53 protein-coding genes, 3 tRNA genes and 1 pseudogene (1 of these 57 running past the window's edge) are annotated in these 57671 nt (G+C 38.2%); 21 read left to right on the plus strand and 36 right to left on the minus strand.

Annotated features, from left to right (window positions below; translation table 11 throughout):
- Positions 1-339 precede the first annotated feature (339 nt).
- Positions 340-1212 (minus strand): ATP-binding protein, encoded by an 873-nt coding sequence (locus tag AC1M9P_RS05670; RefSeq protein ID WP_481586969.1) that lies wholly within the window; start codon positions 1210-1212, stop codon positions 340-342.
- Positions 1213-1417: 205 nt separating this feature from the next.
- Between AC1M9P_RS05670 and AC1M9P_RS05675 the strand changes: the two genes are divergently transcribed.
- From AC1M9P_RS05675 to AC1M9P_RS05695, 5 genes are all read left to right on the plus strand, one after another.
- Positions 1418-2962, plus strand: coding sequence for a DUF3336 domain-containing protein (locus tag AC1M9P_RS05675; RefSeq protein ID WP_481586970.1), 1545 nt, complete (start codon positions 1418-1420; stop codon positions 2960-2962).
- Positions 2907-3755: a protein kinase domain-containing protein gene (locus AC1M9P_RS05680; RefSeq protein WP_481586971.1), complete on the plus strand. Its 849-nt coding sequence runs from the start codon at positions 2907-2909 to the stop codon at positions 3753-3755. Before AC1M9P_RS05675 ends, AC1M9P_RS05680 begins: the two co-directional genes overlap by 56 nt.
- 108 nt (positions 3756-3863) lie before the next feature.
- Positions 3864-3948, plus strand: a tRNA-Leu gene (locus AC1M9P_RS05685).
- Between the two features lie 38 nt (positions 3949-3986).
- A tRNA-Trp gene (locus AC1M9P_RS05690) sits at positions 3987-4060 on the plus strand.
- A 38-nt stretch (positions 4061-4098) separates the two neighbouring features.
- A tRNA-Leu gene (locus AC1M9P_RS05695) sits at positions 4099-4183 on the plus strand.
- A gap of 161 nt (positions 4184-4344) precedes the next feature.
- Here AC1M9P_RS05695 and AC1M9P_RS05700 read toward each other — a convergent pair.
- On the minus strand, positions 4345-4548 hold the full coding sequence (locus AC1M9P_RS05700; RefSeq protein WP_035267651.1) for a hypothetical protein: 204 nt from the start codon (positions 4546-4548) through the stop codon (positions 4345-4347).
- Positions 4549-4803: 255 nt separating this feature from the next.
- A complete protein-coding gene (gene gloB / locus AC1M9P_RS05705; protein WP_481586972.1) occupies positions 4804-5535 on the minus strand; it encodes a hydroxyacylglutathione hydrolase in 732 nt (243 codons plus the stop codon).
- Between the two features lie 225 nt (positions 5536-5760).
- On the opposite strand from gloB, the gene AC1M9P_RS05710 reads away from it, so the two are divergent.
- Positions 5761-6147, plus strand: a complete 387-nt coding sequence (locus tag AC1M9P_RS05710; RefSeq protein WP_481586973.1) for a DUF4951 domain-containing protein — start codon at positions 5761-5763, stop codon at positions 6145-6147.
- Positions 6148-6187: 40 nt separating this feature from the next.
- Here the strand turns inward: AC1M9P_RS05710 and AC1M9P_RS05715 are convergent, their stop codons facing one another.
- From AC1M9P_RS05715 to AC1M9P_RS05730, 4 genes are all read right to left on the minus strand, one after another.
- Complete coding sequence (locus AC1M9P_RS05715) at positions 6188-6883, minus strand: methionine ABC transporter permease (RefSeq protein ID WP_035267644.1); 696 nt, start codon at positions 6881-6883, stop codon at positions 6188-6190.
- A complete protein-coding gene (locus AC1M9P_RS05720) occupies positions 6880-7905 on the minus strand; it encodes a methionine ABC transporter ATP-binding protein (RefSeq protein ID WP_481586974.1) in 1026 nt (341 codons plus the stop codon). The genes AC1M9P_RS05715 and AC1M9P_RS05720 overlap by 4 nt, the downstream gene beginning before the upstream one ends.
- A gap of 71 nt (positions 7906-7976) precedes the next feature.
- The gene (locus tag AC1M9P_RS05725; RefSeq protein WP_481586975.1) at positions 7977-8846 is read right to left on the minus strand and encodes a MetQ/NlpA family ABC transporter substrate-binding protein; all 870 of its coding nucleotides are present in this window, start codon (positions 8844-8846) and stop codon (positions 7977-7979) included.
- Positions 8847-9209: 363 nt separating this feature from the next.
- Positions 9210-10292, minus strand: coding sequence for an AraC family transcriptional regulator (locus AC1M9P_RS05730; protein ID WP_481586976.1), 1083 nt, complete (start codon positions 10290-10292; stop codon positions 9210-9212).
- 219 nt (positions 10293-10511) lie between these two features.
- On the opposite strand from AC1M9P_RS05730, the gene AC1M9P_RS05735 reads away from it, so the two are divergent.
- Both AC1M9P_RS05735 and AC1M9P_RS05740 read left to right on the plus strand, forming a co-directional pair.
- Complete coding sequence (locus AC1M9P_RS05735) at positions 10512-11927, plus strand: cytochrome P450 (RefSeq protein WP_481586977.1); 1416 nt, start codon at positions 10512-10514, stop codon at positions 11925-11927.
- Between the two features lie 238 nt (positions 11928-12165).
- Positions 12166-13680 carry a hypothetical protein gene (locus AC1M9P_RS05740; protein ID WP_481586978.1) on the plus strand — a complete coding sequence of 505 codons (1515 nt, stop codon included), beginning with the start codon at positions 12166-12168 and terminating at the stop codon, positions 13678-13680.
- Positions 13681-13729: 49 nt separating this feature from the next.
- Here AC1M9P_RS05740 and purD read toward each other — a convergent pair whose 3' ends face one another.
- The 7 genes from purD to AC1M9P_RS05775 form a co-directional block, all read right to left on the minus strand.
- Complete coding sequence (gene purD / locus AC1M9P_RS05745; protein ID WP_481586979.1) at positions 13730-15013, minus strand: phosphoribosylamine--glycine ligase; 1284 nt, start codon at positions 15011-15013, stop codon at positions 13730-13732.
- 136 nt (positions 15014-15149) lie between these two features.
- The gene (gene purH / locus AC1M9P_RS05750) at positions 15150-16724 is read right to left on the minus strand and encodes a bifunctional phosphoribosylaminoimidazolecarboxamide formyltransferase/IMP cyclohydrolase (protein WP_092766164.1); all 1575 of its coding nucleotides are present in this window, start codon (positions 16722-16724) and stop codon (positions 15150-15152) included.
- A gap of 88 nt (positions 16725-16812) precedes the next feature.
- Positions 16813-17082 (minus strand): DNA-binding transcriptional regulator Fis, encoded by a 270-nt coding sequence (gene fis / locus AC1M9P_RS05755; RefSeq protein WP_001086304.1) that lies wholly within the window; start codon positions 17080-17082, stop codon positions 16813-16815.
- Between the two features lie 375 nt (positions 17083-17457).
- Positions 17458-18312, minus strand: coding sequence for a DUF3426 domain-containing protein (locus AC1M9P_RS05760; protein WP_481586980.1), 855 nt, complete (start codon positions 18310-18312; stop codon positions 17458-17460).
- Positions 18313-18331: 19 nt separating this feature from the next.
- Complete coding sequence (prmA, locus tag AC1M9P_RS05765; protein ID WP_481587130.1) at positions 18332-19231, minus strand: 50S ribosomal protein L11 methyltransferase; 900 nt, start codon at positions 19229-19231, stop codon at positions 18332-18334.
- A gap of 144 nt (positions 19232-19375) precedes the next feature.
- Positions 19376-20266 (minus strand): bile acid:sodium symporter family protein, encoded by an 891-nt coding sequence (locus AC1M9P_RS05770; protein WP_481586981.1) that lies wholly within the window; start codon positions 20264-20266, stop codon positions 19376-19378.
- 132 nt (positions 20267-20398) lie between these two features.
- Positions 20399-20755: a hypothetical protein gene (locus AC1M9P_RS05775; protein ID WP_035267631.1), complete on the minus strand. Its 357-nt coding sequence runs from the start codon at positions 20753-20755 to the stop codon at positions 20399-20401.
- Between the two features lie 258 nt (positions 20756-21013).
- Here AC1M9P_RS05775 and mnmG point away from each other — a divergent pair, with 258 nt between their 5' ends.
- The gene (gene mnmG / locus AC1M9P_RS05780) at positions 21014-22894 is read left to right on the plus strand and encodes a tRNA uridine-5-carboxymethylaminomethyl(34) synthesis enzyme MnmG (protein WP_035267630.1); all 1881 of its coding nucleotides are present in this window, start codon (positions 21014-21016) and stop codon (positions 22892-22894) included.
- A gap of 391 nt (positions 22895-23285) precedes the next feature.
- Here mnmG and AC1M9P_RS05785 read toward each other — a convergent pair whose 3' ends face one another.
- Positions 23286-24284 carry a helix-turn-helix transcriptional regulator gene (locus tag AC1M9P_RS05785; RefSeq protein ID WP_179998271.1) on the minus strand — a complete coding sequence of 333 codons (999 nt, stop codon included), beginning with the start codon at positions 24282-24284 and terminating at the stop codon, positions 23286-23288.
- Between the two features lie 226 nt (positions 24285-24510).
- Between AC1M9P_RS05785 and AC1M9P_RS05790 the strand changes: the two genes are divergently transcribed.
- The 5 genes from AC1M9P_RS05790 to AC1M9P_RS05810 all read left to right on the plus strand — a co-directional run bounded on the left by AC1M9P_RS05790 (position 24511) and on the right by AC1M9P_RS05810 (position 28743).
- Positions 24511-26061, plus strand: coding sequence for a circularly permuted type 2 ATP-grasp protein (locus AC1M9P_RS05790; RefSeq protein ID WP_035267628.1), 1551 nt, complete (start codon positions 24511-24513; stop codon positions 26059-26061).
- A 21-nt stretch (positions 26062-26082) separates the two neighbouring features.
- Positions 26083-26685 carry a hypothetical protein gene (locus AC1M9P_RS05795; protein ID WP_481586982.1) on the plus strand — a complete coding sequence of 201 codons (603 nt, stop codon included), beginning with the start codon at positions 26083-26085 and terminating at the stop codon, positions 26683-26685.
- Positions 26682-27461, plus strand: a complete 780-nt coding sequence (locus AC1M9P_RS05800) for a transglutaminase family protein (RefSeq protein WP_481586983.1) — start codon at positions 26682-26684, stop codon at positions 27459-27461. The genes AC1M9P_RS05795 and AC1M9P_RS05800 overlap by 4 nt, the downstream gene beginning before the upstream one ends.
- A gap of 25 nt (positions 27462-27486) precedes the next feature.
- The gene (locus AC1M9P_RS05805; RefSeq protein WP_035267625.1) at positions 27487-28221 is read left to right on the plus strand and encodes a proteasome-type protease; all 735 of its coding nucleotides are present in this window, start codon (positions 27487-27489) and stop codon (positions 28219-28221) included.
- A 78-nt stretch (positions 28222-28299) separates the two neighbouring features.
- On the plus strand, positions 28300-28743 hold the full coding sequence (locus AC1M9P_RS05810) for a BLUF domain-containing protein (RefSeq protein WP_180027635.1): 444 nt from the start codon (positions 28300-28302) through the stop codon (positions 28741-28743).
- A 24-nt stretch (positions 28744-28767) separates the two neighbouring features.
- Here the strand turns inward: AC1M9P_RS05810 and alr are convergent, their stop codons facing one another.
- From alr to rpsF, 5 genes are all read right to left on the minus strand, one after another.
- A complete protein-coding gene (gene alr / locus AC1M9P_RS05815; protein WP_481586984.1) occupies positions 28768-29838 on the minus strand; it encodes an alanine racemase in 1071 nt (356 codons plus the stop codon).
- A 111-nt stretch (positions 29839-29949) separates the two neighbouring features.
- A complete protein-coding gene (dnaB, locus tag AC1M9P_RS05820; RefSeq protein WP_035267619.1) occupies positions 29950-31395 on the minus strand; it encodes a replicative DNA helicase in 1446 nt (481 codons plus the stop codon).
- Positions 31396-31598: 203 nt separating this feature from the next.
- Positions 31599-32045 carry a 50S ribosomal protein L9 gene (gene rplI, locus AC1M9P_RS05825; RefSeq protein ID WP_035267617.1) on the minus strand — a complete coding sequence of 149 codons (447 nt, stop codon included), beginning with the start codon at positions 32043-32045 and terminating at the stop codon, positions 31599-31601.
- Between the two features lie 9 nt (positions 32046-32054).
- Positions 32055-32282 (minus strand): 30S ribosomal protein S18, encoded by a 228-nt coding sequence (rpsR, locus tag AC1M9P_RS05830; RefSeq protein WP_004719336.1) that lies wholly within the window; start codon positions 32280-32282, stop codon positions 32055-32057.
- Between the two features lie 11 nt (positions 32283-32293).
- Complete coding sequence (gene rpsF, locus AC1M9P_RS05835) at positions 32294-32680, minus strand: 30S ribosomal protein S6 (protein WP_035267614.1); 387 nt, start codon at positions 32678-32680, stop codon at positions 32294-32296.
- 257 nt (positions 32681-32937) lie between these two features.
- Between rpsF and AC1M9P_RS05840 the strand changes: the two genes are divergently transcribed.
- The gene (locus AC1M9P_RS05840) at positions 32938-34959 is read left to right on the plus strand and encodes a prolyl oligopeptidase family serine peptidase (RefSeq protein WP_481586985.1); all 2022 of its coding nucleotides are present in this window, start codon (positions 32938-32940) and stop codon (positions 34957-34959) included.
- Between the two features lie 154 nt (positions 34960-35113).
- On the opposite strand, the gene cyoE is transcribed toward AC1M9P_RS05840, so the two are convergent.
- From cyoE to ppsA, 7 genes are all read right to left on the minus strand, one after another.
- Positions 35114-35992: a heme o synthase gene (cyoE, locus tag AC1M9P_RS05845; protein WP_481586986.1), complete on the minus strand. Its 879-nt coding sequence runs from the start codon at positions 35990-35992 to the stop codon at positions 35114-35116.
- Between the two features lie 10 nt (positions 35993-36002).
- Positions 36003-36335, minus strand: coding sequence for a cytochrome o ubiquinol oxidase subunit IV (gene cyoD / locus AC1M9P_RS05850; protein ID WP_171076771.1), 333 nt, complete (start codon positions 36333-36335; stop codon positions 36003-36005).
- Positions 36332-36949 (minus strand): cytochrome o ubiquinol oxidase subunit III, encoded by a 618-nt coding sequence (gene cyoC / locus AC1M9P_RS05855; protein WP_035267060.1) that lies wholly within the window; start codon positions 36947-36949, stop codon positions 36332-36334. Before cyoC ends, cyoD begins: the two co-directional genes overlap by 4 nt.
- A gap of 4 nt (positions 36950-36953) precedes the next feature.
- Complete coding sequence (gene cyoB, locus AC1M9P_RS05860; RefSeq protein ID WP_035267062.1) at positions 36954-38942, minus strand: cytochrome o ubiquinol oxidase subunit I; 1989 nt, start codon at positions 38940-38942, stop codon at positions 36954-36956.
- Between the two features lie 3 nt (positions 38943-38945).
- Positions 38946-40010: a ubiquinol oxidase subunit II gene (cyoA, locus tag AC1M9P_RS05865; RefSeq protein WP_035267063.1), complete on the minus strand. Its 1065-nt coding sequence runs from the start codon at positions 40008-40010 to the stop codon at positions 38946-38948.
- Positions 40011-40299: 289 nt separating this feature from the next.
- Entirely contained in the window at positions 40300-41061 is a 762-nt protein-coding gene (locus AC1M9P_RS05870; RefSeq protein WP_481586987.1) for an RDD family protein, read from the minus strand.
- An 81-nt stretch (positions 41062-41142) separates the two neighbouring features.
- Complete coding sequence (gene ppsA, locus AC1M9P_RS05875) at positions 41143-43521, minus strand: phosphoenolpyruvate synthase (RefSeq protein ID WP_481586988.1); 2379 nt, start codon at positions 43519-43521, stop codon at positions 41143-41145.
- 155 nt (positions 43522-43676) lie between these two features.
- Between ppsA and ppsR the strand changes: the two genes are divergently transcribed.
- Positions 43677-44513 carry a posphoenolpyruvate synthetase regulatory kinase/phosphorylase PpsR gene (gene ppsR / locus AC1M9P_RS05880; protein WP_035267069.1) on the plus strand — a complete coding sequence of 279 codons (837 nt, stop codon included), beginning with the start codon at positions 43677-43679 and terminating at the stop codon, positions 44511-44513.
- A 163-nt stretch (positions 44514-44676) separates the two neighbouring features.
- Here ppsR and AC1M9P_RS05885 read toward each other — a convergent pair whose 3' ends face one another.
- The 5 genes from AC1M9P_RS05885 to AC1M9P_RS05905 form a co-directional block, all read right to left on the minus strand.
- Positions 44677-45237 carry an NAD(P)/FAD-dependent oxidoreductase gene (locus AC1M9P_RS05885; RefSeq protein ID WP_481586989.1) on the minus strand — a complete coding sequence of 187 codons (561 nt, stop codon included), beginning with the start codon at positions 45235-45237 and terminating at the stop codon, positions 44677-44679.
- Between the two features lie 20 nt (positions 45238-45257).
- Positions 45258-46187: a ferritin-like domain-containing protein gene (locus AC1M9P_RS05890; protein WP_481586990.1), complete on the minus strand. Its 930-nt coding sequence runs from the start codon at positions 46185-46187 to the stop codon at positions 45258-45260.
- Positions 46188-46476: 289 nt separating this feature from the next.
- Positions 46477-47481, minus strand: a complete 1005-nt coding sequence (locus AC1M9P_RS05895) for an LLM class flavin-dependent oxidoreductase (RefSeq protein WP_481586991.1) — start codon at positions 47479-47481, stop codon at positions 46477-46479.
- 131 nt (positions 47482-47612) lie between these two features.
- Entirely contained in the window at positions 47613-48119 is a 507-nt protein-coding gene (locus tag AC1M9P_RS05900; protein WP_092766182.1) for a hypothetical protein, read from the minus strand.
- A 201-nt stretch (positions 48120-48320) separates the two neighbouring features.
- Positions 48321-48749, minus strand: a complete 429-nt coding sequence (locus AC1M9P_RS05905) for a glycine zipper domain-containing protein (protein WP_092766183.1) — start codon at positions 48747-48749, stop codon at positions 48321-48323.
- 400 nt (positions 48750-49149) lie between these two features.
- Between AC1M9P_RS05905 and prfA the strand changes: the two genes are divergently transcribed.
- The gene (prfA, locus tag AC1M9P_RS05910; protein WP_035267080.1) at positions 49150-50238 is read left to right on the plus strand and encodes a peptide chain release factor 1; all 1089 of its coding nucleotides are present in this window, start codon (positions 49150-49152) and stop codon (positions 50236-50238) included.
- Positions 50238-51056 carry a peptide chain release factor N(5)-glutamine methyltransferase gene (prmC, locus tag AC1M9P_RS05915; protein ID WP_092766184.1) on the plus strand — a complete coding sequence of 273 codons (819 nt, stop codon included), beginning with the start codon at positions 50238-50240 and terminating at the stop codon, positions 51054-51056. The genes prfA and prmC overlap by 1 nt, the downstream gene beginning before the upstream one ends.
- A gap of 37 nt (positions 51057-51093) precedes the next feature.
- Here the strand turns inward: prmC and AC1M9P_RS05920 are convergent.
- From AC1M9P_RS05920 to AC1M9P_RS05930, 3 genes and pseudogenes are all read right to left on the minus strand, one after another.
- A pseudogene (locus tag AC1M9P_RS05920) lies at positions 51094-51795 on the minus strand (ABC transporter permease); the annotation flags it as partial.
- Positions 51796-51911: 116 nt separating this feature from the next.
- Entirely contained in the window at positions 51912-52883 is a 972-nt protein-coding gene (locus AC1M9P_RS05925) for an aliphatic sulfonate ABC transporter substrate-binding protein (protein WP_481586992.1), read from the minus strand.
- Between the two features lie 293 nt (positions 52884-53176).
- Positions 53177-53530, minus strand: a complete 354-nt coding sequence (locus AC1M9P_RS05930; protein ID WP_481586993.1) for a hypothetical protein — start codon at positions 53528-53530, stop codon at positions 53177-53179.
- 281 nt (positions 53531-53811) lie between these two features.
- Here AC1M9P_RS05930 and AC1M9P_RS05935 point away from each other — a divergent pair, with 281 nt between their 5' ends.
- A complete protein-coding gene (locus AC1M9P_RS05935) occupies positions 53812-54576 on the plus strand; it encodes a 3-hydroxyacyl-CoA dehydrogenase (protein ID WP_481586994.1) in 765 nt (254 codons plus the stop codon).
- Positions 54577-54634: 58 nt separating this feature from the next.
- Here the strand turns inward: AC1M9P_RS05935 and AC1M9P_RS05940 are convergent, their stop codons facing one another.
- Complete coding sequence (locus AC1M9P_RS05940; RefSeq protein ID WP_481586995.1) at positions 54635-55561, minus strand: N-acetylmuramoyl-L-alanine amidase; 927 nt, start codon at positions 55559-55561, stop codon at positions 54635-54637.
- Between the two features lie 240 nt (positions 55562-55801).
- On the opposite strand from AC1M9P_RS05940, the gene AC1M9P_RS05945 reads away from it, so the two are divergent.
- Positions 55802-56581: a HesA/MoeB/ThiF family protein gene (locus AC1M9P_RS05945; RefSeq protein ID WP_481586996.1), complete on the plus strand. Its 780-nt coding sequence runs from the start codon at positions 55802-55804 to the stop codon at positions 56579-56581.
- Between the two features lie 39 nt (positions 56582-56620).
- Positions 56621-57671 carry the 5' portion of an ABC1 kinase family protein gene (locus AC1M9P_RS05950; protein WP_481586997.1) on the plus strand. The gene runs 248 nt beyond the window's last position, so 1051 of the gene's 1299 nt are visible here — the first part of the coding sequence; the start codon lies at positions 56621-56623; its stop codon lies off the right edge, out of view.

Genomic DNA, 57671 nt, shown 5'->3' on the forward strand with positions numbered 1-57671 from the left:
GCGGCAAAAGACTAGGCTTAAGATTTAATTTAATTGCTGGAATCTATAACATGGAGCTGAGTAAAAAATGACTTATGAAAGAACTCTATTCTTATTTAGTTAATAAATTTTATTTAAATTAATAGCTTAAAGTAATATTTGAGATTTTTTTATTTTAAATTTTTTAATATCGATAGAGAGCAATGAGTTAAATTGTTAATTTTATCTTTATAATTATTCATGAATAATTTATTAACTTTTATCGTAATAAAAGCTAATAACTTAGATTAAAGAGTGAAAGTCGAGAAACTAAGACGTCATTCCATCTTAGTTTCTTATTGCAGAAGCTGATGTAAATGCTTAATCACGCTTTAATTGAGTAGAGCCGATCCAATGTTTTGAAAATTGGAATGCAGAACGACCTGAGCGTTGACCTCTGGCTTGGCACCAACGTAGCGCTTCAGCACGTACTTCAGGTGTCATTTCAATATCAGATTTTTTTAAGTAGTGCTCTACAATCTCTAAATAAAGATTTTGATCCATCGGGTAGAATGAAAGCCAAAGACCAAAACGATCAGACAATGAGATTTTTTCTTCGATCGCTTCTTGCGGATGTAATTCAGTATATTGAGGCACGTCCACTTTAGTGATCGGGGTGTTTTCATGCATAAATTCTGGGAGTAGATGGCGGCGGTTACTGGTCGCATAAATAATAAAGTTGCCAGAACCTGACTCTAGTGAACCATCTAACACACTTTTTAAGCTACGATAATTTTCGTCTTCAGCATTAAAGGCTAAGTCATCGCAATAGACGATAAATTTTTCAGAACGACCTTCAATAATTTTTTGTATTTCTGGTAGGTCTGACAGATCATCACGCTCAATTTCAATGATGCGTAAACCACGGTCAGCATATTTAGACAGTAAAGATCTCACAATAGATGATTTTCCGGTTCCACGAGATCCTGTCAATAAAATATCGTTTGCAGGTAAGCCTTGTAAAAATTGTTCAGTGTTTTGCAGTATTTTTTCTTTTTGTTTTTCGATACCTTTTAGATCATCAAGATGAATCATTTTAGGTTTTTGAATGGCGATTAACCGTTTATTTTGCCATTTGTATCCTAGTGCTGAGAAATCAATTTCCTGACTCGGTTCAGATAATGTGTGATTAAGTTGGTCAATAAGTTGAGAAATTTTTGTTAACAGTTGATCTGGTAGTTCTAGAGTCGCCATAGGTATTCGTGAAATACAATTCAATAAAATCAAGTTTAATCTACATGATGACGACAGCGATGTGAACTGATCTAAGGGATAAATCTATGATGACTGGTCGATACAAGAAATAAATTTTATTAAGTTGATTATTTTGTGCTTTTTTTGCATAGTTTAAAAACTGAACAAAACTAATTGAACTAATAAAAATCAAAGGACTAGCTCAATGATTTTAGGCACTCGTAGTCAAATTAATCCGCATCAAGCGTATCGAATTAAAAAAATGCAACATGAGCTTGAACGTGCGGAGAGCTATGAAGAGTGGAAAGACATTGCCTTAAAGCTGGATGAGGAGACGGGCGCTCAGGAATGGAAGTTTGATAATACTTCACCCTATTTTGATGCTGAAATTATATCGCATCGTTTAAATCTCTTACGCCGTTACAAGCTGAATCATCGTGTAATTGATCTTATCTATATTTTGCGAGAAGGCCTGAGTCATGATGTCGCTAATATTGGTCATCCTATGCTGTTCACACAAACATATATTGGCACTAAAAAACTTATTGAGGACTATATTGAAGAGGTTTCACAGAGTTTAATTTATATCGCTTCAGATGAATGTTCGGGTTTGACGCATCAAGAAAAATTCGATTTTTTTAAAAATTGTCAACTGACCTATGGTCAACCAGCAATGATGTTTTCTGGTGGGGCCTCATTAGGTTTGTTTCATACAGGCGTGTGTAAGGCGCTGATGGAACAAGATTTGATGCCGAAAGTTTTATCAGGTTCGAGTGCTGGTGCGTTAATGACGGCGATGTTAGGCGTTTCTGATCAAAAAGATATTGATCAGCTGCTGACAGGAGAGAGCTTTTATAGTGAAGCATTCCATTTCAGAAGTTTCAAAGAGTTGCTTAGAGGAAATGGTGGTATTGCTGATGTGCGATATCTTAAGAAATTTTTAGTGGAAAATTTAGGGGACTTAACGTTTCAAGAAGCGTATGAAAAGTCTGGGCTTGATATCAATATCAGTGTCGCACCTTATGATGTCGCTCAGGAAGATGCTCGTATCATGAACAAATATACTGCACCAGATTTACTGGTGTGGAGTGCAGTTTTGGCATCATGTGCGGTTCCCATCTTATTTCCTCCAGTTCGACTGACCAGTAAGCGTTATGATGGGGTGCATACACCATACTTGGCAAGTATTCGTTGGGTGGATGGCAGTGTGAGAAGTGATTTTCCACAAGAGAAAATGGCTCGTCTTTACAATATTAATTACACCATTGCCAGTCAGGTGAATCCACATATTGTGCCATTCATGCAAAGTGATGCGGAACGTTTTAGAACAGATCTGCTCAGCTGGCCGCAACGTTTAGTGCGTAAACATGGTAAAACGATTGCGATGGATGTCATGAATTTCACTCGTGACCGAATGGGCAGTGTGCCGACGATTAGACGACTATTGGATCACGGTTATGGTATTGTTGATCAGCGTTATTATGGGGATTTAAATATTGTAGGTAATTATAGTCTGCGACATTATCATTATATGTTACAAAATCCGCGACCTCATTTGTTTAAAGTCCTTCAAAGAGAAGGGGAACGGGCAACTTGGTCAAAACTGTCCAGTATTGAAACACATGCGCGTATAGGAAAAACCATTGAACATTGTTTGGATATGCTGACGCAACTGAAACAGCAAAATGAATCTCTTGAAAAACAATCTACAGTGGCAAACCATTCAGCCTCTGCTCAGGCAACCAGTTAATTCTCAACAAAGTCAGCAGTATGGTCGTCTAATTTATTGTATCGAAATAGACGACCAAACGTATTGGGTTAAGCGACAACAGCAGGGTATCAGTTCACAGCATGAGCAGTGGTTCGACAATGAGATAAAACACTACCAATCACTCAGTACTGGCTCTTCAAAGATCTTAGTGCCGTTTGAGATCGTGTATGACGAAAACAGTAGATTCAATACACCTACATCAAAACATGATTCTTCATCATTGATTCTGATTGAAAATGCGGCGCCGCTATTTGAAGTAGAAAATTCTGTGAATACTCAAATGCAGACATCTCGACAAAATGAGTTTTCAAATGTGGTCAATTTATTATTACAAAGTTTAGATGCATTACTATTGATTCATGAGCAAGGATTGGTTCATGCAGATCTCAAAAGAGAACATTTTAGAATATTGAATGGTCAACCCAAATTAATTGATTTTGAACAGATGTTTCACTTTGAGTGCCATCCTCAAGTTTCTACGCATGGAACACCAAGGTATATGGCGCCTGAGTTGTTTCATGGTGAATTAAAATCACAAGCATCTGATATATATGCACTCGGCATTATTTGGTTGGAATGGTTAAATCAGTACTCAATCCGTAAAAAAAGCTATATGGATTGGGCAAAATGGCATTGTCAGCAATTAAAAGTTGAAATTATTAAGCCTTTTTCTGACTTAACACCAGTACTCCAGCAGATGTTGATGAAAAATAAATCACAAAGATTGGACAATATTTATCAATTAAAACAGATATTAAGCGAATTTGTCTAAAGAAAAACCAGTAAAATGGATAATTGTTTTATATTTAGTCAAACAATAAGGTTTTTCAAAAAAAGGGCTTGTCATGAGATAATGATCTCTATAATATACACAGCCATCGGGGACGTGGCGAAATTGGTAGACGCACTGGATTTAGGTTCCAGCGCCGCAAGGTGTGAGAGTTCGAGTCTCTCCGTCCCCACCAAGTAATTTACTAGGTGGAACGACCGAAGTAGGTGAAATAGAGGATTGGTGTAATGGTAGCATGACGGTCTCCAAAACCGTTCGTCAAGGTTCGAATCCTTGATCCTCTGCCAAGTTTTATGAAGCTCACTAATATGATTGAGTATTCAAAGGGGACGTGGCGAAATTGGTAGACGCACTGGATTTAGGTTCCAGCGCCGCAAGGTGTGAGAGTTCGAGTCTCTCCGTCCCCACCATATTAAGGCAAGGTTTGATACCTTGCTTTTTTATTGCCTATATTTTTATATAAAAACAGACTGAAAACTGAAATATATAAATATAAAAAATCGCCTACAAAGAGGCGATGTTAATATTTAGATGATCTATTTAGTATTCATTCCGTTGAATTAAGCTGAAATTAAGCCTTTAAGTGATCCTCGAATTCTTCACCTAATTGCATTGCCAGAGTATTTCCAGATAAGTCACATGTCACTAAACCATATTCTTTTTTAAAGCTGAAAGTGAAGCCTTGGTTATCCTTTAAATTTCGAACGGAATAACCTAATTTTTCTAACCAAATTCTGAATGCAATTAAATTTTTTGCTTTGACCACTTTCTTCATGAGACAACTCCTTTGACTAATGAAATATTAATAAGGTTAATGATGGTCTTTTTAAAGGGCTTGACCATAAATTAATGTAAATTTATTGTAATTTAATAAAAATGTATATATTTCATGCGATTGAAAGAAAAAATTTGATCAATTTTTTATGAAGTGTTGAAGTAAAGAATAGAAAATTTTATCTGAAAGGGATAAAAAACTGAGCGAATGTCGCTCAGTAATAAACATCTGTAATTTGAATAGATAATGCTAAATTTAGAAATTATCTTTCATTTCCCGAATACGTTTAAATTCTTCAGCACTGTTGACGCGCAAGAAAGGATTGGTCTCAAGTTCAATTTCAATGGTGGAAGGTAAGGTTATTTGATTTTGATCTCGAAGTTTCTGAACTTGCTCAAATCGTTCTTGCAGTGCCTTATTCTCAGGTTCTACATGTAAAGCGAATTGGGCATTTGAGAGCGTGTATTCATGGGTACAGTAGACTTGAGTTCTTGGAGGGAGCGCTGACAGTCGGTTAAGTGATTGATACATTTGTTCAGCAGTTCCTTCAAAAAGGCGTCCGCATCCCATTGCAAATAAGGTATCTCCGCAGAATAAACTGTCGATTTCATCTGCAAATATTGCGATATGACCTAAGGTGTGGCCAGGAACAGCGATGACGTCAAGCTTTAAGTCATTAAAATAAAATTCATCATCATGATTGAGTGGACAACTGATAAATGGAATTTTAGATAATTCTTCGCGTGGACCATAAACTTCAATATTTTTTTCCGCGATTAACTCTGGTACACCACCAATATGGTCTTTATGCCAGTGGGTAAGCCATATTTGCTTAAGTGTTAAACCATTCGAGTCACAATAGTTGACCACCAAATTGGCTTCTGTAGGGTCTATCACTGCAATTTCTTGGGTTTCAGTATCTTCAATAATCCATATATAGTTTTGTAGCGCATTGTTAACATCAATTACGCGAACTTGATAACGCATCCTAAACGATCCTAAAGCATGTGACTTATTTGATCTCATCCTAGATCAAGCTTATCAAATTGTAAAATTCACCCAAATTTTAAACAGCGATGTATTGTAAATATTGATTTCGAATTTGATGAGGTGCATTGTTGTTAGCTTAAGATTATCTGATCTGATGAACTAATTTCGAGTAAAAAGTAAATGATGATAAAAGTGAGATTGAGTGCTTGCATCAGCGCAGTGATGAGTTCGATTGTTCTTGTTGGTTGTATGCAGAACTCTCAAGTTGGTCAACTGCAAAAGTCTCAGTTATACGAGCGTCCAAGCAGCTGTAAGGTCAATGAGACAATCGAACGTAAAGCGGTTCCTCAAACACCTAACCAAATGAGCCTTCCGAGTTTTGGGCAAGGGGTTATCGGTTGGGCAACAGGTCCAGAAGGTGCTCAAGCACGCTTAGAAAGTGTATCTAAGCAAGACATCCATCAGTTTAAAGCTCAAGGTGTTAGTTTGGAAATGATACGCGATTGGCAAGCGTTTTATAAGCATGAAGCAAAGCGTAATCCATGCAATCCAACTGCGCCGTTACGTGCGCAATTAATGGAAAAAATCGCTTCACTTTGGATGGATTGATATTAAAAAAGATCTCATTTGAGATCTTTTTTTAAATTTACTATCGCATTTTGGCGAGTTTTTCACCTGTCATTTGCACCAATTGAACTAATACTAAAAGCACAATAACAGTGAGTATAACGACACTGGTATCAAAGCGTTGATAACCATAGGAGATCGCAAGATCACCAATGCCACCTGCACCGACAGCGCCAGCCATGGCTGTTGCACCAATTAAGCTGATTGCAGCTGTAGTTAAATTGAGAATGAGGGAACTGCGTGCCTCAGGTAGAATAAATTTGAAAATAATTTGTAGGGGTGTTGCGCCCATAGCTTGCGCTGATTCCACGATGCCTTCGTTGACTTCAAGGAGTGAAGTTTCAACCAGACGACCAATATAAGGGCCTACATAAATGGTTAAAGGAACAATAGCTGCCCATGTCCCAATAGAAGTACCCACAATCATTTTTGTTAGTGGAATAACCGCGATCAGGAGGATAATAAACGGGAGGGAGCGTAATGCATTTACAATAGGGTTTAATCCATAGTAAATCACACGATTGGCTAAAATCCCGTTTGGTCGTGTAACAAGTAGGGTTATTCCTTGAATTAAACCCCAAATCGTACCGAATAGCATTGCAAAGAAAACCATATGAAAGGTTTCTTGTAGGGCTGTCACAAATTGATCAATTGAAAGCGAGCTTTTCCAAAAAGGTTCAGTAATTTCTGTTAGCCATTGAACAATCATATCTCTCATGCACGTACTCCTGATTGCTCAACTTTAACGCCATGTTGTTGGAAAAAGCTGATGGTTTCTTGAATAATGTCTGGATCACCCAGTAATTGCACAAACATTTGTCCAATCACAGCGCCATTAATTTCGGTCATGTTGGCAAATAAAATATTGAGACTAATATCAAATCGTTTGATGGCAGCTTGTACAACAGTTTCTTGTGCTGAAGTACCTAAGAACTGCAAGCTATAAATACTGTGGTGATTTTGATTTTCTAAGTTATTTAAAATATTGATAGGTAATTGCTGCTGTAAAACAGTTTGAATAAATGTTTTGGTCGTCGGGTGTTGAGGTTGACTAAAGATATCGAGAGTACTGCCGTGTTCAATCACTTTGCCTTGTTCCATAACTGCAACAAAGTCGCAAATCGACTCAATAACATCCATTTCGTGCGTAACCATGACAATCGTGATGCCTTGCTCTTGATTAATTTTTTTTAAAAGGGCTAGTACAGATTTTGTCGTTTGAGGATCAAGCGCTGATGTTGCTTCGTCACAGAGTAGAATTTTTGGATGATTGGCAAGTGCCCGAGCGATACCTACACGCTGTTTTTGACCACCAGAAAGCTCATCTGGAAAAGCATCGCGTTTATGTTCTAAATCGATAAACTCAAGTAGCTCATCTAAGCGTTTTAGACGCTCAGCTTTACTCCAGCCAAGGAGTTTCATTGGCATTTCAATATTGGCTGCAACGGTTTTGGTTTGCAATAAATTGAAATGTTGGAAAATCATACCAATATTGGCGCGTTCTTGACGTAATTTTGAAGCGCTCAAAGCAGTGAAATCTTGACCGTGGATGATCATTTGACCTTGATTGGGTCTTTCTAGTAAATTGATCAAACGGATCAGTGTACTTTTACCTGCACCACTATAGCCTATAATTCCGAAGATACTTCCATCTGGAATCGTCAGATTAATATTGTCTAAGGCGTGAATAGTTTGGCCTTTGAGCTGATAATGTTTACTAATATTTTTAAATTCAATCATAACGTCAAGAACTATTAAAAATGAAAAACAGGCAAATTAAATTTGCCTGTTAAAAATACAGAAGTCTAGAATTATTGAGCTTCTGTGAGATATGTTGTTGGTTTATCAACATTAACCTTAGTGCCACCAAAGTTTTCTTTCACATATTGCTTAACTGCATCTGTATGATATAGCTGACCCACCTTTTGCAATACAGGATCATTCTGACGGCTTTCAGCTACAGCCAGTACATTCACATTCATTTTTGTACTTTGATCGATTGGCTCGTAGTAGATCGCATCTTTTAATACGTTCAGACCACCTTCCATTGCTAAGGTGTTGCCTAATACAATGGCATCCACTTCATCTTTCACACGTACCGCAGTTGCCATTTGAATCGGTTTAATGGTGATTTGTTTAGGATTCTCAGTTACATCAGAAGTTGTGCCTTTGACATTGTCAAATTGAGGTTTTAACTTTACTAAACCAGCAGATTGCAATAATAAAAGGGCACGTGATTCATTAGCACCATCGTTTGGAATTGCAATGGTCGAACCTGTTTTGAAATCATTTAAATTTTTAACTTTGCTTGAGTAAATCCCCATTGGCTCAAGATAAGTCGTAGATAATGGCGCAATTTTTTGAGTATTGGCATCATTGTATGCAACCATATATGCATATGATTGGAAGGCATTGATATCAATCTCTTTATTGGCTACCGCAGTGTTCATTGAAACATAATCAGTAAAGTTTTTAACATCTAACTTTAAACCTGCAGCTTCAGTTTCTGGCAATTTTGCAATGAACTTCCAGATATCTGCATCTGAACCTGTAGAAGCGATTGTAATGGTTTGAACTGAATCTTTATTCGTGTTGTTTGCAGCGGTTTCTGGAGCATCTTGTTTTGAGCATCCAGCGATACCCACTGATAGGCCCAAAACTAAACCAAGAATTTTCTTCATGATATTTCCTGAGTATGTTGAAACGATCTTCAACTTACATATGCAGTGAGGTGAATAGTGAAATGAACTGTCCTTGTTTCAAGAGCACTTCAAGCTATTCATCTGTTAGAGATAATTCGGTATTTAGCTATCAATAATTTAAGCATTGATAACAAAAAAGTTGGTTGATGATAACAATTTTTTTTTATTCAATATAGTGATGTTAATGAACTAGCTTAGCATAAAGCGTCATATACAATTTATGAGAATGTATAAATAAACTTTAAATATCATACTTATAATTTGAGTGTTTAAAATTAGAAAGACCCGTTATCAGCCGAACACCTTATAATGATTTAATATATCAATATGAAAAATATGGATTTAATTTAATTTAGAAATTTGCTTGGTAAGATCATTATTGTATTTCTGCCGATATTGGCTAGGGGGCATACCAAACCAACGCTTGAATGCTCGTCTGAAATTTGAGGCATCGTGATAATTAAGAAGCATACCAATTGTTTCAATCGTGAGTTGCGTATGCTCAAGAAAATAAGCACTTTGCTGTGCAAGCACCTGATCTTTGACTTCTTTAAAGGTTAAACCTTCTTTTTCTAAATGACGAGCTAAGGTTCGTTTGCTCATGAATAATGAAGCGGCAATCTCAGATTCATTTTTGGGATCTGATAAATGCTCAATCAGTATTTTTTTGACACGAAACTGATAAGTATTTTGGGGTGTAAGAAGTTCCTTAAGTACATTTTCACATTGTTTTTTTGCAATGAGATAGTTCTCCTGACTTGCTGAAGCATTCGGGATTTTACACACAGATAAAGGTATCTGAATGCCATCAAAAGATTGTGAAAATGCGAAATCACATTGAAAAATTTTTGTATAAGCAGCATGGTAAGCAGGTTTAGGATAGCTAAAAAGCAACTTCGCCTCAGTTAATGGCTTACCTAAAATAAATTCAGCACACTCTTTAAATACCACCATGCAAGACTCGATCATGCTTTGATATACAAGGGTGGAGCAATCGATATTAAATTGAATTTTACAATTCATCTGCTGATCACGCATTTCGAGAATGACTTCTGCAAATCCAATTCGAGTAGGTAGATAATGTTGAATCGCTTCAAGTGCAGCATAAAGGTTTGGGCAACTGTGCATCAAAAAGCCCATTGCGCCATGAGTCGTTGGTTTAAGGCGATGTCCAAGTTCTAAACCGAAGTCGGGAACATCTGCCATGTTCAATGCATTGTCAAATATACGAATAAAATCAGATGCTGAAATCCGGGAATCTTCCTGTTGAATAAATTCAGCAGTCAGAGATGTGTCATTCAATAAAGTTGGGAATACACGCAGCCCACCTCCCAATTGTTGCGCAATGATTCTGACATATGCGCAGGGAATCAATGCCCGAATTGCATTATCGTCCTGATTGCTATGTTCTATTCCTTTAGACATCATACATAAGTCCAGATAGCGTGATATTGATCATTCTTAAATCTAGCCTCATTAGAGCTGCTAATTTGAATAAAAAGAATGTCAAAAAATGACTTATTAATGTCAAAAAATGACCTGATTGTGTATTTTTAAAATTCTATGCTCAAACTTAGATCATCAGCTTAATGGAATAAAGGCTGAATATAAATTTAAAGATGAGATCACATAGGACACATTGTCATGAATAATTTAGTCAAAAAAATGAATGCTGTTCGAGTAGATTTGGTGAATTTTAGCGCTCGCTATATTCCCTTAGAAAATCATATCAAAGCTGCCCATGTATACCATAAATTAAAAAGTAGCCTATTCAAGAATCCTGATTTTGATCACATTGAAGAAATTCAACTTCCAGATCCAAATGTTTGCCCCTTACAAGAGCTTGATGTCAGTAGCCCTTTTTTATACAAGCAAGGTGTATGGAAGGATACTTTTAAGCGATTACGGAAAGATGCGCCGATACATTATCAATCAAACAGTTTATTTGGTCCTTTTTGGTCGATGACACAGTACGAAGATGTCATGTACGTTGATAAAAATCATCAGCTCTTTTCTTCAGAACCGATCATTATGTTGGGTGAGCAACCGCAAGGTTTAGAGCTTGAAATGTTTATTGCGATGGATCCACCGAAGCATGATATTCAGCGTAAAGCTGTGCAGGGGGTTTTTGTACCTAAAAACTTAAAAGACATGGAAAGCTTAATTCGGACACGGACCCAAGACGTACTTGATCAATTGCCTTTAAATGAAGCTTTCGACTTTGTAGATCGAGTTTCAATTGAACTGACCTCAAGAATGTTGGCGACATTGTTAGATTTTCCTTACGAAGAACGCCGTAAATTGGTCTATTGGTCTGAAATTGCATCTTCATCCCCAGGTACGACAGGCGGCACGATGACCATTGAAAATACTTTTGATGGTCTAAAAGGAATGGTGAGAGATTTGTCACAACTTTGGCATGATAAGGCTGCACGTATAGAAGCAGGTGAGGCTTCAAGCTTTGACTTGATGAGTATGCTTATTCGGAGTGATGAAACAAAGGATCTGATTCAGCGGCCATTAGAGTTTCTGGGGAATTTGGCATTATTAATCGTAGGCGGGAATGATACGACTCGTAACTCGATGTCGGGCGGGGTTTATGCAATGCATTTGTTCCCTCAGGAATTAGACAAGCTGAAAAATAATCCTGATCTGTTGCCTAATATGGTTAGTGAGATTATTCGTTGGCAGACACCATTGGCGTATATGCGCCGTGTAGCGACTCAAGATCTAATTTATAAAGGTCAGTATATCCGCAAAGGTGACAAAGTTGTTATGTGGTATGCGTCTGCTAACCGTGATGAAACTGTGTTTGAAAATGCAGATGAATTTCGTATTGATCGTGAAAATGTGAAAAAACATCTATCATTTGGTTATGGAATTCATCGCTGTATGGGTAGTCGTTTGGCTGAGATGCAATTGACTATTCTTTGGGAGGAGATTCTCAAACGTTATGACAGAATTGAAGTGCTTGAAACACCTGAGATTGTTCAGTCTAATTTTGTTCGTGGATATTCTAAGATGATGGTAAAGCTGCATCCAAAGTTAGAATCTAAATAGTCCAAAATCCCTCATACTAGATGAGGGATGTTTTTATGTATCGTGAAAAAGAGGTTGGATTTGATCATAAATTATAACTCAAGCATCTACACACATTTGGATAAATGGAGCAGTGTCAGCGTCTTGCCGTTGGCCGAAGATGAGGCGAGGGGTTTGCAGAAAAATTTTCATATAGATAGGAATTAATAAATGATATTTTATTAGATTGTAGAAAGTTAAATATTTACAAGCTAAGAAAATGTTCACAGAAATTCATCAGTTTTTTGAAGAAAATTTGAAAGATTATTCTAATTTAAATCAAAATGATTTAATTATTGAAACGAAAATGATTAGTTTTGCTAAAGATAGAGGGATTTCTATAGCTGGGGTGGTAAAAGGTGATCCGAGTAGGTTTATTGAATTAGGTTGGTTAACTGTAGATAGCAATAACTTATTTCATCCATTTAGAATATATCCATTTTTGAGGGCAGTACAGCTATGTAAGCTAAGACACACTGTAACCTCATCAATTAATCGTGATTCATTTCAGGATTTTTTAAGGCGTGTAAGTGACTCTTTACCTTCTTTAGAGTTAATTGAAGCTGAAGTACAGCTAGCTAATCAAATTAGTAATTTAGCTATACTCTTAGAACCAATATATTGGCCTAAGATCACGAATAAAACAAAACTTAGATTTCCATATTGCTCAACTCCAGAAGAGTTTGATGAGACATTATTTCCTTATAAAAATAAAATTTTAGCTTATGTTAAGACTTTGGATATCGAAACTTGGCGGTCAAATCATGAAAAATTAAGAATAGGAGCTGCAAAACTCGATGATAACTATGAATTGTATATGATGCTCCGTTTAGCACCTTGGACTAAAAGGGAAAAAATCACCGGGAATATTGGTGGTGCTTTGTGGCTTAGACATATTGCTGAAGTTATACGATTAGCATTTCAAGAAGCGCATGGTGTTCAATGGGCTGAAGAATATGAAGCATTTGGTTTTTGGCATGAAGGTGCTAGAACAAAATTATATGGATCAGAAAGGCCGATTGAAAATGGACTCACCACTAGACCTCGCCTTGCTTTCGAATTTGGATTACACACTGGTAGCACAATAAGATGGTATTTAGAGGGCGAAACTGAGTATCAAGCGGCATTACATATTTTACCAAAAGCTGCTCTTGCTGGTATTGAATTCATTAATTTAAAAGGTGTTTTTCAGGAAAATGCAAATGCACCAATGCGACTCGAAGATCATTTGAAAAGTGACAGAGAATTAAAAAGATTCAGCTTTATTTCTTTTGATGGTGATGTTTCAAGAAATGTTAGCTTTTTTGGAAAACAATTAGAAAAAAATAATATTGTTGGTTACATCAATGTTAATTATCCTGATTTTGAGTTTGAAAACTTTACATTAAATGAGCTTATTGAAATAGCAATTTCATTAGATGAAAAGCTAGGGTTTAATTCTGAGAGATTGAGATCAGGAGATAGAGAAAGTATTAAGTCTGGGAAAGCCTTTGAAAAATATTATAGAGAATATTCAGATCGTAAAAATTCATTAAAAGGTAAGGAGTGGGGTGAAGCTTTAGCTAGCTACGCTTTAGATAATCCATTAAAAGAAGATACTAATCAGAGACGTACTTTCCTACAAACTATAGATCAAATTTTACATGCAAGACGAGTTTTATATGATTATCAGTATGATGCTTTTAAAATAGATTTAAATGATTTTAAAATTAAAGAGAAAGATGAATCTATATGAAATGTAAAAAACCCCGCACAAAGCGGGGTTTTTTAATACTTAAACTGTATTAAGCATTTTCACGAGCAATCGCGCGGTAACCAATATCTTTACGGTATTGAACGCCGTCAAACGTTACTTTTTGGCAAAGCTCTAAAGCTTTTGCTTGTGCTTCACCAATGGTATTACCAAGTGCAGTCACGCAAAGGACACGACCACCAGCAGTTACGATGTCACCATTCTCATTGGCTTTCGTACCTGCATGGAACACTTTCGCATCTGCCATTTCCGTATCTAAACCAGAAATCACATCGCCATTGCTAGAGGTTTCAGGGTAGCCCTTGGATGCAAGTACGATACCGACAGTTTTACGCTCATCCCATTCAGCTTCTGCAGGAAGTTTACCTTCAATACCTGCTTCAACTAAATCAACTAAAGATGATTTTAAACGCATCATGATCGGTTGAGTTTCAGGGTCACCAAAACGACAGTTAAACTCGATTACTTTAGGCTGACCTTGTTCATCAATCATCAAACCTGCGTATAAGAAACCTGTATAAACGTGCCCGTCTTTTTTCATACCTTCAACGGTAGGACGCATCACTTCATTCATGGTTTTTTCAAAAACTTCAGCCGTCACAACAGGGGCAGGAGAGTAAGCACCCATACCCCCAGTGTTAGGACCTTGGTCACCTTCAAAGATACGTTTGTGATCTTGTGAAGTTGCCATTGGTAAGATGTTATCGCCATCAATCATACAAATGAAAGATGCTTCTTCACCTGCCAAGAATTCTTCAATGACAACGCGTGAACCTGCATCACCAAATTTGTTGCCTGCAAGCATGTCGTCAATCGCATCAAACGCTTCTTGATTGGTCATCGCAACGATCACGCCTTTACCTGCAGCAAGACCATCGGCCTTGATCACGATAGGCGCGCCATTTTTCTCAACAAATGCTTTTGCTGCATCGACTTCTGTAAATACATCATAAAAAGCAGTTGGGATGTTGTGGCGTTTTAAGAAATGCTTAGCAAACGCTTTAGAGCCTTCTAATTGCGCTGCAAATTGGGTAGGACCCCATATTTTCACACCTGCAGCGCGACAAGCATCGACTACACCATTTACAAGCGGTGCTTCAGGACCGACAACAATCAGATCCACGGCATTATTTTTTGCAAAGTCGATAATGGCAGGGTTGTCTAAAATGTTAAGTGCTACATTTTCACATTTTGTTTCTGTTGCTGTGCCCGCATTACCCGGTGCAACAAAAACTTTAGCTACTTTTTCATCTTGAGCGATTTTCCATGCTAATGCATGTTCACGACCGCCATTACCCAAAACTAAAATATTCATCGGTTCATACTCCATGAATCGAAAATGACATAAAGTCCTCAACTAAATGAATAGAAGAGGACTTTAGGCAAGATTAAAAATCTCTTATCAGTGTTATAGGTGACTTATGAGAAGTCATCATGACACGAACCATTAATTAATGACGGAAATGACGCATGCCAGTGAACACCATTGCAATACCTGCTTCGTCAGCAGCAGCAATCGTTTCTTCATCACGCATTGAACCACCCGGTTGGATAATACATTTGATACCTGCTTTAGCGGCATTATCAATACCATCACGGAATGGGAAGAATGCGTCAGATGCCATTACTGCACCTTCAACGACTAAGCCTGCATGTTCAGCTTTAATCGCAGCAATACGAGCAGAGTTTACGCGGCTCATTTGACCTGCGCCGACACCAATCGTTTGACGGTTTTTAGCATAAACAATCGCGTTTGATTTAACGTATTTCGCAACTTTCCAAGCAAAGATCATGTCATCAATTTCTTGTTCAGTTGGGGCACGTTTCGTCACAACTTTAAGATCATCTTTAGTAATCATACCTAAGTCTTGATCTTGAACGAGCAAACCACCGTTTACACGTTTATAGTCCATTTGTGGAGCACGTTCATCAATTGCTGGTAATTCGCCACATACAAGTACACGTACGTTTTTCTTCGCACCTGTAACTTCTAATACACCTTCAGCAACACTTGGTGCAATAATCACTTCAACAAATTGACGATCAACAATAGCTTGTGCAGTTGCAACGTCTAATTCACGGTTAAACGCAATGATGCCACCGAATGCAGATTCTGGATCAGTTGCATATGCAAGGTCATATGCAGCTTTAATACCGTCTAAAGAGACTGCAACGCCACATGGGTTAGCGTGTTTTACGATTACACATGCAGGTTTCGCAAATGATTTTACACATTCAAGTGCTGCATCAGTATCGGCAATGTTGTTATAAGATAATTCTTTACCTTGCAACTGTTTAGCAGTAGAAACAGAGGCTTCAGTTGCAGCAGGGTCAACATAGAATGCAGCAGATTGATGTGGGTTTTCACCGTAACGTAAATCTTGTGCTTTATTTAATTGCGTATTGAATGTACGTGCAAATTGATCAGCTTGACCTTCTTCTTTACCAACGCGAGCGCCTAAGTAAGATGCGATCATACCGTCGTACTGAGCAGTATGTTCAAATGCTTTAACTGCTAAGTCAAAACGAGTCGCATAAGAAAGTGAGCCTTCAGCTTTAAGCTCAGCAACTACAGTCGCATAGTCAGATGCATTTACAACGATACCTACAGACGCATGGTTTTTCGCAGCAGCACGAACCATCGTTGGACCACCGATGTCGATATTTTCAATCGCATCAGCAAGTGAGCAGTTAGGTTTTGCAACAGTTGCAGCAAATGGATAAAGGTTTACCACAACTAGATCGATCGCATCGATGTTGTGTTCAGCCATCACAGCTTCATCTAGACCACGACGAGCCAAGATACCACCGTGGATTTTCGGATGAAGTGTTTTTACACGTCCGTCCATCATCTCTGGGAAACCAGTGTGCTCTGAAACTTCGACTACAGCAATATTGTTGTCACGTAACAACTTATAAGTACCGCCAGTAGATAAAATTTCTACCCCTAGAGCAACAAGGTCTTGGGCAAATTCAACAATGCCTGTTTTATCAGAAACAGAGATTAATGCGCGTTTAATAGTCATGATTTAGTCACAGTTATCAAGAATTAAAACAAAAAAGCTAAATAGCAGGTAAAAAAAATGCCCGCGGAAGCCGCAAGCATTTTATCATTTATTCACTCATTAAACCGTGAGCTTTCAACTTTTTACGTAAAGTACCACGGTTAAGGCCTAGAATCTCAGCAGCGCGAGTCTGGTTGCCACGTGTATATTCTAACACTACAGATAAAAGAGGTTTCTCCATTTCTGCTAAAACCATGTCATAAACTTGAGATGGTTGCTCGCCTTGCAATTGTGCAAAATAATGGCGAACTGCGCGATCTACGTGAATACGAAGAGCGACATCAGATTGTGCAGTAAAAATAGGAGATTTGCTATTCATGCGAGTTAATCCGAGAATCAATAATCACTTAGGGTAAAAGTGATTTTGTGGTCAAAATAAAAAAAACGAGGTCCGTTTTAGGTCCTAAAACGGTCGACTCTAAAACAAGAACAATTAGCTTGCCACAACTAGAGCAATTGAGTGAAAAATAAGCGTAACAATAGTTTAATATTTGTTACGGTTCCACATAAAACAAAAAACATCCCTGATGCGCTGAATAAAAAAATTAAGCACATGAACAGAACTGTATTTATTTTGAGAAATTGCGAGGAGTTTGCGGTACAAAGCTTTCGTGGCGCGTATCATACCATTGTCTATGAAAAAGTGAGCAAGAAAACTACATTTTTTTTAATTTTTTTATCGTTTTTTTTGATCTTATGGTCGTATAACTTCCAATTTATAATTGTCAAACTCAGATTGAGAAAAATTTATACTAAATTTGAAACCAAATGGACTATCTTGAGGAATTCGTGTAATTCCATGCAAACTTTCTACTAAATATTCATTGGGTGCTTTAATAGAGGATGAAATCAATTTACCTTGTTGAAAAATGCTTATTTTCAACAGAGGCAGTTTTAGCCCTTTGCTATATTGGTTCACCAAGTGACCTGAAAAAACAGTAGATATCGCTGATGTTGACTCAATATTGAGGTCTTGTACTTTTATATGGGTATAGCGTTCATCAAGCGTGTCACAATTAAATAAGTTACATGCTGATATAAATGCCTGATTTAGCGCAGTTGAGCGTTGCAATACATTTGGGTTAAACCATAAAAATTGAAAAACCAGTAATAACGCTAAAATTGTATTTACGATCGCCCATGTCGCAATATAAAGCCTAGTTCTTGGTTTCGATTGGCTATTGGCATGGATCGATGATGAAAGATTTAAAGATGGGTAATTGGTAATCGGATCATGATTGAACGTATTTAAGTTATTTAAATACGTACGCAAGGTTATGTTTGAATTTGCAACTTTACGATCGAAAATATCCAATAGGTGTTGTTCTTGTTTGGGTTCAATTACATCTTCAGATGGTGAGGTACTGTCTTGGGCTTCTGTGATTAAAGGTTCAATCACTTTCGGTTGAGGATTGAATAGATGTAGAAGCGCATTAAACTCAGCAGAACATTTAGGACAACAAACCATACCCTCGGCAACAGTTAACTGGGTGACTGATACCTTGTAAATTGTGGAGCAATTTGGGCAGCGGGTTTGTTTATCACTCATATCTTAAATTAAGCTCTACTTATTTATGGCGTTTCCCAGAAAGACGGTACCAATTTTCATCACGCTTTTCTTTGTCTAATATATCAAAAAATTCAGCATAAACACGAGAAACATCATCAACTTGCTCTTCAATAATACCGGCTAGTGCGAATTCACCCTCAGGTTGAATGAGTGTTGAAAACTCCTCAGCAAGTGCCATCAGTGGGCCAGCAAGAATATTTGCGACAAATACATCTGCCTTTTGCTCACCGAGTGCTTGATTAAATTCTTCAGGTAAGCCGACATATAAATTTTCGAGAACGCCATTTAATTCAGCATTTTGTTGTGTAGCGAGTACAGCTTGAGGATCAATATCTGTTGCATATACTTTTTTTGCACCAAGCAGTAGGGCAGCAACACCTAGAATGCCAGAACCACAGCCGTAATCGATGACGATTTTGTCTTTTACATCGGTTTTACCTAACCATTGTAGGCAGAGGAATGTTGAAGCATGATTACCCGTACCAAAAGCTAAGCCTGGATCTAATTTAATATTGACCGCATCCGCTTCAGGAGCTTCCATCCATTCAGGAACGATCCAATATTTTTCACCAATTTGAATTGGCTCATATGCATCCATCCAAGTGCGTTCCCACTCTTGATCTTCGATAAACTCAGAACGTAAAGGCGCTTCAGGCATCTGGTCTTTAATGAAAGTTTCTAGTGCGACGACATCGATTTCTTCATCATCTTCTTGAGCGTAAATACCCGTTACGATGACTTTGTTCCAAAGTGGAGTCTCACCTGGAAGTGGTTCTAATAACGCTTGATCCTCTGCATCATCTAGCGTCACACTGACTGCACCAAGAGATAATAATAATGTTTCAGTAAAATCAACTTGTGCTTGATCGACAGTAATATGGATTTGTAACCACTTCACAGTAAAAAAACCTAAATATGCAATACGAGAGTTAGCATTGTACTGTATTCGCTTTAAGAATGCAGATAAAACCTGAAGCATAAATAAAGGCACGATTACAGTGCCTTTAAGATGAGTTGGTTAACTCAATTAATATCAGTTAATTTATGAGTGGTTTCGAGTTAACTCAGCCGGATGGTCTAATGGTGCAAAACGATTCAGCAACATGCCGAAAATAGCAGCGAAGATATACATAAAGATTGAATAAACAGCTGCTGGCATCGCAATTTCGCTGCTATTCATTATCGTGATTGCAATCGCCATGGCCAAAGTACTGTTATGGATACCAATTTCAAAAGCACACGCTCTTGCTTGAAAACTCGGTACACCAAAGAAGCGAGGGAGAAAATAACCGACGCTAAGACTTGCGATACAAAATAACGCTGTCGCCAAACCAATTTGAGCAAGATAATTCATAATGTTGGCACGTTCAGAAAGTACTGCACCGACAATAATTAACACTAAGAATACAACGGCAAAAATACGCACTGGTTTTTCTAGTTTAGTTGCAACATTTGGAAATTTGTAGCGCACAAACATACCGAGGGCAACTGGAATAAGAATAATGGCAAACACTTGTAAAATTTTACTAAATTGTAGACCAATTTGAGTTGAATCCTGAATGAAATGTGTGATTGCAAAATTCACGATAAGCGGCAAGGTCACTGCAGCAATAATGGCATTAATCGCAGTCAAGGTGATGTTGAGGGCAACATCACCTTTGTATAAATAGCTAAATAGATTGGCTGTTGCACCCCCTGGTGAGGCAGCAAGCAACACTAAGCCGACAGCCAAGTAAGGCGAAAGATTGAGTATTTTACATATAATAAATGCAACGCCAACCAAAATGACGAGTTGGGAAAATAATGCGATGAGCACTGCTTTAGGGTGTTTACGAACGCGTAGAAAATCTTGAACAGTGAGTTCAAGTCCTAAACCCGCCATCACAATTGCAAGTGCTAAAGGTAAAAAAATCGTAAGGATCCCTGTGTCCATAAATTCATCCTGAATTTTGTTGTGTTATTTATAAATAGATCGTTATTTTTAATTTGGTTTTATCGTTATCAATAAATAAAAGCAACCAATTTTTCAATTGGTTGCATAAACGGTCGAATTTAAAAAAATAGGTTAAGACGCTTTTGGCATCGGTGGCGCATATCCGAGTGCACATTTGCCTTTATATTCTTGACCTTCAATATTCACGGAAACACTCGCTGCATCAGACTTACAGGCTGAATTAAGCTGCTCTTCATTGCCTTTCAAATCTTTACTTTGGGTAGGGAAAAATTGAGTTTGGCAAGTACCATTCCAAATTATTCCTTTATACGGGAAACTGACAGCATCGCCTTCACTTTTACCCTTACATACGCTTTGGAATTGTTTGGCATTATAGGCATTATCAACTTTGTCATTCGCAATACTCATACTACTTACGCTTAGACCCAAACAACATAACATTGACATCGTAAATAACTGGACTTTCATGTTCGTATACTCTTGTTAAAAAATATGACTTGAATATGTTGAAAAAATAGTCAAATCAATGGAAGGGCAATGCTGTAAATAAATTTTCTAAATTGTTAAAAAATCACTTAAATCTGCAAAATTTATAAATTTTTATATCAAAATGGTTTATATTATTGGACTTCAAAAAAATTAGAATTAAATTGTTCTCGATTGTCTCAAGGCAAACAAAATTTGCTATAATTTTCTGTCATTATTTTTATCTCCTCATATACCACTATGCATTATCCTAAAGTTTACGATGTCATTGTTATCGGTGGCGGACACGCTGGTACAGAAGCAGCGCTTGCTGCGGCACGTATGGGTCGACAGACTTTACTCTTAACTCATAATATTGAGACTTTAGGGCAGATGAGCTGTAACCCAGCGATTGGTGGTATTGGTAAATCACACCTTGTTCGCGAAATTGATGCCTTAGGTGGTGCGATGGCGCTCGCAGCAGACAAGGGTGGTATTCAGTTCCGTATTCTGAACTCACGTAAAGGTGCTGCAGTTCGTGCAACGCGTGCGCAGGCTGACCGTGTACGTTATAAAGCGGCTATTCGCGAAACATTAGAAAACCAAGCCAATCTTGATATTTTCCAACAAGCAGCAGATGACCTCATTGTTGACGGCGATACCGTTAAAGGTGTGGTAACACAAATGGGGATTCGCTTTGATGCGAAAACAGTCGTGTTAACCGCTGGGACATTCTTGGGTGGCGTGATTCATGTTGGTCTTGAGAAATCAAGCGGCGGTCGTGCAGGTGATCCACCTTCAATTTCTTTAGCGCACCGTTTACGTGAGCTTCAATTGCCAGTCGGTCGTTTAAAAACAGGTACGCCACCACGTATTGATGCACGTTCTGTAGATTTCTCTGTCATGACACCACAGCCGGGTGACTTTCCATCACCAACGATGTCATTTATGGGTGATGCATCTATGCACCCAGAGCAAGTCAACTGCTACATCACGCATACCAATGAAAAAACACATGAGATTATCCGTGGCGGCCTAGACCGTTCACCGATGTATACTGGTGTGATTGAAGGTGTAGGTCCACGTTACTGTCCGTCAATCGAAGATAAAATTCATAAATTTGCCGATAAAGATTCTCATCAAGTATTCCTTGAGCCTGAAGGCCTAGATACACATGAACTTTATCCAAATGGTATTTCTACATCGCTTCCATTTGATGTTCAGTTTGAGTTAGTACGCTCAATCCGTGGTATGGAAAATGCGCACATTCTTCGTCCGGGTTATGCGATTGAATATGATTACTTCAACCCACAAGCGTTGAAATTCACTTTAGAGACTAAAGCGATTAATAACTTGTACTTTGCGGGTCAAATCAACGGTACGACTGGTTATGAAGAAGCAGGTGCACAAGGTTTACTTGCAGGCCTGAATGCTGCACGCCGTGCATGGGATCAAGAGCAATGGACACCTAAGCGTGATGAAGCGTACATGGGTGTATTGGTTGATGACTTAATCACATTAGGTACGAAAGAACCGTACCGTATGTTCACATCACGTGCGGAATACCGTTTGATGCTTCGTGAAGATAATGCAGACCAACGCTTGACGCCAATCGGTCGTGAAATGGGTCTTGTGGATGACGAGCGTTGGGCAGCATACTGCGAAAAAATGGAAGCGGTTGAGCGTGAAACAGGTCGTTTACAACATCTTTGGGCTGCACCTAACAATCCAATGGGTAAAAAATTCGTTGAAATGACAGGTGCGGATCTTTCTAAAGAATGTTCTGCGATTGATTTGTTGAAACGTCCGAACATTACTTTTGCTCAAATTGCGGAACTCACTGGTTCTGATGTTTCTGCTCAAGTGGGTGACCAAATTGAGATTGCAGTTAAATATGAGGGTTATATTAACCGTCAGCATCAGGATGTAGCGCAAATGAAGCGCTTAGAAGAGACTAAGATTCCAGCTGATTTTAATTATGACGTGGTATCTGGTTTATCTCGTGAAATTACTTTGAAACTCAAAGAAGTTCGTCCTGAAACTCTTGCTCAAGCAAGTCGTATTCCGGGCGTAACACCTGCTGCTGTTCAATTGGTGATGATTACGATTCGTAAGAATGCACAAACTAAAAAATCTGCTTAAGTCTGTTGCAGTCCAAAAAACCCGCTTGATGCGGGTTTTTTTGATCCTCATATAACGATTTATTCATAAATTAGATAAATAATTTATTATTTACGTTTAACAAGAATATAGATTAATAAATAAATTTTGATTATTTCTCATTCAATGTTGAAGTGGCTATATTGACTCTACGTTCAAAACAAAGAGGAAAGGCCATGACGATGAAGCGTATTCGTTATAATGGTTATGAAATTGCATGCTGCACGATGTAAATCATAATCCAACGACATTGAAAAGTATACGTGGGCTAAAGGGGAGTTTAGTTCACGTATTTAAACTCAACACAATAAGAAATCAGCGCAATACTGAAAATATGATAATAAAAAATCTTCAGAGCCAATTTGGCTCTTTTTTAATTTTCAATTTCATGAACGGCGTTAAATACATCGAGTGGTTCAATACGAATGATTTTTTTGCCGAAGCTTCTGAGCCACCAAACCAATTGTGAAGTAAAGGGCACATTAGCCACCACTTTAAAGAGATCATCAGATACTTGTGTGATGGATTGATCTTTACTGAGTTGGCTTTCGGAAAAGTAAAGTGCATCAGCTTTATTCATAAAGAGTTCGAGTTGAACGAGCTCAGTGGGTTTATTGAAATCAACTCTGAAGCCGAGCGCACCAGATTCAATGTAAGCATCAATATCAAAGTCAACAGGGTGTAAGGCGCGTTGCTCTAGAACTTTTGCAGATTTAAAACGATGTAAAGCAAAGGTTTGAACTTCTGATTTGTCATGTCGAGTACAAATCAAATAAATGATTGAACCCTTTTGAACCAATGCAAGCGGGTTTAAGGTATAACCACGTTCTTCACTTTCAGGTCCACGCGCACGATATATGCATTCGATCTGTTTATCTTGTAATAGACCTTCATAAATGGCTTGCTGCGCATGTTTCTCTACAACAGGAGGGATCAAGGGCTGGCTTGCTGGAACAATACGGACACGGTTAATCCATTGACGTACATTGTTTTGTGTAGATAAGCTGCGTTTTGCAAGCTCGAACCAAGGGTTCATCTCCTCAATTAAACTTGGTGGAAGCAAATGCTTCAAATGCTCTTCAACCATCATAAAGGTGACCGCTTGAGAGCTGGTCATATGCGGCAAGCTTTGAATAGGGGCATCTGATCGCCAACGCCAACCTTGTGGTACAGTTTTATTACTCTCAATAGGAAATCTTTGAGAAATTTGATTTAAATCACGTTGAATGGTTCTTAAACTGATTTCAATACCTTCTCTTTGCAACGTCTCTTGCAACTCTCGTGTACCCATCCATTTGCCAGTGGTTAAGCGTGAAAGAATTTGCCACTGTCGATATAAGCTATTCGATGTTTCTTTTTCTTGAGAGGACATAATCAACTAATGAATAAAGAGAAAATATTTTTCAAACACACAATAAAAAATCTTTAAGAGATAAGCAAGCATGGAAAGTGAGGCTTTTGACTATATTTCGATACATCTTTAGGCCATTTTTCGTTGTGAATGCTTCAAAAATGGGGCATTAATAGATGAATAGGTAAATTTTTGGCATTGAAATTGCTTAATTTTGTTTACAATTGATAACAATTAAGAGGTATGTATGCTAAAAGAGGAAAAAGATACCACTTCAATTCTCGCAAATTTTGAGGCTGATCATACCGTCGAAGCTTTTGAAAAATCTAAGCAAATCGAAGTTAAACAAAACAGCACTGCGTACTTGTTCGATCAACTTAAATCTAAATTTTATAATGAACTTTTAGATGATAAAACGATTGGCTTAGAGGCATCTAGCAAAATCGAAAATTGGTTATGTGAGAGAAGCTTGGATGAGCTGAAATCTTTAAATCATCAAGCGAAGGAACATTTTCTCTATCAGGGCATTACATTTACAGTTTATGGTGATGCTGAGGGTACAGATCGCATTATTCCTTATGACTTAATTCCACGTGTAATTGCCAAACAACAATGGCACAAAATAGAGCAAGGCTGTGCACAAAGAGTGCAAGCATTAAACTTTTTTTTAGATGATATTTACCATAATCAGGCGATTTTAAAGGATGGTTTAGTGCCTGAACTGCAAGTGCTCACTCATGAAGCATACCAACCATTGATGTATAAACATTCATTGAAAGGTAAAGTTTATAGTCAAATAAGCGGAATCGATATTATTCGTGATCAGCAAGGTAACTTCTTTGTACTAGAAGACAATTTAAGAACACCATCAGGCGTGTCTTATATGTTGGAAAGTCGAAAAATTAGTGAAAAAATGATGCCCGAACTTTGTAAGTCATCAAATTTACAAGGTGTAGAGCAATATCCACAACTTTTAAGACAAATACTCGAGGAAAATGCTGAAGTAGATAACCCATTTATCGTGGTGCTTACACCCGGCCGATATAACAGTGCATATTATGAGCATTGTTTCCTCGCACGTGAGATGGATGTTCCTCTAGTTACAGGTCAGGATTTATACGTTGAAAATGCTAAGGTCTATGCCAAAACCGTTTGGGGTAAAAAACAAGTCGATGTGATTTACCGGCGCCTAGATGATGGCTTTCTTGATCCATTGTGTTTTATGCCAGACAGTACATTAGGTGTACCTGGTCTAATGTCTGCATACTTACAACATAATGTCGTGATTGCGAATGCACCTGGAACGGGGGTGGCGGATGACAAATCAATCTATCCTTATGTCGATAAAATGATTGATTACTATCTAAACGAGAAGCCAATCTTAAATAACGTACCGACTTATCAATGTCGTGAACGTGATGAACTCGATTATGTACTTTGTAATTTAGAAAAATTAGTGGTTAAAGAGGCTCAAGGTTCAGGCGGTTATGGCATGTTAATTGGTCCTAAAGCGACCGAACAAGAAATTGAGCAATTTAGATTAAAGTTAATTGCACAGCCGCATGCTTATATTGCACAACCAACTTTAGCGCTTTCAGTCGCGCCCACTTTAACTGAATTCGGCATCGCTGAACGCCATATTGATTTAAGACCGTTTATTTTAAGTTCACCATATCGTACAGAAATCGTACCGGGAGGTTTAACCCGAGTTGCGATGCAAGAAGGGTCATTAGTTGTAAATTCATCACAGGGTGGTGGCATTAAAGATACGTGGGTTATAGATCCGCTACATTCATAAATATATAACCAGGAGCTTGTCATGATTATATTAAACAGCAATGCACAAAATATTTACTGGGTTGGCCGTTATTTATCTCGTATTCAACATTTATGTGGTCAGTTTCCATTTCAAGATGATGCTCAAGCATTGCAGTATGCACATGCTTTTTGCTTACCTGCTTTTAATGCGTGTTCGCTCAATGAGCTGATTCTGAGTAATGATCAGCCAGCTTCTTTTTTTCAACAATTTGAATATGTGAAAAATAATATTCAAGATTTACGTGGTGTATTGTCAGTTCAGGCTTATTCAGAATTAAAACAGATGGTGGATACTGCGACACAAAATGCAGGATTAATTTGTACTGTTGTTGATGAGTGTAGCGATATTCTAGAAGCTGAAAATGAAGACATTTTTTTGTTTTTTAGTCTAGGACAATATTTCGAAAATCTTGATCGTGAAATACGGTTGAATCAGGATGTTAATTCTACAATCAATTCTTTAAGTGTTGTGATTGAACTGTTGAAATCTAAAGGATGGGACAGTTTAGATGAGGCTTGGCAACATCTTTTAGCGCATCCAAATGCTAATAGTTTTTACCAACTGAATGATCAGGTGCAATGTTTATTTGAGGTGGATGCATGAAATTGATGATAAATCATCAAACCCATTATCAATATACGGAAACAGCAAAAAATAGTATCCAATATATTCGAATGTGTCCTCAAAGTAATGCTCACCAAAAAGTAGATGCTTGGTCAGTGAGTATTCCTGGTTATAAGGTCGAAGCAAAAGATGCCTTTAATAATATTTGGATAACTTCGACTCAACGCTATGCATATCAAAATTTAAGTATTATGGCGCAGGGCATTATTGAAATCGATACAGTTTCAGAACAAGCTATTGAGTCAGAAGTGCCAGTCGGTATTTTTCTACAAATTACCCCAGCGACACAATGTGATGCTGAAATGAAAGCTTTTGCAGCTCAGCATGTGCGTAAAAAGACTCGTGATGAATTAAAACATTTAAGTTCTGCATTGCTTGAGCATATGCCATATATTTCAGATTCTACTCAAGTGAGTACTACGGCAATAGATGCATTCCATCATCAACAAGGGGTATGTCAGGATCATACTCATGTATTTGTAGGTATGTGTAGAGAGTTAAATATTCCTGCGCGCTATGTTTCTGGATATCTTTACGTTCCGGAAATGAGTCATTTGGCGAGCCATGCTTGGGCTGAAGCTTATCTAGATGGAGTTTGGTATACATTTGATGTTAGCAATCAGCTCTATACGCCAAGTTCACACATTTATATTGCATTAGGGCGTGATTATTGGGACGTTGCACCTATCAGAGGTGTGCGAGAAGCTGGTGGCGTGGAGAGTATGACGACCATCGTTCAGGTATTACCGTGTTAGAACAAAATTTAGAAGAGATATTTCAATGACCTATTGTTGTGCTATGCGTTTACGTGATGGCTTAATTTGTATCAGTGACACGCGAACAAATGCAGGTGTAGATCATATCTCTGTATTTCGTAAACTCTATCTTTTCGGTGTTGAGGGTGAGCGTTTTATCAGTATACAAACTGCAGGTAATTTGGCGACGACACAAGCCGTTATAGGACATTTGCAGAATCAACTAGATTTAAAACACGAACCTAATTTGTATAGTGTGAATAGCATGTTCGAGATGGCTGAATTGGTTGGTCATACTTTAAAGCGTGTCATAATGGATGTGACTACTGATCAACTAGAGCAAAGTAATTATCACTGTACGATTTTACTTTCTGGTCAAATTCAAGGGGAGGATATTCAGTTATATAATATTTATCCTCAGGGTAATTTTATCAATGCGACGTCAGATACGCCCTTTTTTCAGATTGGGGAAAGTAAATACGGTAAACCAATTTTAGATCGTGCATTAAATTACAATACTGAGTTAGATGAAGCATTAAGATGCGGTTTAATTTCATTTGATTCAACCCTTAGATCTAATGTTTCTGTGGGCTTACCACTAGATGCATGTATTTATAAAAAAGATAGTTTTGCGATTCCATTGTCTAAACGTATTCATGATGATGATCCATATTTCTCATCAATTAGTAAACTTTGGTCAGATACTTTGCGTCAAGGATTGAACGGTTTGCCACGGCCAACAGAAGACTATTGGCAATAATTTTGCTTTATGATTGAGTTTAGATTAAATTGAGTTACATTGAATATTAAATCATTACTATAAAAATTAGGGGAAGCAATGCAACAGTTCAGTTATGCGAGTGTGTCGACTGCAGATGCAAGTCGCTTATTGATTGATGTTCGTGAAATCTTGAATGAAGCCCGTCATTTCAATTTTGAGCATCAAATTTCTGGAGCACTTTATTATGCAGATGGGCACTATTTTCAATGTCTAGAGGGTGATGAAGCCACACTAGATATATTGTTGCAAAAGCTTCACAAGGATAAACGCCATCATCAAATTCGCCTATTCCAGCGAAAAAATATTGAAAAAAAACAATTTCAAGAATGGTCTATGAAGTTTGTAGGACGACAAAGTCCAGTGAAGCAGGCTTTAATAGATATGGGATTTAGTCAATTTACGCCTACACAGTTTACACAAGATCAAGCTGATTATTTAATTCGATTTTTGACACGCGCTCAGGATACGGATTTTAATGAACTACAACGTAATGCTGTTTAGCATTACGTTGATTTAATTTGCTCATTACATTTTGAGACGCTTCGGACGTTGGCTTAATCGACATAACAACTCATAACCAATCGTACCATTCGCTTCAGCAACATCATCCACTAAACGATGTTTACCCCATAATTCTACTAGATCACCAATTTTTGCGTTGAGATTAGTGACATCTATGGCAATCATATCCATGGCAACTCGACCGATCACTGGGGTCAATTGACCATCTAGTGAAACCGTATTATCACGAATAAAAGCTCTTGGATACCCATCACCATATCCGATCGAGACAATTGCTAATTGCAGAGGTCGCTGTGCAACAAAGGTTGAGCCATAACCTACAGCTTCACCTGATTGAATGGCGTTAAGTGCAATAATCTCAGCACTGAATGTCATAACAGGTTTTAAATCTAGAGCGTGGACGTCACGATCTGCAAATGGCGTTGCGCCGTACAGCATAATACCAGGTCGAACATAGTCAAAATGCAATTCAGGGTATTTATAAATTGCTGCTGAATTACAACACGAAGCTAAAATTGGTGCACAATCTTGTTTTACTTCAAGAAATTGAGATATTTGTTGTTCATTTAAAGGGTGATCAACATCTGCATTAGCAAAATGCATTGCAAGTACACAGGTAAAACCTTCATTTTTTAATTGATGAATAATCGATTTGATTACATCAATTTTGAAGCCTAAGCGGTTCATTCCGCTATTTAGTTTAACCCATACTTTTAGATTTCGGGCGATATAAGCATCTTTAACTTGCAACAACCACTGCAGTTGTTGATGATGATGAACGATTACTTCAATATTTTGGTCAATCGCAATTTGCATTTCATCTTCAGAAAAAACACCTTCAATTAATGTGATAGGTTGTTTAAAACCTAATTCACGTATTTCAAGTGCTTCTTCTAAACATGCAACGCCAAAAGCATCAGACTGGCTCAATGCGGCTAAGCAATCTGAGACTCCATGACCATAAGCATTTGCCTTAACCATACTTACAACTTTAGAGTTTGGTGCAAGTTGTTTCACGCGATTTAAATTGTATTGCAATGCGTGTGTGTCAATACAAACCGTTGCTTGGCGCACTCTAATTTACTCCTAGAGGCATGTGGAAAGGTTAAATCTTTTAAACTGAAAAAAGATAATTGAGGTCAGATCAATTCGTGCGTTCACAACTACGAATTGATCAAAGCAAAATTACTCTTCTTCTTGGTTTTGCGCATAATATTCAGGTGATAGGTTACTGAAACGCGTATATTGACCTTCAAAAGCGAGTCGAACGGTACCAATTGGACCATTACGTTGTTTACCGATAATGATTTCAGCAGTTCCTGCTTCTTTAGATTCTTTGTTATATACCTCATCACGGTAAATGAACATGATCAAATCGGCATCCTGCTCAATTGCTCCAGATTCACGTAAGTCTGACATCACAGGGCGTTTATTTGGACGGTTTTCGAGTGAGCGGTTAAGCTGCGAAAGTGCAATCACTGGGCAATGCATCTCTTTCGCCAATGCTTTCAAGCTTCGAGAAATTTCACCAATTTCACCCACACGGTTATCACCCATACCTGGTACTTTCATTAACTGCAGGTAATCGACCATGATGCAACCCAGTTTACCACCGTGTTGTTTGGCGATACGTCTTGCACGTGCGCGCATTTCAGTCGGTGGGAGGGCAGATGAATCATCAATATAAAGATGTTTTTCTTGCAATTGAAGAATCGTTCCCGTGACCTTGTTCCATTCTTCGCCATCTAATTTGCCAGATCGCAAATGTCCTTGATGCACTTTACCAAACGAGGAAATTAAACGCATGGCAATAGAGTCAGCAGGCATCTCCATGGAGAATACGAGAGCAGGAAGGTTGCAATTGAATAGCACACTTTCGACTAAATTCATTGCGAAAGTTGTTTTACCCATTGATGGACGGGCAGCAACGACGATCATATCTCCAGCTTGCATACCTGATGTTTTATTATCAAGCTCCACAAATCCTGTGGTCAGACCAGTAATATTCCCATCAAGTTGTGATAATTCGTTGAGTTTATCGAATACATCTGCGACAACGGTATTAATTGCTTTTGGTCCTTGAGCTTTAGCATTGTTATTGTGTTGTTCAGCCAAAGAAAAGATACTGGTCTCAGCTAAATCTAAAATTTCACTGACTTCTCGGCCTTTCGTGTCATACGCATTTTGTAGAATTTCATTACCAACTTTGATCATATTTCTCAAAGTTGCAAATTCACGTATTTTATTGGCATAAGTTTCAAGGTTATAAAAGCTTGATGGAGAATCCGCCATCAATTGCATTAAATATTCTTCACCGCCAATCGCATCAAGCAGGTTCTGTTTGATTAACCAATCATTGACCAATACGGCATCATAAGGTGAACTTTCTTTAGAAAGTTTTTCAATTGCTCTAAAAATATATTTATGTCGAGTCGCGTAAAAATCATTCTCGGTTAATATATCGCTGACCTGTTCGAATGACTCAGCTACTGTCATGAGTGCGGCAAGAACAGCCTGTTCAATAGCAAGATTGTGCGGAGGCGTACGAAACTCTTTGAGTGCTGAAGATTCACTCTTTAGCAAATCTAACTCAGTGTTATTCGTATTTTTTTTGGCAGTCGCCTGAGACATATAAAACCTTGATTTACAATAATTACGAAAATGAATAGGGGAGACTTATCTTAATGCAAAATGCACAAGCAAGACAGTGCAACAAATAATATCGATAACAAATAAAAAACTAAGTCTAAATTTCAGCTTGCTAAATCAAATTTTATAATTATTAGGGATAAAAAAAGAGCATGCTGATGCATGCTCTTTTTCTTTGCATAAAATTACTCAGATACGATAGTAACGAGAACTTCAGCAACAACATCATGGTGCAATTGGATTGCGATGTTGAATTCGCCAGTGTGGCGAAGTGCACCGTTCGGTAAACGAACTTCAGCACGGTCAACTTCAAGACCAGCATTTGTCAACGCGTCAGCGATGTCACGAGTACCGATAGAACCAAATAGTTTACCTTCGTCACCAGCTTTCGCAGTGATTACGATATTTACTTCGTTCAATTGGTCAGCACGTGCTTGAGCAGCAGCTAATACTTCAGCTTCTTGCTTCTCAAGTTCAGCACGACGAGCTTCAAATGCAGCAGTGTTAGCTTCAGTAGCAGCAACTGCTTTACCTTGAGGGATTAAGTAGTTGCGGCCGTAACCAGCTTTAACTGAAACTTTATCACCTAATTTACCAAGGTTCTTAATGCGTTGTAATAAGATAATATCCACAGCTCAACCTCACTTATGATTGTCAGTGTAAGGAATCAACGCTAAGTAGCGAGCTTGTTTGATAGCAAGAGCTAATTGACGTTGGTAACGAGCTTTAGTACCTGTAATACGGCTAGGAACAATCTTGCCGTTTTCAGTGATGTACTGTTTTAAAGTATCGATATCTTTATAGTCGATATATGTAACGTTCTCAGCTGTAAAGCGGCAGAACTTACGACGACGGTAGAAACGTGCCATTGATGTTCTCCTTATGCTTCAGCAGAGTCTTGAGCTTGTTGTGCTTCTTCACGTTGAGCTTTACGCGCACGTTTTTCTTCAGCACTCTTAGCCAATAAAGACTCTTCAGTGATTGCGTTTTCACGACGAATAATAACGTTACGAAGAATAGCATCGTTGTAACGGAATAATTCTTCCAATTCATTAAGCGTAGTTTGGTTACATTCAACGTTCATTAAAATGTAGTGCGCTTTGTGAATTTTGTTAATTGGGTAAGCCAATTGGCGACGGCCCCAATCTTCAAGACGGTGAATTTGACCTTCAGCATCTTTAATGTGAGAGATATAGCGTTCTACCATACCTACCACTTGATCGCTTTGGTCTGGATGTACCAGAATTACGATTTCGTAGTGACGCATTGTCAGCTCCTTACGGTTTTATGCAGCCCCTAACGCATTTGTTAGAAGCAAGGAGTCACAACTGAATGTAAACAAACAGCGTGTCGCAAAAATTGCGAAGGTAAGATTCTATGTGGTTTAAGTCAAAAATTCAAGTCACAGCTATTAAATAAGTCTAAGTTTTGAGTTACATATTCTCAAACACTGTTTGACAGATCATTACATTTCTTCAAGGTAGATTAATCTCAATACATGATTAATAAGATGAAAAATAACGTATGACAGATCCATATTTATATTTAGAAGAAATCAACAGTAATGAAGCTCTGAATTGGGTAAATCATGAAAATTCATTTACAGAAGATAAATTCACCAAATCCAAATATTTTGACGAAGCCTATAGGGATATAGAAAAGGTTTTGTTAAGTGCATATTCATTGCCATATATTTATAAAAAAAGAGAGTATGTCTATAACTTCTGGCAAGATGAAAAAAATATAATTGGTATTTGGCGACGCACCACGCTGGAAAAATATCAACAAGAAAATACGGATTGGGAGTTGCTTCTTGATTTAGACGAATTAAGCCGTGATGCAAACCATCATTGGGCTTTTGCAGGTGCTGATTTTTTAGAAAATGACGTTTCACATTGCATGATTTATTTATCAGATCAGGGCTCTGATTCATATCAAATATGTGAATTTGATTTACAGACGAAAAAATTTGTCGAAGATGGATTCTTTGTTGATACAGCAAAAGCGAATACGTGTTGGATCAATAAAAATGAAATATATGTAATGACTGACTTTGGTGAAGATAGTCTTACATTATCGGGATATCCGAGAATTGTAAAAAGATGGAAACGTGGAACACCGATTGATCAAGCTGAAACAGTTTTTAGTGTGGAAAATGATGATTTACAAGGCGTTGTTTATATTGATCATTTAGAAGGTAAAGCTGAACATATTTTTATGAGAATAAAAAACTTTTATGAAAATGAGTTTTTTTTAGGTGAGCAAAAGCAAAGAATTGATATCCCACACAATGCTTTTTTTTCATTACATCAGAATTTTATGTTTCTTGAATTGAAATCTGATTGGCATATTTCAGTGAATTACACATCTGGCAGTTTGCTAATGATCGATTTTAATTCTTTCTTGAATGGAGATCGAAATTTCAAAGTGATTGCTCAATCGACTCCAAAAAAAATTATGAGTAGTTATGCTTTGACTAAAGATTATTTAATTTTAAATATCATGAAGGATGTGAGTAATTATTTAGAAGTTTATAAAATTGGAAAGAATTTAGAGCTCGTAGACACAATTTTTGCTGATGGAATTTATTCTCAAATTTCAATTAACTCATTTGAGAAAGAAAATAATGAAATTGTAATGACCGTTGAGAGCTTTATTCAACCTCAAACACAATATTTGATTAATTTTGAAAATAAACAAAAAATAAAGTTAAAGACTAGAAAATATATTCTAAATCCAGACGATTATCGCGTTGAACAGAATTTTGCAACTTCTAAAGATGGAACACAGATTCCTTATTTCCAAATTTCAGAAAATAAGAATTTTTCTTCATATCAGCCAGTGTTGATCGAAGGTTATGGTGGTTATGAAATTTCATTGCAACCTAGGTTTTTAGACAAAGAGATGACTTCTTGGATTAATAAAGGTGGTGTCTATGTTGTGGCAAATATTCGAGGTGGAGGGGAGTATGGACCAAATTGGCATCAGCAAGCTTTGAAGCAATATCGGCATCGTTCATATGAAGACTTTGCGGCAGTAGCTCAAGATTTGATTCAGCGTGGTGTAACTGTTAAAGAAAAATTGGCTGCAATTGGTGGTAGTAACGGTGGTTTATTGATGGGGAATATGCTGACTCAATACGCTGATTTGTTTGAGGCTATTGTGTGTGAGGTTCCTGTGCTTGATATGCTTCGTTTTCATAAAATTGGTGCAGGATATTCGTGGATAGCTGAATATGGTGATCCAGAAAATCCTGATCATGCTAAGTTTTTGAGATCGATATCACCTTATCATTTATTAGATGATCAAAAAAATCCATCAAAAAAATATCCTGCAGTTTTATTTTATACTGCTACAAGTGATGATCGTGTAACACCAGTACACGCTCGTAAAATGGCTGCTAAAATGAAAGATAAGCAAATTGATGATGTGTATTTTTATGAACAAGTAGAAGGTGGACATAGTATTTTTGCCAATAAAAAACTAACTGCATTTCATACAGCGTTGGTCAGCAGTTTTTTATTTGACTCACTTAAACTGAATTAAATTTTTGATGAATTTAATGATTAATTATAAGCTGAGATGGATTGTTTGGCAGGAAAACGAATTAAAATTTAGATTACTAAATACCTTGGATTCTTTTTGGAATGTCACTCACGATTTGTAAGTATTAAAAAAAAGATAGAGGCTTCTCTATCTTTTAAAAAATGACAAGATTGTTTATTGGTGCAGTAGCAGTAAAGCTAAAGCAAATACTGATAATCGTAATTAGGAGAACAGAGAATAAGAAATATTTCTTTGCCCATAATTGATCATTTTCAGCTTTAAATCCAATGATATTTAAATATAGCCAATAAACAGTCAATACATTGAGAATTATACAATAAAGCCAATTTGCATAGCCAAATACAAATAAAGCGTTCATTGAGATTGCAAATAGCACAATGTAAATCAGCGATTCGATCTTGGTGCGAACAATCGAGCACGCAACAGGAAGAATCGGAATACCCGCATTTTTGTAATCATCAAAACGATAAATTGCAATTCCCCATGAGTGAGGCATTTGCCAAAATGCATAACCCAAGAAAATGAGTAGCGCACCTAAATCGAATTGATTCGCGACCGCTGTATATCCAATGACAGGGGGGGCTGCACCAGAAATACTACCGACCACAGTTTGGTGGATCGTTGTTCGTTTTGTCCATAAGCTGTAAAAACCAACATATACGACAAAACCAATAACTGCGAATAAAAAAGCGTATGCATTTACCCAAAACCATAAAATACCAAAACCGAGTATGCCTAACAGGAAAGCAAAAGCTAATGCAATTTGAACAGAAATGGTTTTCTTAACTAACGCACGATTTTGAGTGCGCTGCATTTTTTGGTCGATGTCTTGATCAATAACGTTATTAACCACACATCCAGATGCAACTACGAGGGTAGTGCCAATGAGGGTAAGAAGCAGGAGAAGGAAATCTACTGAACCTTGGGTAGCTACAAAGTAGCCACCCAAAGTGGTAACAAAGTTACCAAAGAGAATTCCTGGCTTAGTCAGGAATAAATACTTTTTAAACATGACAATCAGTTTAGATCATCATGTTTGAATGTAAGTAGTTCATGATCCATACAGAACCAACTAAAAGAACAGCAATAGTTAGAATTGTATAGATAAATGCAATCACGTTCCAACGTTGCTCTGAAGATGAGTTCATGTGCAAGAAGTAAACTAATTGTACAAGTACCTGAGCAACAGCTGTAATACCGATAACAGCAATAATTGCACCACGGCTGAAGCTATCAGTATTCATTGCCATGTAGAATGGAACTACAGTCAATAAAACAGAAAGTACAAACCCGATTGTGTATTGCTTTACGTTACCGTGTGATGCACCAGCAGCATTATGATCATGACTCATTATAATACTCCCATTAAGTACACTACGCTGAATACGCAGATCCATACGATGTCAAGGAAGTGCCAGAACAAGCTTAGGCAAGCAAGACGACGAGTATTGATTGTAGTCAAACCATATTTTTTGATTTGAATCATCAACACGATCATCCATACCAAACCAGAAGTTACGTGAATACCGTGCGTACCAACTAAAGTAAAGAACGCAGATAAGAACGCACTCACGCTTGGTCCATGACCAGCATGAACTAAATGATTAAATTCATAAAGTTCCATGCCGATGAAGATTGCACCGAATACAAATGTAACTGCTAACCAAGCTAGAACTTGACCAACATTTTTCTTGTAAGAAGCAAGTACCGCAAAACCAAATGTCACTGATGAAATCAAAAGTGCGAAAGTTTCAGTTAAAACGAAACCTAAAGAATCTGCAAAAAGATCCTTTGCACTTGGAGTGCCAGGTGGAATATGACTGCTTAATACAGCGAACGCGATGAAGAGTGTACCGAATAAAATCAAGTCACTCATCAAGTAAGTCCAAAAACCAAAGACCGTGATGTCTGTATCATCGTGATGATGTTCATCATGCTCGTGGTTTTCGTGATGAAGTACTTCAGCCATATCCTTAGTCCTTCTTCAAGTGTTTTTCGAGTAACGCATAACGTTCGTTTTCAATACGTTCTACTTCAGCAGCTGGAACATAGTAATCCACTTTCTTCGTGAATGAGCTCCAGATAAAGCCGATGATTGCAGAAACGAAAGAAACAATCGCTAACCACCAAATGTGCCAGATAAGTGCAAAGCCCATAACAGTGATGATCAGTGCAATAAGTACACCCGCAGCACGGTTCGTTGGCATATGAACATCTTCATATTTAGCAGGACGTGCGTAAGCTACACCATTTTCTTTGTCAGTCCAGAAGCGGTCGATACCGTTCGCTTGAGGCAATACTGCAAAGTTATAGAATGGAGCTGGAGATGAAGTCGCCCATTCAAGCGTACGTGCATCCCATGGATCGCCTGTAACGTCACGAGTTTGTTCGCGTTGTAAGAAACCAACAATGATTTGCATGATGAAACAAGCAATACCAATTGCGATTAATACAGCACCGAATAATGCGATACCAACATATGGATCCCAGTCTGGGTTGTCATACGAGTTTAGACGACGAGTCATACCCATGAAACCTAGGATATACAATGGCATGAACGCGAAGTAGAAACCGAAGAACCAGAACCAGAAGCATGCTTTGCCCCAGAATTCACTTAACTGCCAACCGAACATTTTCGGCCAGTAGAAAGTAATACCAGCAAACATACCAAATACAACACCACCAATAATTACGTTATGGAAGTGAGCGATTAAGAATAGTGAGTTGTGTACAAGGAAGTCCGCAGGTGGAACCGCCATAAGTACACCAGTCAAACCACCGATACCGAAAGTCACTAAGAAGCCAACTGTCCAGTACATTGGTGATGTGAAGGTAATACGACCCTTATACATTGTGAATAACCAAGAGAAGATTTTCACACCTGTAGGAATCGCAATAATCATGGTCATGATACCGAAGAACGCGTTAACGTTGGCACCTGAACCCATTGTAAAGAAGTGGTGTAACCATACTACGAATGCAAGAACTGTAATCGCGATCGTTGCATATACCATTGATTTGTAACCAAACAATGTCTTACGAGAGAATACAGAAGTAATCTCAGAGAATAGACCGAATGCAGGTAGGATCAAGATATAAACTTCTGGGTGACCCCATGTCCAAATCAAGTTTACATACAACATTGGGCTACCACCCATGTCATTTGTAAAGAAGTGGAAACCGAAGTAACGGTCAAGCGTTAACATTGCAATTGTTGCAGTCAACACTGGGAATGATGCGATGATCAATACTGCAGTACATAAAGATGTCCACGTAAAGATCGGCATATCCATAAGACCCATGCCAGGAGCACGCATTTTAATGATGGTAACGAAGAAGTTAACACCAGTAAGAAGTGTTCCAAGACCAGAGATCTGAAGTGCCCAGATATAGTAGTCAACACCAACACCAGGAGAGTATTCGATACCTGAAAGAGGAGGGTAAGCCATCCAACCAGTTGCCGCAAACTCACCAAGCGCAAGAGAAACCATCATCAAACCAGCAGCACCAGCGAATAACCAGAAGCTTAAAGAGTTTAATAATGGGAATGCTACGTCACGCGCACCAATTTGTAGTGGAACAGAAATGTTCATCATACCCACTACAAGACCCATCGCTACGAAGAAGATCATGATTACACCGTGTGCGGTGAAAATCTGGTCGTAGTGTTCAGGGTGTAGATAGCCTTCGCCGCCGCCTTTTGCAAGGAACAATTGAAGACGCATCATAATCGCATCCGCGAAACCACGTAATAACATGATCACAGAAACGATAAGGTACATAATACCAATTTTTTTATGGTCTACAGATGTGAACCATTCGTTCCACAAGTAGCCCCATTTTTTGAAATAAGTGATACCAGCAAATACTGCAATACCACCTAAAATCATCATTAACACTGTTACCTGTACGATTGGATCGTACGGGATAGCATCTACACTTAACTTACCTAAGAAGCTCATGTCTTATTCCCCTACAACTGAAGAAGCAGGTTCAGCATTTACATCAGCAACTACAGCATGACCTTCAGCTTTAGCTGAGTGATCTGCACCGTGGTAGTTTGCCATGTATTTGTTGATAATTGATTCAAACAAGCCTTTTTCAACAGAAGAGTAGTAAGTCACAGGATGAGGATGTGCCTTATATGGACCTTCTTTTTGAGCAATTTCAGCTTGTTGCTTCTCTAGATCGGTTTTAGCGTTACGAACCATCGCAGCGATTTGTTTCTCTGAACGGTTACCATCACGCAAGGTTGCAAATTCAGCTTGGTCTAAAACTGTTTTTTGAACAGCTTCAGGGTTAATTGAAGTACCATTACCAGCTTTTACTGCAGACACCCATTCAGCGAACTTAGCTTCTGAAACAGAATGAGCTTGGAAGCGCATTTGTGTGAAACCATAGCCTGAATAGTTCGAAGAGAAACCACGGTATACACCTTCATTATCCGCGAGGACATGAAGTTGAGTTTGCATACCCGCCATTGCATAAATCTGACCAGCTAACTGAGGAATGAAGAAAGAGTTCATTGTGAAGTTAGAGGTGATATTGAAATTAATCGGAGTTTTTTCTGGGAAACGAACTTCGTTAACTGTTGCAATTTCTTGTTCAGGGTAAACAAAAACCCATTTAAACTGTTCAGCAATAACTTGAATAGTTAAATGTGATTTCTCTGATTCTAGCGGACGATAAGGGTCATACTTGTGTGAGCCCCACCATGTTAAATACGCTAAAATACCAATAATAATACACGGGATACCCCACACTACGATTTCAATAATAGTAGAGTGTGCCCATGTAGGTTTATAGTCTGCATCTTTATTTGACGCACGATATTTCCAACTAAACCATAAAGCCATCAATGCTGATGGAATTACTACCAATAGCATGAGGTAGATCGCAGTCATCATAAGATCAGACTGACCTTGTGCTACTGGACCTTTTGAGTTTAGAAGTACCATATCACCGCCACACCCTGTTAAGAGCACGGCAAGCGTTGATAAAGACAATACAGCTAAAATTGTTTGTCTCATTTTACAACCTCGGTGAAGAGTCCCATTCCCTAATAAAATTATGGGATAGCGATTATAGTGTCACATGATTGAAAAACAGAAAATTACATTTACTGAATTTCAGTCATATGACACCGCTACGTTGTAGGGCATTATGCCCTATAACGACCAACTAAGCTATATGTAAAGTGCCTTTAAATATAAGGATTAAACCCAATTTGTTTGGTCGGAATTGGTTGAAGAATTGATTACTTTTGATGTGAAAACAGAGGCAAAACAAAGGGGAGCATTTGCTCCCCTAAGATAAAAATTATCGTTTTATGACTTTAGTCTTTGCTAATTTATCGTGCAAAGTTTGTCTTTTTTGACTTAGACCGAAGGCATGATCAATGATGGTAATGAATGGCATAAAGAGTAAATTCAATACAATAAAAATCACACTACGCAATGTGAATGCGCGCATTAAGTTTACTTGCTGTCCATTTTCAGCATCAACAATTTGAATTTTTGATACTTTTTTACCTAAACTCTGACCACTTTTCGCAATTAAAAATGCTTGAGCAGCTAGCATTAATACAATGTAAACCAACATTGCTTGCCAAGCTTCCATTGGAATAAGTGTAAATAACTGTTCCTGTAATTTGATTGCTTGATCTGATGAGCTAGCATTCTGCATTTTTTGCTGAAGCTCAGTCAATTGAGCAACTTGTTCTTCCTGCATAAAGAACGAAGGAATCACCATGGCAGGCAACCAAAGCGCCAGATCAACGAGTTTAGCTAAAAATCGAGATCCAATTGAGGCAAGTTCTTGCTGAGCAGTATTTTTTTGAACATTGAAACTCGAAATAGAAGCATTTGAATAGCTTTGTTGCACTGGTGGAGTGGGTTGATAGCCTTCAGGTTGGTAATATAATTTTCCTTGAGTGAGTTCACCTAAAGCTTTCCATTCAGTCATACCTTGATGCCAGACCAAGTCTGTGAGTAAAACTTGTTGGCTCGAGAGCATTTGATTTAACTGCTCTACCGTATACGGTCCAGCTTGTTGATTATTTCTCGCCAAGTAAATTTGCATAAACCTAATTTCTCAAAAATTACTAAAAAATAATGGGGTAAAAAAAAGACCCACGAATGGGTCTTTTTTTAACATAGTTTATTAAGCTTGTTTAGTCTTTTCTTCAGATAAGAAGAACCATGTATCTAAAACAGAGTCTGGGTTGAGTGAAACAGATTCGATACCTTGTTCCATTAACCAGCGAGCAAGATCTGGGTGGTCTGATGGTCCTTGACCACAAATACCTACATATTTGCCTGCTTTACGACATGCATGAATCGCCATTGAAAGAAGTGCTTTTACTGCTGGATCGCGTTCATCAAATAAATGAGAAACGATACCTGAGTCACGGTCAAGACCAAGTGTTAACTGAGTTAAGTCATTTGAACCAATTGAGAAGCCATCAAAATGCTCTAAAAATTGTTCAGCAAGTAAAGCATTAGTTGGTAATTCACACATCATGATCACTTTAAGACCATTTTCGCCGCGTTTTAAGCCATTTGCAGCAAGAAGTTCAATAACACGTTTTGCTTCAGCAACTGTGCGGACGAATGGGATCATGATTTGAATGTTAGTTAGACCCATTTCATCACGAACTTTCTTCAATGCACGGCATTCTAATTCGAAGCAGTCACGGAAGTTGTCAGAAACATAACGGCTCGCACCACGGAAGCCCAACATTGGGTTTTCTTCTTCAGGTTCGTATAACTTACCACCGATTAAGTTCGCGTATTCATTCGATTTGAAGTCTGACATACGAACGATGACAGGTTTATCAGCAAATGCAGCAGCAAGTGTAGAAATACCTTCAACGAGTTTTTCAACGTAGAACTCGATCGGTGAAGAGTAACCTGCAGTACGGGTCATCACAGCTGCACGTGTTTCGCGAGGTAAGCTGTCAATATTGAGTAATGCTTTAGGGTGAACACCAATCATACGGTTGATAATGAACTCTAGACGTGCAAGACCAATACCTTCGTTTGGAATTTGAGCGAAGTCAAATGCACGATCAGGGTTACCAACGTTCATCATGATTTTGAACGGAAGTGTTGGCATAGATTCAATCGAGTTACGTTGAACTTCGAAATCTAAAGCGCCTTCGTAAATGAAACCTGTATCGCCTTCAGCACATGAAACAGTTACTTCTTGACCATCGACAAGTACTTCTGTTGCGTTACCACATCCAACAATTGCTGGAACACCGAGTTCACGTGCAATAATCGCGGCATGACAAGTACGACCACCACGGTTTGTAACGATTGCAGCAGCACGTTTCATAACTGGCTCCCAATCAGGATCAGTCATGTCAGAAACCAGAACGTCGCCATCTTGGACTTTGTCCATTTCTTTGATGGAATTAACAATACGGACTTTACCAGAACCGATACGTTGACCGATTGAGCGACCTTCACAAAGAACTGTACCTTTTTGTTTTAATAGGTAGCGTTCCATTGTGCCGACATTCTCACGGCTTTTCACTGTTTCAGGACGTGCTTGAACGATGTAAATTTGACCGTCATCACCGTCTTTCGCCCATTCGATATCCATTGGCGCACCGTAATGTTGCTCAATGATTAACGCTTGCTTAGCAAGTTCTTGTAATTCTTGATCATTTAAAGCAAATTGTTGGCGTTCAGTTTTTTCAACATCCACAATAACAACTGATTTACCTGCAGAGCCTTCTTCACCATAGATCATTTTTTGGTGTTTAGAGCCGAGGTTACGACGCAATACTGCGTGTTTACCTGCATTTAAAAGTGGCTTAGATAAATAGAATTCATCAGGGTTTACAGCACCCTGTACGACCATTTCGCCTAAACCGTAAGATGCAGTAATGAATACAACGTCACGGAAACCAGATTCAGTGTCCAGTGTAAACATTACACCAGCAGCACCAGTTTCTGAGCGAACCATACGTTGCACACCAGCAGAAAGAGCAACGATGTCATGATCGAAGTTTTGGTGTACACGGTAAGCAATTGCGCGGTCGTTATAAAGTGAAGCAAAAACTTCCTTAATCGCGATTAAGACGTTGTCAATACCGCGGATGTTTAGGAAAGTCTCTTGTTGTCCTGCAAAAGATGCGTCTGGTAAATCTTCTGCAGTCGCAGATGAACGAACGGCAACAGCGATCTCAGGGTTGCCGTTAGAAAGAGTTGCGAATGCATCACGAACTTCTTTTTCAAGTGCTGGAGTAAGCGGAGTATCAACGATCCATTGACGGATTTTAGCACCAGTTTCAGCAAGTGCATTTACGTCGTCAACATTGAGTTGTTTGAGCTCGGCTGAAATTTTGGCATTTAGACCACTTTGCTCAAGGAATTCACGGTAAGCTGCAGCAGTTGTTGCAAAACCACCTGGAACTGATACACCAGCATTTGCTAAATGGCTGATCATTTCGCCTAGAGATGAGTTTTTACCGCCCACGATTTCTACGTCGTGTTTACCTAATTTTTCCAGACCGATTACGCGTGCTTCCAAAGTTGTTACTCCACTTTTGCAGTATTAATCACTATCTTGGCATGATATTTTTCTGTGAAAACTTAGCAAACTTTCATTACTAAGCGACAGTCATGTAAGATCGGTTTACTATAAAGATTATATAGTACTTAGACAAATATTTGAGGATTAATTTAATGGCAGAAAGTAAAGATATTAAACGAAGTGTTTTTTTTATTTCCGATGGTACTGCCATTACGGCTGAAACACTCGGGCATTCTTTATTGGCTCAATTTCCTCATGTCGATTTTGATATTCATATCATCCCGTATATCACTACAGAAGAAGCTGCAATGAACGTCGTTGCAGAGATTAACGCGCGCGCAGAGTCTGATGGCCAACAACCTCTTGTCTTTGATACTCTTGTGGATCCCTATGTTCGGGATATCATCAATACGGCAAATGCGGTTAATTTAGATGTGTTTGAAGGGTTAATTAGTAAGCTATCTGAGGTGCTTGGAACAGCCCCTACAACTTTAGTCGGACAAACGCATGCTGTGACTGATTCTGAGTCTTATAAGGCACGTATTGATGCTGTACATTTCGCGCTGGATAATGATGATGGCGCACGTACAAGACACTATGATAAAGCGGACTTAATTTTGATTGGAGTGTCGCGTTCTGGTAAAACACCGACCTCAATTTATTTGTCATTACAATTTGGTATTCGAGTTGCGAACTATCCGTTAACTGAAGAAGATTTGGATGACAACCGTTTGCCAGCAGTTTTACGTCCACATAAGCATAAATTGTTTGGATTAATGATTGATGCTGATCGTTTGGTGGCAATTCGATCTGAACGCAAAGCCAACAGTCGTTATGCAAGTTTTAGCCAATGTCAGATGGAATTGCGTGCAATCGAAGGTATTTATATTTCTGAAGGGATTAAATATCTAAATGTTTCAGAAATGTCGATTGAAGAAATCTCAACACGAGTATTGCAAATGACAGGCTTGAAACGCCGGATTGGTTAAATCGGTAAATCTAATTTAAAAAAAAGAAGCACTAGCTGTGCTTCTTTTTATTAAGAGATTAATCGTCATAAATACTCATAAAATTCAAAAATTATATAATTCAAGTGTCTATAATTTCATCATAAAATGTCATTTATAATCGCATTTATCTACTAAATGATGGTTATTTTTCGTACGTTGTAATGATAATATCTACTAAGTGTTCGATTCCTTCCATACTTTGAACGGCATTTTCAGTAATTTTCACGACTGGCCATGTGATCAATTTACAGTTTTCTCGCTGTAAGGCGCTGTAATAATGATCGGATTTAAAAAATATTTTTTGCGACGAAGCTGGATTTGGCATCAATTGTCTTTTTAACCAAGTATCTGAAATCTGAGAATCTAAATATCGTATTGCCAATGTCGTCTTAATTCGCTGATTAAATAATCGTTTATTTTTAGCGATGAGGGGATGAGCAATAATTTTTTGAATCCCTTTTTCAGTGTGTGGCAAAACGAAATGAGGTGTCATTTGAAATACTTTGACGAATAGCGCATTTTGACAAACCACATCTAAATGTGAAACTGACATTTGATTGGCACCAATAATCGCGACCTTTAATCCTGAAAAATCGGTTTGTTTGATGTCCTCAGCTGAGATAATTTTTCCTTTGAAGTTGGAAAAATACTCAGCTTCATTATGAAAGAACGAATCCGTGTGGGCTTTATTCCTTTTTTTCATTTCTGTACCTAATTATTGTTTTAGTGGGTTGCTTTTGGTTCTGCAGTTAATTCATATATCCAAGATGGGATTTTAGGTAAAGATTTTTCTGGAATCTTATCAGTCATTTTTACCATGGTGTCGACAGGGATATGAAACCATTTATTACGTCGATTCATGGCACTTCGTGCATGGAAGTTAATAATTTGATACCAAGGATTACGACGACCTTCTGCAGTACGTCCACCTATTCGAGCAAATTTGTGCATCGCTGCATAGAGCTTTTCTTCTGGCAGACCTAGTTTAATCACATTATCACGCATTTTGTTAATGAGTGGTAAGTAGGCAAGAATACCAAGTAATAAACGTGGATCTACAACTCGCGCTGCCATTTTAGAAAGCTCAATAAAGGTTTTATTGTAGCCTTGATCTTCCATGACACTAAATCCAACACCTAAATGACGAGCTTCATCACCATTAATCAGTTCAAAAGCTTGATGACAAACTGGGTCTTCTACAGTGTCCAATAGGAATGTACAAAGTGCGCCATCAAGAGCGACTTCCAGCATCGGAATGACAGCACCTAGAATATAGAAGGGCATTTCATCAGCATAAGTTTCGAGCCATTCGATGATCAGTCTTAAATTTTTATTGGGTTTAGGAATATCGCCTTCAAGCATACCCCATCTTTTCATCAGTGCCATTTCGGCATTGGCGTGACGCTGTTCCTCAGCGTGGAAAATGGCATACATTTCGCGAAGCGTATCTGTCGGTGCTTTTTTTGACATCGCAGAAAATGCACGAGCACCTACATGTTCGATCCACATTAGATCAGCCATAAAATCTTTAAGCTTGGGCCACTGTTCTGCGGTGACTAATTCTTTGCCAGGAGCATCCCAGTCAATATCCGAGAGTGTCCATTGAGTATGTTTTACTTTATCCAACATTTTTTCTAAGTCGATAGAGGCCATGTTATACATCCGTATTTATTTTTTAATCATGAAATTTTATCGCTTAAAAATGTGATGTGTTTTGCAGAAGTGCTTATTTTAGTTTGATATAAAATGCCAAATTTTAAGTATTTGATTATGAATAATTCATATTGTTGGTTAAAAGAATTTTTTCATTGGAATAGTCTTTTAGGGACATTTGATGTCATTTGTTGCCAATAGTTGTTTGACAAACTCAAGAAATGAAAGAGTAATTAATTATAGATTTGAAATCAAAACCATTACTCAATCATTTCAGGATTTTTTTGATCTAAGCATTTTGCTTAATTTGCATTAAATACTCAAAGTTTTGAATGCGTTTGTCTGTATCGTAGATATCACAGGTAAAAATAAACTCATCTACATCATAAGGCACCAGTAGTTGTTCAAGACCTTGTTTCACTGTTTCTGGTGATCCGATTTGAGCCATTGCGTAAAAATTGTCAACTGACATCTTTTCTGGAGCAGACCAAATTCCATCCATTGATTTAACTGGAGGTTTGAGTTTTAAGCTTTGCCCACGCATTAAGCCTAATACACGTTGATAAGCGCTAGTAGCCAAGTATTCAGCTTCTTCATCAGTGTCAGCTACAACAGTTGGAACGCCCATTGATACATAAGGACGATCCAAATATTCAGAAGGTTCGAAGTTTTCTCTGTAAAGTTGAATCGCTTGACCCAGCATACGAGGGGCAAAGTGAGAGGCAAAAGAATAAGGTAAGCCAAGTTTAGCTGCCAATTGTGCGCTAAATAAGCTAGAACCTAACAGCCATACGGGAACATGTGTTCCTTGACCTGGTGTCGCTTTGATTCTCTGATGTGGCGATGGTTCCCCCAAATAGCTCAAAATTTCGAGCACGTCTTGTGGAAATTGATCTTCAGTCTCTTGACGACCTCGGCGTAAGGCACGCATGGTCAATTGATCTGTACCTGGTGCGCGTCCTAGTCCGAGCTCAACTCGATCAGGATAAAGCGTTGCTAGTGTTCCAAATTGTTCTGCTACAACAAGTGGTGCATGATTAGGCAGCATGATTCCGCCAGAACCTACTTTTAAAGAGGAGGTGTTAGCAAGGATATAGCCTAATAACACAGCTGTAGCTGAGCTAGCGATACCATCCATATTATGGTGCTCTGCAAGCCACAGTCGTTTAAAACCCAATTGTTCGATTTTTTGTGCTAACTCCAAAGCATGCTGTAGTGAAAAAGCAATCGTTTTATCATCACGTACAGGAGCGAGTTCCAATACTGAAAACTCGATATCTTTTAAGCTTCGCATAACTTTCTACTCTTTTGAACACTCATAAAGATGTTAATACGAACTCGAGTATTTGTATATTGAAAAAAAACGATATAAGTGTAAATAAAAAAGCGCTCTAAGTTGAGCGCTTGAATTCTAAGAGTTTGGAATTAACGTTTACCGTTTTTATACCAGCCTAAATGACGACCATTGTCACTTCTGTAATTACGGTCATTATAACGATAGTTTGAATTGCGATAACCGCTTTCACGGCGATCATAACGATCTCTATAGTCATCTTCGCGACGATCTTCAGCCACTTTTTTACCTAAAACTGAACCACCAGCTGAACCTAATGCAGCCCCAGCATAACCAGCATTTGTTCCGCCCATATTATTACCAACGGTGTAACCACCAGCACCACCTAATGCAGCACCAATTGCAGCAGCATTACGATCTTTTTTGTTCGCTGATGCAGCTGCGCCACCAGCACCACCAATCGCTGATCCGATCATTGCTCCAGTCGAGCCACCCATTTGTTGACCAATCGCAGCACCAACGACTCCACCTAAAGCAGATGTGAGGGCAACTCTAGACGAACTATCAGCATAAGCAGTTGTTGTACTCAAGGCCGCAGTTGCGATCGCAGCAGCAAATAACTTTGAATTAAATTTCATGGTGAACTCCTTGTCGAAGTCTTATATTTGATGGTTTTAATTTAATCCAAATTTCTGCAATCATTTTGGAGAGCAAGTTGCTGGTTTGTATTTTTCTCTCCCTAATTTATCCATAATTAATTTGTTAATAAAAAAATGCGCCCTAAGGCGCATCGAGGTGAATACAGAGTATTCAAAGGGGAAACGATCAATCAGATTATATTAACGACGGCTATGTTTTTTCTTTTTCCATTTACGATCTTGACGTGAATCATATGCTTTGTCTTTCGCAATTTTGTTACCAAGAGCAGCACCACCAGCAGCACCTAAAGCAGAGCCGATATAACCGCCATTGGTTCCACCCATACTATTACCTACGGTATATCCCGCACCGCCACCTAATGCACCTCCGATGGCAGATTCAGTACGGTTACGTTTATTACTAGCAACAGCAGCACCACCAGCACCACCAAGTGCTGCACCTAAAGTTGCACCTGTTGTGCCACCCATGTTTTTACCAATTGCTGTACCTGCTACACTACCTAAAGCACTCGCAGCAGCGACACGCGCTGTACTGTCTGCATGTGCAGATACCGTGAACATTGATGCAGTGGCTAAGGTGGCTGACATTAATAGGGTATTTAATTTCATGTGTGACTCCATGTCCTTGTTCGTGGACGAGTAATAATTCGTTGAGCACAATGTAACAAGAATTGAAGCGCTAAATATGTAGAAGTTAACCTAGAGTTTTACGTTTTGGTTGCATAATGTTGTTTTTATATTACAACTGATCATTCAATATGCATTATTGGGCTGATTAAGAAGAAACTATGGAGAGTTGATTCAGTAAACAGTTTTTAAACTTGGCAGTTATGGAGCTAATTTTTGATTATCCATTAATTGGGTGTGACAAGGAATGAAAATGGTTTTGCAAAGTCATTCTATATAAATATGTTAATTGAATGTCAGAGTCGTTAAACTACTCGCAATTTTAGAAATATTAATTTAAGGCAGTCCTTAAATTAATCCAGTATTAGAGATTTTATTTAACATGAAAGAATCGTTACGTTTACGATTAGACCAACTTTGTGATCGTCATGAAGAATTAGAAGCGCTATTGGCTGATGTTGAAGTCATTTCCGACAATAAGCGTTTCCGTAATTTGTCACGTGAACACAATGATTTGACTGAAATCACCACTGTTTGGAAAAAATATACCCAAGCGGAAGAAGATATTGTAACGGCTGAAGCAATGTTGTCAGATCCTGACTTTAAGGAAATGGCACAAGAAGAAATTAAAGAGAATAAAGCATTAATTGAATCTTTAGAGGCAGAATTGAATATTCTGATGATTCCGAAAGATCCAAATGATGCGAACTCTGCATATCTGGAAGTACGTGCAGGGACAGGTGGCGATGAAGCTGCGATTTTCTCTGGTGATTTATTCCGTATGTACAGTAAATATGCTGAATCACAGGGTTGGCGTGTCGAAATCCTTTCTGAAAATGAAGGTGAACATGGCGGTTACAAAGAAATTATTTGTTTAATTAATGGTGAAGGTGTTTACGGACGCTTAAAATTTGAAAGCGGTGCTCATCGAGTTCAGCGCGTTCCTGCAACTGAATCACAGGGGCGAGTTCATACTTCAGCTTGTACCGTTGCAATTCTTCCTGAAATTGATGTTGATACGACTGTAGATATTAACCCTTCAGACTTGCGTATTGATACTTATCGTGCATCAGGGGCGGGTGGTCAGCACGTCAATAAAACGGATTCTGCTGTACGAATCACGCATATTCCGACAGGTACTGTTGTTGAATGTCAGGAAGAGCGTTCACAACATAAGAACAAAGCAAAGGCAATGGCATTATTGGCATCTCGTCTTGAGAATGCTAAACGTGCAGCAGCTGATGCTGCTACATCTGAAATGCGCCGTGATTTGGTGGGTTCAGGTGATCGTTCAGAACGTATTCGTACCTATAATTATCCTCAGGGTCGTATGACTGATCATCGTATTAACTTAACTTTATATAAGTTGGATGCAGTGATGGAGGGAGATTTGACTGAGCTTTTAGATAGCTTACATCGTGAATATCAAGCGGATCAATTGGCAATGCTTGCACAGCAGAATGGTGGTTAATGAACATTCAACAAGCGCTTGCACTGCGTGGTGAGCCTGAAAGTTATGAGCGTCAAGAAAATGCTTGGTTGCTCGAACATATCACTAAAATCGATTCATTCGATTTGGTGATGAAGAAGGATAAAGAGCTCACTGCAGAACAAGAGCAGGCGTATCGAGAGGCGATTGCTCGGATTGAAGCAGGTGAGCCTTTAGCTTATGTCACAGGTTCGCAACCTTTTTGGACATTGGACTTAAAAGTGACGTCCGATACTTTGGTGCCTAGACCGGACACCGAAGTTTTGGTGGAGACAGTTTTAAAGTTAGAGTTGCCTGAGGATGCGCGCGTTGTAGATTTAGGAACTGGGACAGGCGCCATTGCATTGTCACTCGCTTCCGAACGTCCTAATTGGTCTTTAACAGCAACCGATATTTATGAGCCTACATTGGAAGTCGCTAAATTTAATGCTGAGCAACATGACTTAGATCAGGTTCAATTTGTACTAGGCAGTTGGTTAAAACCGTTTGGGCGTCAATTTTTTGATGTCATTGTATCTAATCCGCCTTATATTGATCCAGCAGATGAACATATGCACAATTTGGCGACCGAGCCTCAACGTGCATTAATCTCTGATAAAAAAGGTTTAGCTGATCTTGAGCAAATTATTTTACAAGCCAAGAAGCATCTGACTGTTGAAGGTTGGGTGGTACTTGAACATGGATATGATCAAGCAGACGCTGTTCAGCATCTATTTCGTCAAGCAGGTTATAAGAAAGTGAGAACCGTTAAAGATTATGGTGGTAACGATCGCGTGACTTTAGCACAATGGCCTCATTAGAAATAAAAAAGCGACTTTAGGTCGCTTTTTTATTGATTCATCTTTTGATGACATCACGCCATAACAATAATTTTGATTCAAATACTTTCATTATGGTATCCGTGATTTTTCCCAATATTGCCAATAAAATAATAGCAATGATCACAATATCTGGACGCGATGTTTCACGTCCATCACTTAATAAATATCCAATACCTTGCGTTGCTGCAATGAGTTCAGCGGCAATCATGAACATCCAAGCTAAACTCAAACTATTGCGCAAGCCTGTAAGGATAGATGGTGACGCTGCAGGTAAAACGATTTGGTAGATTTGTTGCCAGCGATTCAGTCTATACACTTGAGCCAACTCAATCAATTTTCGGTCGACACCATGAATACCAGCCACAGTATTGGTATAGGTTGGAAAAAAAGCACCAATCGCAATAAGGGTGATTTTTGAGGATTCATCAATACCAAGCCATAACAAAAGGAGAGGAATCCACGCAAGACTAGGAATTGACTTAATTGCAGAAAAGGTCGGTTCAATAAACTCTTCTGCATGGTGATTGAGTCCTACCAAAACTGCAAAAAATAGTGCTAAGCCACTACCAATAGCAAACCCTAAAAACACTCGCCATGTACTTGCCCAAATATGTTGACCTAAATCATTCTTAGCAAGTTCTTGCAGGGAAACTAATAAGCTACTTGGTGCAGGTAGCAGATAAGGTTCAACTACACCACCTCGAACCAAAATTTCACACAGCAATACCAGTAATACAGGGAGGAAAATACCTTTCAACCATTTATTCCCTTTTGTCGACAGTTGTGAATGGACATCGATATTCCGATGTTCAATCGCTTTTTCACTGATCGCCATTATTTTGTCACCACTTTTTGAGCGAATGAGGCATTAAATAACTGTTGAACAACTTGATTTACATTTGTTCCTTTACGAACTAAGTCTTCTTCAGTCAAGATTTTGCCGGATTTTTGTAGTGCATTAATGTGTTGGGCTGTAGGAATGTTTTGATTAAAGTCAGTACGCTGAAGCTGAAGTTTTGCAACCTCTAAAGGTAGTTTAGCTTCAGTGGCGAGTAACTGCGCCAGTTTATCTGGATTGGCTTTTGCCCATTTACGTGCTTGCTCATACGCTTTAATTACGGCTTCAATTGCTTCTGGGCTAGATTGAGTAAATGGCTCTTTGACGCTTAACACGCTATAACTATTAAAGCCTACATTACGATAAAGCAGTTTTGCACCCGACTGAACTTGAGCTGATGCCATCAAAGGGTCTAAGCCAGCCCAAGCATCCACTTGCTTACGCTCTAACGCCGTTTTGCCATCTGGATGTTGCAAATGAACAAGCTGTACATCTTTTTTATTCAATCCAACGGTATCTAAAGCTTGTAGCGTGAATAAAAATGGGTCAGTTCCTTTTGTTGCGGCAATTTTTTTACCTTTTAGATCTTTTAAGGATTTAATCGGGGAGTCTTTTGGCACGACTAAAGCTGTCCATTCAGGTTGGCTTTGGATATAAACTGTTTTAACAGAGCTACCATTGGCACGACTTAATACAGCGGCAAGACCAGCTGTTGAAGCAAAATCAACACTGCCGCTATTGAGATATTCTAAGGAGCGATTACTGCCTTGACTAAATACCCATTTGATTTTGGTATTGGGTAAAGCCTTTTCTAATAACTTTTGATTTTTAACCACTAAGCTCGTAGGAGCATAATAGGCATAATCCAGTTTGATTTCCTTAGGGAGGGCAGCATTAGCTCCACTATGAACAACACTAATTACTAAACCCAACAGTCCTAATTTCAATGGAGATATCGATTTTTTCATTGAAGTACCTGATTTAATTCGCTAAATTTTCGATATAAATAGCCTTTCAGGTGATTTGTGACAAAAAAGAAAATGAGATATTAAAAGAACAAATTTTGATAAAGTTAAAATTATGAGTTAACACATTGAAATCAAATCAATATTTTATAAATATTGTGGTTTTGTGAAAATATAGTGATTTATCAGAACTTTATATAAATTAATGCAATGAGATGAAGGTCACATAATTTAATATAGCAAGGCTAAGAGTGAAAATGAGACCAAACCATATCAGTTTGATCTCAATACTTACATTATACGAAATACTCAGTTGAAATATCGCTCACTTCTAGAAGGTCTAATGAGTCTGACTCCAAAGCCAAGCATAGCGCTACTACCTTTAAAGTGTCCGAAATTTTTGAAGCATCTTTTAACGCAATACCAGATTTCAGTTCATTAAGACGATCAGTTGAAATATCTAATGCAAGTGCAGTTTCACTTGCATCTTGAGTGTCTAGGAATTGATTGATTGCATTTTTTAAATCTATTTCGGATGCATTCAGAATGCTCATTTGAAGCTGCTCTGAAATTTGATCTGAATCTTGATTAAGTGCATGGGTGAAAGTTTGAGCAAAATTTTGCTCTAAGACATCGATCATTTTAAACATGATTGAACCTTTAGGAGATATGGCAAAATGCCGAAATGAATAAGATTAAAATAGTTTAAATATTAGCCGAATTCAAAAGAATATCGATGACTGCATGGTTTTTAAATCATGTCATTAAGGCAAAAAAAATTGTCATGGGTGATTTATTTTTATATAAAATAAATATTAAATTATATCTATTTTGAATTATTTAGACCAATTGGTCACTGAATAAATTGAATCCGTATTGGAGGAAGATTACCCTAAAGCCAACCTAAAACTAAAAATGGATAATGAGATTTATGAATATTCAAGGAAAAGTGATTGTTATTACAGGTGGCGCTTCTGGGTTAGGTGCGGCTACAGCAGCTTATCTTCAACAGCAGGGTGCTCGTGTGGTAATTGTTGATATGAATGCATCTTTGGGCGAGCAGACGGGTCAGGAAATTGGTGCAGAGTTTATTCAACTAGATGTAACTGATGAAAAAGCAGTTGAATTATTCTTTGCACACATACAAGGAAAATATGGACAATTAAATGGTTTAATCAACTGTGCTGGTATTGCACCATCAGCTAAAGTGCTTGGTCGCGATGGCCTGCATGCCTTAGATATGTTCCAAACAGTGCTGAATATCAACGTCAGTGGAACCTTTAATATGTTGCGCTATGCTGCGCAATTAATGTCACAGTATGCGCTTTCGGGGGAAGAGGAAGAACGCGGTGTCATTGTGAACACGGCTTCAGTTGCTGCTTTTGATGGTCAAATTGGTCAGGCTGCATATTCTGCATCTAAGGGCGCTGTTGTTGGTATGACTTTGCCATTGGCGCGTGAGTTAGCACGCGAAAAGATCCGTGTTATGACTATTGCACCTGGGATCATGGAAACTCCGATGCTTAAAGGTCTTCCGCAAAATGTGCAGGATGCATTGGGACAGATGGTTCCATTCCCACCACGTTTAGCTAAACCTGAAGAATTTGCGAAACTGGTTGGACATATCTTTGAAAATTCGTATTTAAATGGTGAAGTGATTCGATTGGATGGCGCAATTCGTATGGCGCCAAAATAATATATGAAAATCAGTTTAGTCTTCACTTAAATAGACGACTAAACTGATCTCAGGTGCTTTATGGTGTAATCGCCGGACGAGCTACATTACGATACTTCTCAAGTAATGCATCAAGGCGGGCTACAGTTTCAATATCCGCGAAACCATCATATTTCTCAGGATAAAAATGCATTTGGAATGCAGATACAACATTTTGAGTGACTTGATCATATTGACCAGTGACAGGAACGTTATAACCGTATAATACCAATTTGCTTTGTAACGAAGCAATATCATTCTTCCAAGGATGATAGGTACGATAATAATTTACAGTGTCGTTATCGTACCAAGCACCAATGTTATAGTCTTCATGTAAACGTTTCCAAGGAAATAGTGGACCTGGATCAAATTTACGACCTGGAGAAATATCACTGTGTCCCAAAATTCGGTCGGGTCTGATCTCGTATTTTTTAGTAATTTTTAAAATAATATCCGCAAGGACTTCGATTTGTTGTTTTGATGAAAATGGATACCATCGACGTTGCATTAAAGGGAGTTGTTCATCATCTGCAGGGAAACCGAGATTTTCAATTTCAATTCCGATACTCGAGGCATTCAAACTACTGTTGGTCTGCCAAGAACTCGCGCCAGCATGCCAAGCTCTTTTATCATCAGGCACAAGACGGTACACAGTAAATTTACCATTGGTTGATAATGCGGGTACAAAATAGTGACTACTGGCAGGGAAATTAGGATCTTTAAACAAAGCCAATGTTTCGTCTTTAGATACTGCTGTGTAGTGCAGAATCAAGAACATTTGCCGATTGTCTTGATTGGGTGAAGTATTCTCTTCGTCCAGATCATAAAGCGTGCTTTCTATATATTCTGGTTGGGTATCCGAACCTTGATTGACGTATGTAATGTTGGTGATCTTTTCATCTTTACATGCCGTCAGGAATAAACTCGAAACTAATAATGCAGCGAGTGCTAAAATTTTTTTATTCATAAGTATGACTGTCATTTATTGGAGTTAGATTTTTTTTAAATCAATTGCTAGTGAAGCAATTATTGAGATTATGTTTATTAATAGTAAAAAATAAAATAAGAAAAATTAAACAAAATTATTCGAATTGTAACAATAAGGTACAGATCTTCTAGGGTAAAAATTATCTTCAGAATTGTATGAATAGACTGCTTGTTTATTCGGTATCATAGGCTTATACAAGCATGTAATCAGGGTGTTTAGGTGAGTGATAGCATTGAACTGAGTGATGTTGAGCTACAGTTGTACGCAAGACAAATATTACTAGAGGATTGGGATATTGATGCACAAGAAAGATTAAAGCTGTCCAATGTGCTCATTATTGGTTGTGGTGGAATAGGGTGTTTGACTGCAGAGTTATTGGCGAGAGCAGGCGTAGGTAAATTGACACTCATCGATGCTGATACTGTAGAAATTAGTAATTTACAGCGACAAATTGCCTTTGATCATCATGATGTGGGTTTTTACAAAGCTGAAGTGTTAGCCAAGAAAATTTCTCAAATTAATCCTTATATTAAGATTGAATACATCAATACTAAATTTGATTTTAATAATGCTGCCGCACTGATTACACAGCAAGATCTTGTGTTAGATGGTTGTGACAATTTTGAAACCCGTTATTTGGTCAATCAAATGTGTAAGGATGCGAATGTTCCACTCATTAGTGCATCTGCGATTGGTTTGCAGGGGCAGTTATTTATGGTGGATGGTGAATCAGCATGTTATGAATGTCTTTTTCCTAAAGAAGATCATGCAGATGAGAGTTTAAGGTGTGCAGATTCAGGAGTTTTAGCAACAACTCCTAACCTGATGGCAAGTATGCAAGCACATCATGCGCTATTATATCTGGGGTTAAATTTAACACCATTAAAACAGAAGATCCTTCTATGGAATGGAAGGAACATGCAACAGCGAATTTTGAATTTTGACAAGGATAAAGAATGTCAAATCTGTCACATCAGTCAATCCGCAAAGACAATTTAATTTGCTACACTCAACATATCGAAATTTAATATCGACATTATGAAAAATAATATTTGGTTAGATGGTTTACGCTCAGTGGCCCGTGTAGGTGAAACTGCGGTCATTGCTGCGCGAGCAGGGATTAAATACGCGACAGAAAAACCGAGTAATGCGAAATTAATGCGCGAAACTTTCGAGTCACTTGGTTCAACGTATATTAAGTTGGGACAGTTTATTGCCAGTACGCCTTCATTATTTCCACGTGAATATGTTGAGGAATTTCAAGGGTGTTTAGATCAGACACCTAAACTCCCATTTAGCTATATTGAAAGTGTTTTGAATGCTGAGTTTGACGGTCGCGATTTAGGTGAAATTTTCGCATCTATTGATGAAACGCCATTAGCTTCTGCTTCGATCGCACAAGTGCATGCTGCTAAATTGGTGAGCGGCGAAGATGTCGTGATCAAAGTCCAAAAACCTGGTGTTGAAACTATCCTTTATACGGATTTAAATGTCCTACATTGGGCGACCAAGATTCTAGAGAAGGCAGTTCCTAAAGTAAAATTTGCTTCACTTGCGGATATTGTTGAAGAAATCAAAACACGTATGGTTCGTGAAGTTGATTTTATTGAAGAAGCAAAAAATATTGATGATTTTGTTAATTATCTGCACATTACTCAAAATACCAAAGCGACTGCACCAAAGGTATATCATCAATATTCAACACGCCGTGTCCTGACAATGCAGCGTCTGTATGGCGTGCCGTTGACGGATTTCGATGTGGTTCGTCAAGTTTCCAAAGACCCATCACAAGTTCTGATTACTGCCATGAACACATGGTTTGGTAGTTTGATGATGTGTGAAAGTTTCCATGCAGATTTACATGCAGGCAACCTCATGCTTTTGGATGATGGTCGCATTGGATTCATTGATTTTGGTATTGTGGGACAATTAAAGCCTGAAGTATGGACGGCATGTATTGCTTTCATGGATGCATTGCAAAATACCAATTATCCATTGATGGCAGAAAATATGCTGAAAATGGGCATGACCAATACGCAAATTGATACAACAGTTTTGGCAAACGATTTAGAGCGATTATTCAGTGGTG

The sequence above is a fragment of the Acinetobacter sp. 25-47-122 genome (assembly GCF_056779695.1).

Excerpts from the sequence above, each read along its gene's own strand:
- AC1M9P_RS05670 (WP_481586969.1), bottom strand. The coding sequence starts at position 1,212 with ATGGCGACTCTAGAACTACCAGATCAACTGTTAACAAAAATTTCTCAA.
- AC1M9P_RS05675 (WP_481586970.1), top strand. The coding sequence starts at position 1,418 with ATGATTTTAGGCACTCGTAGTCAAATTAATCCGCATCAAGCGTATCGA.
- AC1M9P_RS05700 (WP_035267651.1), bottom strand. The coding sequence starts at position 4,548 with ATGAAGAAAGTGGTCAAAGCAAAAAATTTAATTGCATTCAGAATTTGG.
- gloB (WP_481586972.1), bottom strand. The coding sequence starts at position 5,535 with ATGCGTTATCAAGTTCGCGTAATTGATGTTAACAATGCGCTACAAAAC.
- AC1M9P_RS05710 (WP_481586973.1), top strand. The coding sequence starts at position 5,761 with ATGAGTTCGATTGTTCTTGTTGGTTGTATGCAGAACTCTCAAGTTGGT.
- AC1M9P_RS05715 (WP_035267644.1), bottom strand. The coding sequence starts at position 6,883 with ATGAGAGATATGATTGTTCAATGGCTAACAGAAATTACTGAACCTTTT.
- AC1M9P_RS05720 (WP_481586974.1), bottom strand. The coding sequence starts at position 7,905 with ATGATTGAATTTAAAAATATTAGTAAACATTATCAGCTCAAAGGCCAA.
- AC1M9P_RS05725 (WP_481586975.1), bottom strand. The coding sequence starts at position 8,846 with ATGAAGAAAATTCTTGGTTTAGTTTTGGGCCTATCAGTGGGTATCGCT.
- AC1M9P_RS05730 (WP_481586976.1), bottom strand. The coding sequence starts at position 10,292 with ATGTCTAAAGGAATAGAACATAGCAATCAGGACGATAATGCAATTCGG.
- AC1M9P_RS05735 (WP_481586977.1), top strand. The coding sequence starts at position 10,512 with ATGAATAATTTAGTCAAAAAAATGAATGCTGTTCGAGTAGATTTGGTG.
- AC1M9P_RS05740 (WP_481586978.1), top strand. The coding sequence starts at position 12,166 with ATGTTCACAGAAATTCATCAGTTTTTTGAAGAAAATTTGAAAGATTAT.
- purD (WP_481586979.1), bottom strand. The coding sequence starts at position 15,013 with ATGAATATTTTAGTTTTGGGTAATGGCGGTCGTGAACATGCATTAGCA.
- purH (WP_092766164.1), bottom strand. The coding sequence starts at position 16,724 with ATGACTATTAAACGCGCATTAATCTCTGTTTCTGATAAAACAGGCATT.
- fis (WP_001086304.1), bottom strand. The coding sequence starts at position 17,082 with ATGAATAGCAAATCTCCTATTTTTACTGCACAATCTGATGTCGCTCTT.
- AC1M9P_RS05760 (WP_481586980.1), bottom strand. The coding sequence starts at position 18,312 with ATGAGTGATAAACAAACCCGCTGCCCAAATTGCTCCACAATTTACAAG.
- AC1M9P_RS05770 (WP_481586981.1), bottom strand. The coding sequence starts at position 20,266 with ATGGACACAGGGATCCTTACGATTTTTTTACCTTTAGCACTTGCAATT.
- AC1M9P_RS05775 (WP_035267631.1), bottom strand. The coding sequence starts at position 20,755 with ATGAAAGTCCAGTTATTTACGATGTCAATGTTATGTTGTTTGGGTCTA.
- mnmG (WP_035267630.1), top strand. The coding sequence starts at position 21,014 with ATGCATTATCCTAAAGTTTACGATGTCATTGTTATCGGTGGCGGACAC.
- AC1M9P_RS05785 (WP_179998271.1), bottom strand. The coding sequence starts at position 24,284 with ATGTCCTCTCAAGAAAAAGAAACATCGAATAGCTTATATCGACAGTGG.
- AC1M9P_RS05790 (WP_035267628.1), top strand. The coding sequence starts at position 24,511 with ATGCTAAAAGAGGAAAAAGATACCACTTCAATTCTCGCAAATTTTGAG.
- AC1M9P_RS05795 (WP_481586982.1), top strand. The coding sequence starts at position 26,083 with ATGATTATATTAAACAGCAATGCACAAAATATTTACTGGGTTGGCCGT.
- AC1M9P_RS05800 (WP_481586983.1), top strand. The coding sequence starts at position 26,682 with ATGAAATTGATGATAAATCATCAAACCCATTATCAATATACGGAAACA.
- AC1M9P_RS05805 (WP_035267625.1), top strand. The coding sequence starts at position 27,487 with ATGACCTATTGTTGTGCTATGCGTTTACGTGATGGCTTAATTTGTATC.
- AC1M9P_RS05810 (WP_180027635.1), top strand. The coding sequence starts at position 28,300 with ATGCAACAGTTCAGTTATGCGAGTGTGTCGACTGCAGATGCAAGTCGC.
- dnaB (WP_035267619.1), bottom strand. The coding sequence starts at position 31,395 with ATGTCTCAGGCGACTGCCAAAAAAAATACGAATAACACTGAGTTAGAT.
- rpsR (WP_004719336.1), bottom strand. The coding sequence starts at position 32,282 with ATGGCACGTTTCTACCGTCGTCGTAAGTTCTGCCGCTTTACAGCTGAG.
- rpsF (WP_035267614.1), bottom strand. The coding sequence starts at position 32,680 with ATGCGTCACTACGAAATCGTAATTCTGGTACATCCAGACCAAAGCGAT.
- AC1M9P_RS05840 (WP_481586985.1), top strand. The coding sequence starts at position 32,938 with ATGACAGATCCATATTTATATTTAGAAGAAATCAACAGTAATGAAGCT.
- cyoE (WP_481586986.1), bottom strand. The coding sequence starts at position 35,992 with ATGTTTAAAAAGTATTTATTCCTGACTAAGCCAGGAATTCTCTTTGGT.
- cyoC (WP_035267060.1), bottom strand. The coding sequence starts at position 36,949 with ATGGCTGAAGTACTTCATCACGAAAACCACGAGCATGATGAACATCAT.
- cyoB (WP_035267062.1), bottom strand. The coding sequence starts at position 38,942 with ATGAGCTTCTTAGGTAAGTTAAGTGTAGATGCTATCCCGTACGATCCA.
- cyoA (WP_035267063.1), bottom strand. The coding sequence starts at position 40,010 with ATGAGACAAACAATTTTAGCTGTATTGTCTTTATCAACGCTTGCCGTG.
- AC1M9P_RS05870 (WP_481586987.1), bottom strand. The coding sequence starts at position 41,061 with ATGCAAATTTACTTGGCGAGAAATAATCAACAAGCTGGACCGTATACG.
- ppsR (WP_035267069.1), top strand. The coding sequence starts at position 43,677 with ATGGCAGAAAGTAAAGATATTAAACGAAGTGTTTTTTTTATTTCCGAT.
- AC1M9P_RS05885 (WP_481586989.1), bottom strand. The coding sequence starts at position 45,237 with ATGAAAAAAAGGAATAAAGCCCACACGGATTCGTTCTTTCATAATGAA.
- AC1M9P_RS05890 (WP_481586990.1), bottom strand. The coding sequence starts at position 46,187 with ATGGCCTCTATCGACTTAGAAAAAATGTTGGATAAAGTAAAACATACT.
- AC1M9P_RS05895 (WP_481586991.1), bottom strand. The coding sequence starts at position 47,481 with ATGCGAAGCTTAAAAGATATCGAGTTTTCAGTATTGGAACTCGCTCCT.
- AC1M9P_RS05900 (WP_092766182.1), bottom strand. The coding sequence starts at position 48,119 with ATGAAATTTAATTCAAAGTTATTTGCTGCTGCGATCGCAACTGCGGCC.
- AC1M9P_RS05905 (WP_092766183.1), bottom strand. The coding sequence starts at position 48,749 with ATGAAATTAAATACCCTATTAATGTCAGCCACCTTAGCCACTGCATCA.
- prfA (WP_035267080.1), top strand. The coding sequence starts at position 49,150 with ATGAAAGAATCGTTACGTTTACGATTAGACCAACTTTGTGATCGTCAT.
- prmC (WP_092766184.1), top strand. The coding sequence starts at position 50,238 with ATGAACATTCAACAAGCGCTTGCACTGCGTGGTGAGCCTGAAAGTTAT.
- AC1M9P_RS05925 (WP_481586992.1), bottom strand. The coding sequence starts at position 52,883 with ATGAAAAAATCGATATCTCCATTGAAATTAGGACTGTTGGGTTTAGTA.
- AC1M9P_RS05930 (WP_481586993.1), bottom strand. The coding sequence starts at position 53,530 with ATGTTTAAAATGATCGATGTCTTAGAGCAAAATTTTGCTCAAACTTTC.
- AC1M9P_RS05935 (WP_481586994.1), top strand. The coding sequence starts at position 53,812 with ATGAATATTCAAGGAAAAGTGATTGTTATTACAGGTGGCGCTTCTGGG.
- AC1M9P_RS05940 (WP_481586995.1), bottom strand. The coding sequence starts at position 55,561 with ATGAATAAAAAAATTTTAGCACTCGCTGCATTATTAGTTTCGAGTTTA.